Source organism: Halomicrobium urmianum, assembly GCF_020217425.1.
Taxonomy (GTDB): domain Archaea; phylum Halobacteriota; class Halobacteria; order Halobacteriales; family Haloarculaceae; genus Halomicrobium; species Halomicrobium urmianum.
On sequence record NZ_CP084090.1, the window covers coordinates 447965 to 504247 of the forward strand.

The following is a 56283-nucleotide window of genomic DNA, read 5'->3' on the forward strand; positions in this document are numbered from 1 at the left end:
AGTGCGAAGCAAACCAAGACTACCGCGCTGCCTCGAAGTGTCCTGGTTCAGTCAGTCCCCACCCTATCCGACGTGGAGCGATCACTCATTGGTTGAACGAAGGACACCGGAAGGAACTCATCAGTGAGCGGATGAATGTCTCCGTAAACACGCTTGATGAACACTACGATGCCCGAACTGAGTCGGAGAAGCGGAACCTGCGTCGAGAAATGTTCAAGATGGACTGAGGGTCAACACAGACACCCTTCGAGGACCGCAGTAGTCGGGGATGATACCAGACTGATCTGAAACCACACTCATCGAGGCTCTTCCAGCTGCGGGCAAAAGCTACGGTGTAGCCCAGTGGGCGGCTTACGAGCAACCTTTTGACTCAGTTGAAATATTATCGTTTAGTCATAATTGAGCGTGAAACCTCCGATACGTAGGTGTGCTCATTGCTCATGATCGTGAGGAGCATCCAAAACGTCCCCATGGTGTCTTCGACCCGCCCCTCGGTCAGACAAGCTTCATTGGTGATCTGCAATCAGTTCCTAAGAACCATCAGTCCGATACCGACCGCACCCGGGATAGTCAGGATGAGAATGACACCGGTCGAACACTGCACAAACGCCGCTATTGCACCCGAACTTGGTGGGGTAGATGAGAACGCAGACAGTCCTTTGGAACACTCAGCAATCAGCGGCAAAGCCGCGTCGGACCTGGCTGATGAAACCGGAATCCCAACGACGATAGCGACGAAGATTGCGACGGGGAGTAGCAGCAATTTCTGTGGGCTTAGCTTCATAAATTCTGCAGACCCGGCATGGCTTAAATAGGCGTCGGCTGAAGTAATCTCTGGACTCATGGTGCACTTTTTGTTTCAGGGAGACACAGAGGATCAGATGTTCCTTAGACTCTCAATACTGATCAAAAAGATCTGAAACCATCAGCTGCTGATGATTTCACCAGAGCCGCATATTCTGACCTGAGGAACAGTGCATAGAGGCAACGGTACTCCTCGGCTCAATGCATCTTTTGATGGACCTGATTCCCCAGTTTGAACACAGGCGATATTCCTTTCCGATTGGCTTAGAATATACGATACTCAGATTCTACCTAAAGGCGTAATTCGGTGCCGTATGGTGGTTCGCCACAGAATTGGGAAGCACCTTCATGGGTTCCAAACCGGGTGCAATAGCACTTCGGCCCCGTCTTGCGATTAACTACGGAAGGTATAGGAAGTGAGCGTATGGGTTGGGGCGGATTTGAACCGCCGACGTCCTCCGTGTGAAGGAGGTATCATAACCGGACTAGATCACCAACCCGCACCTGCGGCTAATCGGAGCGACGACTTAAGAATTGCCTTCCCTCACCGCGACGCCAACCGTTCACGGGCGGTGGTGACGGCGTCCTCGACTTCCCGTTCGACTTTCGCCCGGACCCGGTCGACGTCGGTCCGGGCCTTCTCCGCGCGGGTGGGTTCCGGTTCCTCCTCGCGGCCAGTCAGCTCGCGGGCTCGCTGTTCGACGGGCTCCAGTTCGTCGCGCACGCCCTTCAGGGCCATCTCGCCGGCGCGCTTGAGGTAGTATCGCGCGTCTTCGAAGTGCCGGTTCATATCTGTCCTTACGCAGGCAACGAATAAAGTCCTTGTGGCGACACCGGAAGATACTTGTATGTTTTAGGCAAACCTAAATCCGCCGGCGGGCGGGAGATACGACGACCGCACACACGTCTGCCGTGGTCCGCTGCAGCGCAGGCGTCGGAGGGTACGGAGGACGATCAGTGGAAGTCCTCCAGTGGCCGAGAGACGCGCCGGGCCGTCCGCCAGCCAGAATCGTCAGCCAGTTCCCCTCTCCGTGAGCATCGAGGGGTCCCAGCCAGGCAGTATCGGTCCCACCGCGTCGGGGACTTCCGTGGGCATCTCACCCCGACGCCGTCCCCATTTTCGCCAGTCACGAGTAGCTATAGTAGAAATTGAACGCAATGACACACTCGAGGGGCACCCGGAAGCCCCTCGACGTGTAAATCGTTTCAATTTCTACTATAGTAAGCGGCGCGAGGTTCGCCAGCGACGAGTACGCACATCGCGAGAAGCCGAACGGCAGAATCGCGAACTCGACGCGAGCCGGCGAAAGGCAGTCGAAGCCGAGAGGCGCGCCGATTACACCAGAAGACCGGCGGCGCTCTCTGCGACGGCGGAGACGCCGCCGAAGCCGAACAGGAGCCCGAAGGTGATCACGGCGGCCGAGACGATGGCGGTGTACAGTCCCACCGGGTAGTGGTCGATGTCGAACCCGCCGTCGACCGGGTCCTCGATCCACATGGCCTTGACGACCCGGGAGTAGTAGAACAGGCTGAGCGCGCTGTTGACGATCAGCGCCGCGCCCAGGATCCACGTCCCGGAGTTGACCGTCGCCATCAGCAGGTAGAACTTCGACCAGAAGCCACCGCCGATAGGCAGGCCGGCCAGGCTGAACAGGAAGACGGTCATGGCGGCACAGGCCAGCGGCGCCTCGCTGCCGAGGCCGTTGTAGTCCTCGAAGGTCCGGCCGACGTCCCAGTACTCGGCCAGGGCGATGAACAGGAACGCGCCCGTGTTCATGAAGCCGTAGACCAGGAGATGAGCCATGCCGGCGCCCAGCACCGACGAGTGGTCGGCGCCGCTGGTCAGCGCGGCCAGCCCGATCAGCACGTACCCGGCGTGACCGATCGAGGAGTAGGCCAGCATCCGCTTGACCCGCTCCTGGGTGGCCGCCGCGAAGTTACCGAGCGTCATCGTCGCCACGGCGAGCACCTGGAAGACGAGCACCCAGTCGATGGTGCCCGCAACGGTGCCGATGGGGAACGCGGTGACGAACACGCGGAAGCCGAGCACGAAGGCCGCGGCCTTCGACGCCGACGAGAGGAACGCCGAGATGGGCGCGGGCGCCCCCTCGTAGGCCTCCGGCGCCCAGTAGTGGAACGGGACGCTGGATGTCTTGTAGGCGACGCCGCCGATCAACATCATGATGCCGACGCCGAGGACGCTGGCCGGCGCGTCGCCGAGTGCCTCGGCCACGGCGCCGAACTGGAGCGATCCGGTAGCGGCGTACACCAGCGAGATGCCGTAAGCCATGATCCCGGAGGACAGCGCGCCCACGAGGAAGTACTTCAGGCCCGCCTCGACGCTACCCTTGTTGTGCTTGAGGAAGGCCACCAGCGCGAACGAGGGCAGCGAGGCCAGTTCGAGGCTGATGAAGGCCGTCGCGAGGCTGTTGGACGCCCCGAGTAGCGTCATGCCGGTCGCGGCCAGCATCACCAGCGAGTAGAACTCGGCCTGGTAGGCCAGCCCCTCAAGGTAGTCGTAGCTCGCCAGCACGACCAGGAACGCTACGCTGGCGACGATGAAGCCGACGAACAGCGCCATCTGGTCGACGATCAGCTGGCCGGCGAACAGGTCGACGACTCCGCGGCCGCCCTGCTCGGTCGGCAGGCCGGTTCCCGAGATCAGGTACCAGACGCTGGTCCCGGCGGCCGTGAAGGTCCCCAGACCGGCGATTCCGGCCAGCAGACCGACGTTTTCGGAGTCCGGGTCGATACTGTCGACGACGAAGAGGACGAGCGCCGTGAGGCCGAGCACCAGCGACGGCCCGAGCGCCGCCCACGTTGGGAGTTGCACCATCAGACACCACCTCCGACTTCGAGGATCGGGTTAACCGCGTGCTGGATCATCCGGTACGAGAGGTCCGGCGCGACCCCCAGTGCGATGACCAGCAACAGCAGGACTGCCAGCGGCGCCACGTCGTGTAGCGGGGCCGGGCCGACGTCGTAGTCGGTCTCCAGGCGGAAGGGCCCGAAGATCGACCGCTGCATCGCCCACAGCAGGTACCCCGCGACGATCACGATGCCGAACATCGCGGCCGCGGTGAACAGCGGCGCCGCGGTGCCCAGCGTCGGCGCGCCGAACGACCCGACGAACACCAGGTACTCCGCGGCGAAGCCGGACATCAGCGGCAGACCCATGTAGCCAAAGGCCGCCGACACGAAGATGCCCACCGTCCAGGGCATCCGGTCGGCCAGCCCGGACATGTCGCCCACCATGCGCGTGTGCGTCGTGTTGTAGATGACGCCGACGGCCATGAACATCAGCCCGGAGATCAGGCCATGGGAGATCATCTGGAACGTCGCCCCGCCCATGCCGTGGGGCGTGAAGGCGACCAGCCCCAGGATGACGTAACCCATCGACGAGATCGACGAGTAGGCCACGATCCGCTTGAGGTCGCGCTGGGCCAGCGCGAGCATCGCCCCGTAGATGACGCTGAGCACGCCGATCGCCGCGATGGCGTAGGGCATCCACGCGACGAGTTCGCCGCGCGCGACGTCACCCAGCATCGTGAAGTTGAACCGCAGCAGCGCGTAAGTCCCCATCTTCAGGAGGACGCCGGCCAGCATGACCGACACCGGCGTCGGTGCCTCGACGTGAGCGTCGGGCAACCAGGTGTGCAGCGGGAAGACGGGCACCTTCACCGCGAACCCGAAGAACATGGCCACGAAGGCCAGCACCTTCAGCGTCGCCGGCTCGATGCCGGCCAGCGCCGACAGCTCGCCGCCGGTCAGCGCGGCCGTGATCTCCGCCAGGCCCAGCGACGAGATGGAGTCGCCCAGACCGAACAGGAGGGCGAAGAAGCCCACGAACATGATCAGCGACGCCACGTTCGTGTACACGAAGAACTTGATCGCGGCGTACTTCCGGCGCGGGCCGCCCCACACGCCGATGAGGAAGTACATCGGGATGAGGACGCCCTCCCAGAAGACGAACCACAGCAGGAAGTCCAGCGCCGCGAAGACCCCGATCAGGCTCGTCTCCATCAGGAGCATCAGCCCGTAGAACTGGGACTGCCGGTCGTCGATGGGCGTCCACGAACTGATCAGCGCGAGCGTCGTCAGCACGGCCGTCAGCGTGAGCAGCGGCATGCTGACGCCGTCCAGCCCGACCGAGTACTGGACGGAGAATCCGGCGATCTCGAACCACTCGACGGTCTGTGCGAAGGCGGCGTCACCGCCGAGCAGGGCGTTCCCGGTGGTCTCGTACTGGGTCAGGTACACCCAGTACATGTACAGCGATCCGACTGCGGGGACGGCGCTGATCGCCGTCGCCACCTTGCCCGCATAGCGGTCCGGCGCCAGGAACGTCACGCAGGCGCCCAGGAACGTCACCGCGAGGAGGGCAGCGATCCACATTCAGAACCACCCCCCGAGGACGCCGAAGGCGACCAGCAACACGACCAGCCCCGTGGTCACGAGGAGCGCGTAGTTGGTCACCACGCCCGACTGGATCCGGCGGACGCGACCGCCGGAGAACAGACTGACGCTGCTGATCCCGTTGACCACGCCGTCGACCACGCCCTGGTCGAACTTGTCCGCGGCGCGAGCCAGTGGGTACGTGACGCCCGTCGCGAGCCACACCTGATACTCGTCCTGGTAGTAGTTGTGCATGAGCACCGTCTTGATCGATCCTAGCTTGTCCGTGTGTTCGACCGGCCGGTCGACGTTGTACAGCGACCACGCGAGGCCGACGCCGACCAGCGCCAGCGCCAGCGAGATCGCGCCGGGCACGAGCGCGCTCAGCCCGGCGGGGTGGACGCCTGCGACCTCCTCGAGGAGCACTTCGTAGTGGTGGGCGCCCGTCACGAACTCGGCCGGCCAGCCGCCTTCCTCGGGACCGAGCAGCCAGTCGTGGAGGAACTCGAGGTGGATCCCCGTCAGTTCCTGCACGGGAACCATGTTGATGAACCCGACCGTCGCGGCCAGGATCCCAAGCACGCTCAGCGGGCCTTTGACGTTCCAGCGGACGCCGTGAGGGCTCCGGGCCGTCTCGGTCCGGGGCTCGCCGTGGAAGGTCAGGAACACCATCCGGAAGGTGTAGAAGGCCGTGAACAGCACCGAGAGCAGACCCATCGCGTAGGCAGCGAGCATCACGGTGCCGAGGCCGCCCTCGGTGCCGATCCCGTGGTTCAGCGCCTCGTAGAGCACCTCGTCCTTCGACCAGAAGCCGGCGAAGGGCACGATACCCGCCAGCGCCAGCGACCCGGAGAGGAACGTCCAGTAAGTGACGGGCATGCGCTCTTTCAGGCCGCCCATCTCCCACATGTTCTCCTCGTGGTGCATCGCGATGATGACCGACCCGGCGCCGAGGAACAGCAGCGCCTTGAACACCGCGTGGGTCGTCAGGTGGAAGACCGCGGCGACGTAGCCGCCGGTCCCCAGCGCGAGCATCATATACCCGTACTGAGAGATGGTCGAGTACGCGAGCACCTGCTTGAGTTCCTGCTTGACGACGCCCATCGTCGCCGCGAACAGCGCCGTGAAGCCGCCGACCAGTGCGATGATCGCCAGCGTCGTCGGCGAGAGGGCGTAGAACCCGTACATGCGCGCGACGAGGTAGACGCCGGCCGCGACCATCGTCGCCGCGTGGATCAGCGCCGAGACCGGGGTCGGACCCTCCATGGCGTCGGGCAGCCACGTGTGCAGCGGGAACTGGGCGGACTTGCCGATCACGCCGCCCAGCACGAGCAGCCCGAGGATCGTGAACCAGGTCTGGGGGTCGAAGCCGAAGAGGTTCAGCGCCTCGGTCTCGCCGTCGACGAGCGCGTGCTCGGCCAGCACCGGGAACGAGCCGTCGCCGGCGAACGCGCCCGTGCCGAAGGTGGCGAAGATGCCGGCGACGCCGACCAGGAAGAAGTAGTCACCGAAGCGAGTGACCAGGAACGCCTTCTTCGCCGCGCTCGGCGGGGCCTCCTCCCGGAAGTGGAAGCCGATGAGGAGGAACGAGCACAGTCCCACCAGCTCGAAGAACATGAACGCCATCAGGATGTTGCTGGCGTACACGAAGTTGAGCATCGAGAAGGTGAACAGGCCGAGGCCGGCGTAGTACCGCGGCAGGCCCGTCTCCCCCTCGTCGTTCATGTACCCCAGCGAGAAGACGTGCACGAGGAGGCTGATCAGCGAGACGATCAGCAACATCAGCGCCGTCAGCGGGTCGATCAGGATCCCCAGGTTCAGCGTGAGGCTGTCGATCCCGGTGACCCACGTGAACAGCGTCTCGTTGTACGTCTGGCCGCCGGCAACGGTCAGCGCGACCCAGGCCGACAGCAGGAGCGATCCGCCCGTCGCTGCGATCCCGGCAAGCGCGCCCCGCTTGGGCATGCGATTGCCGAGGAACAGCGCGACGAGGAACGATGCGAACGGGAGCAGCGCGATCGCGGGAGCGTAGTCGAATGCACTCATGTTACCACCTCATTGTCGCCGCCTCGGTCACGTCCACGTCCGCGAAGTTGCGGTACAGCACCAGGATGATCCCCAGGCCGACGGCGACCTCGGCGGCGGCCAGCGCCATCACGAACAGCGCGAACACCTGGCCGGTGAGGTTGCCGTACTGGAGCGAGAAGGCCACCAGGTTGATGTTGGCGGCGTTGAGGATCAGTTCGACGGACATCAGGAAGATCAGGGCGTTCCGGCGGGTCAGCACGCCGAACACGCCGATGCAGAACACCGCCGCCGACAGCAGGAGGTAGTACTGTGATGGGATCACTGTCCGTCACCTCCCTCGTCGTCGCGCTTGGCCAGCATGACCGACCCGTCCAGCGCCGCGTCCAGCAGCACGGCGATCAGGAGGAAGGCCGCGAGGAAGCCCTCGCTGGCGACCGCCGCGCCGTCGCCCGTCACGGCCGCGGGGTCGATGTCGAACAGCGCCGCGCCGATGCTGCGCACGATGGCCGCGTCGGCGCCGAAGCCAGTCGGCTCCGGGAACGACGCGTTCAGGAAGGCCGCCGCCATGACGACGAACAGCGCGACGGCGGCCAGCCCCGGCAGCAGCGTCGACTCGGTGCCGAGCTGGGGGCGGCTCATGTCGCCACCTCGAGGACGCTCTCGTCTTTCCGGGTGAGCATCACCGCGAAGGTGACCAGGATCAACACGCCGCCGACGTACACGAGGACCTGCATCGCAGCGACGAACTCGGCGCGCAGCATCACGTAGTGGACCGCGACGCTGAGCAGCGCCACGCCCAGCAGCAGCGCCGAGTGCCAGACGTCGCGCACGAGCACGACGCCCAAGCTGCTCGCGACGGTCACTATCGCGAACAGCGCGAACGCGATCGTCTCGTACAGTCCCATCATTAGTGGACTCTCCCGTCGGCTGGCTTTTGAATATTCCTCTTTCGTCTCGTCACAGCCGGGAAATGGCGCCGATACCAGCCCCTAACGAATCGAGCGTGCGCGAAACAAAACTGACCCCCGGTTACTGGTATAGTAGAAATTGAACGCACTGACACACTCGAAGGGCACCCGGGGCACCCTTCGATGTGTGAATAGTGTCAATTTCTACTATAGTCGATGTCGCCCTCGCCGATCCACGCGCCCCGGTCGGGCTCGCGGGACTGCAGCGGGTGGGTGTCCTCCACCTTTTTGCTTCGTCGGGTCGCCTGCGGCGACCGCTCCTCGCAAAAACGTGGGCGAAAAACGACTCGTGACTCGCTTCGCTCGTCGCGGTGAACCGCCTCGCGCGCGGAGTGCGCTCGGCGGATGCTGGAACCGACTACTGGTAGTCGATGTCGCCCTCTCCCTCGCCGATCCACGCACCCCGGTCGGGCTCGCGGGACTGCAGCGGGTCGATGTCCTTGTACCAGGGGACGTTCTTCAGTTGCTCCTTGTTGTAGGCGAAGTCGTCCTTCGTGTCCGCGGTGAATTCGAAGTTCTGGGTCAGTAGGATGGCGTCGACGGGACAGACCTCCTCGCACAGCCGGCAGTAGATGCACTGGCCGATGTGGAGGTTGTACTGCTCGCCGTTGCGCTGATCGTCGGTGACGATGTGGATCGTATTGTTCGGACAGACGTTCTCGCACTGCCGACACCAGATACACCGCTCCTGGCTGAACTTGTGGACCCCGCGGAAGCGCGGGCTCACCTCCGGAGTGGTCTCCGGGTACTCGACGGTGAACGTCTCACCGTCCAGCGCGTGCTTCATCGTCGTTGCCATTGATTTGAGGACGCCGATCATTGTTGGTCACCTCCGGTTGTCGCAGTCGGACGAAGCAGATCGCGCATCAGACGATCACCCCGACGATGACCGCCGTGAGGATCAGGTTGGCGAAGGCCAGCACGAGCAGGCCCTTCCACCCGATCGTGATCAGTTGGTCGATCCGGACGCGGGGCACCGCGGAGCGGGCCCACTGCGTGAACATGAACACGCCCCAGATCTTGATCAGGAACCACACGATCCCGGGCAGGACGGGACCGGCGGGGCCGCCCAGGAAGATAGTCGCCACGATGGCGCCGCCCAGGAAGATGTGGACGAACTCGCCGAGGTAGATCAGCACGAAGTACACCGACGAGTACTCGGTCTGGTACCCGGCGACGATCTCCGTCGGCGCCTCCGGGATGTCGAAGGGGTTGCGGCCCACTTCGGCGAGATTCGCGATCATGAACAGGACGAACGCGAAGGGGTTCACGAAGGCGTACCACGCGGGGATGTCGATCCCGGCGATCGAGACCAGCGTCTCCGCCTGGGCCGCGACGATCCCGCTCATCTGGAGCGTGCCCGCGAACAGCACCACGGACACGCCCGTCAGGATCAGCGGGATCTCGTAGGCGAGGTTCTGCGCGACCGCGCGCAGGCCGCCGAGGAACGAGTACTTGTTGTTCGAGGCGTAGCCGGCCATCACCAGCCCGAGCGAGGCGATCGAGGCCACCGCGAACACGTACGCGAGGCCGGCCTCGGGATCGGCGAGGTGGATGCCGCTGCCCATGGGGATGACGGCGAAGCCAAGCAGCGCCGAGGACGCGATGACGAGCGGCGCGAGGTCCCAGGCGGGGCGGTCGACGCCGTCCGGCACGATCAGCTCCTTCGATATCAGTCGGACGGCGTCGGCCACGATGATCAGCAGGCCGGCGGGACCGTGCCGGTTGACGGCGATGCGGTCGGTGAACGCGGCGGTGATCTTCCGCTTGGCCCACGGGCCCGCAAGCGCCGCGTTCAGCAGCATGATCGTGCCGATGATGGTCGCACCGACGATGCTCAGCACGGCGAGGACGCCCGGGTTCGAGGGGTCCAGGCCGAGCAGGTCCGCCAGCGTCTCGGGGAGCGGCGCCGCCTGCATCAGCGATCCACCTCCCCGAGCACGATGTCGAGGCTACCGAGCGACGCGACCATGTCGGGCACGTACTCGCCCTCGGACATCACCGGCAGCGTCTGCAGGTTCGAGAAGCAGGGACTGCGGATCTTGAACCGGGCCGGCTTGTCCGTGCCGTCGGCGCGGATGTAGATGCCGAGTTCGCCCTTCGCGCCCTCGACGGCGCGGTACACCTCCGTGTCCGGGTCCGGCCGGAGCGTGCGCGGGACGTTGGCCTGGATGTCGCGCTCCTCTTCGGGCCAGTCCTCGAGCAGGTCGACGCACTGCTCGATGATCTTTGCCGACTCCTCGACCTCGCGCATGCGAACGAGCAGGCGCGAGAAGTTGTCGCAGCCGTCCTCGGTGATGACGTCCCACTCCAGTTCGTCGTAGTAGCCGTAGGGGTCGTCCCGGCGGAGGTCGTAGTCGATCCCCGAGCCGCGAGCGACCGGCCCCGTCGCACCGTAGTTCTTGGCCGCCTCGGGCGGGAGGACGCCGGTGTCGATGGTCCGCATCTGGAGGATCTCGTTGCCCGTGATGAGGTCGTGGTACTCGTTGAGCTTCTCCGGCAGGTCGTCGAGGAAGTCCCGGATCTTCTCGAAGAACTCCTCGCGGGGCTGGGGGACGTCCCAGGCGACCCCGCCCAGCCGGAAGTAGTTGAACATCAGCCGCTGGCCGGTCAGGTCCTCCAGGATCGACTGGACGACCTCGCGGTCGCGGACGCCGTACTGGAAGATGGCGGTGAAGTCGCCGTAGACGTCCAGCGCGAACGTGGACACCGCCAGCATGTGAGCGGCGATCCGGGAGAGCTCGGCGCCCATCGTCCGGATGACCTGGGCGTACTCGGGGACCTCGATGTCCGCGAGGTCCTCGGCCGCCCGCGCGTAGGCCCACTCGTTGAGCAGGCCCGCCGAGATGTAGTCCCAGCGGTCGGGGTAGGGCATGATCTGGTGGCGGTAGGTGCCCTGCTGGCACATCTGCTCCTCGCAGCGGTGGAGGTAGCCGATGTCCGGTTCGACGTCGGCGACCTCCTCGCCGTCCAGCACCGTCTTCAGGTGAAGGACGCCGTGGGTCGCCGGGTGGTGGGGCCCGACGTTGACGAACATCGTGTCCGGATCGTCCGGGTCCCTGTGGTCCTCCTGGATCGGGTTGGCGTGCTCGCGCAGCGGGACGATCTGGGGCTGGTCCTGATCGAAGTCCCGCCGCAGCGGGTGGCCCTGCCAGGTCTCCGGCAGGAGGATCCGCCGGAGGTCCGGGTGGTCCTCGTACTCGACGCCCAGCAGGTCGTAGGCCTCCCGCTCGTGCCAGTCGGCCGTCTCGAAGACCGGTGCCGCGGACTCCGAGACCGGCTCGCCCCTGGTCGTCGGGACGACAACAGACAGTTCCTGGGTCGGATCCTCGAACTTCTTGAGGTGGTAGATCGTCTCGAACCGGTCCTCGTACTCCTGGGCGGTGACGCAGGAGCAGTGGTCGAAGCCGGCCTGCTCCTTCAGCGTCGAGAGGACCGACTGGACGTCGTCCGGCCGGATGACGAAGCCCTCGGCGTTCAGATGCTCCTCCCGGTCGATCACCTTGTCGCCGAGCAGGGCCTCCAGCCGATCGTAGTCCAGCCCGTCCTCGGTGACGCCGACGACGTCACCGGCGGCGTCGGTGCGTTCGAGGCTCATGGCGAATCAGCCCAGTTGTAGCGCATCACGAGGTCGTCTTCGTCGATCTGGTCCGCGAGCTTCTGGACGAGTTCGTCCTGCTCGAGGTCGCCGAACTGCTCCAGCTCGTAGGGCTTGACGGTGACGGGCGCGGACTCGCCGTTGGCGATCCGCTCCTGGAGCTTGGCGACGCCGTAGATGAGCGCCTCGGGGCGGGGCGGGCAGCCGGGGACGTGGATGTCGCAGGGGATGACCTCCTCGGCGCCCTTGACGACGTTGTAGCCCTCCTGGAAGGGACCGCCCGAGACGGTACACGAGCCCATAGAGACGACGAACTTGGGCTCGGGCATCTGGTCGTAGACGCGCTTCATCCGCGGGGCGAACTTGGAGACGATCGTCCCGGGGACGATGATCACGTCCGCCTGCCGCGGCGAGGCCCGGGGCACGCCGGCACCGAAGCGGTCCAGGTCGTGCTTGATCGCGTAGGTGTGCATCATCTCGATGCTGCAGCAGGCGATCCCGAACTGCAGCATGAACATCGACGAGCCCCGGACCCAGTTCATGAACTTGTCGAACTTGGTGAGGATGAACGGCGTCGAGCCGAACGCCTCGCGCAGCTTCGAGTTGAACCGGTTGTCCGCACCGCTGCCCATCCGGGCTTCCTGAGTAGACTGTGCGTCGCCGGGGGTCGATTGGTCACTGCTCATGATTAGTGTTCAGCCTGCCGAGTGGCGCGCGGGCTGCGAATCCACTTGACGGCGCCGTTGCGCCAGGCCCACCCGAGACCGAGAGCGAGCATCCCGAGGAACCCGAGCATGGGATACAGCGCACGCGCGAGACCGACCTGCGCGACGGCGTCTCCGTAGATGACCGTCCACGGGAAGATCAGGACGGTCTCGATGTCGAAGACGAGGAACAGCAGCGCGACCATGTAGTACTGGATGTTGAACTTGATGCGTCGGCTGCTGCCGGTCGGGATCTCGCCGCTCTCGTAGGTGGCGCGTTTCCCTTGTTCAGGCACGGTCGGCCGGAGGAGGTACGATACCGACATCATAGTCACCGGTATCGCGATCCCCACCAGCGCGAGCGCGCCGATTGCGATCCATGAATTAGTCATTCGAGAGTCTCCTATCGTGCGACGATTGCGACCGGTGGCATATAAGGGTTGATTCTTTCGATTCTCGGGGGTTCGTCGGTCGTCGCTCCGATACCATATCTCGGGGCCGCGACCGCAAAAACCCTCGCTCGCACCGGGTCGAACCGGTCCGAAGCCGGCGTCGCTCCGGCGGTCTCAGTCCCAGTACGCCGCTTTGAATCCCGGCGTCCCCAGCTCGTGGAGGTCCCGGGAGGCCTCTCCGACCCCCTCCTGGAGGCCGTCGTGGTACTCGACCAGTCGCTCGCGCAGTTCCGGGTGCTCACGGGAGAGGATCTGGGCCGCGGTCAGCGCGGCGTTGAACGACTTGCCCGCGTCGACCGCCGTGATCGGCGCGCCCTGGGGCATCCCGATCACCGAGTCGACGGACTTCTCCTGGACCGGCACGCCGATGACCGGCAGCGGGTACGCGATGGAGGCGGTCATGTTCGGCAGGTCCGCGCTCTTGCCGCCCGCGCCCGCGACGATCACGTCGAGCCCGCGGTCCGCGGCGGTCTCCGCGTAGGCGTACATGAGCTCGGGCGTCCGGTGTGCCGAGACGACGAACGTCTCGAAGGTGAACCGCGCCTCTGGCGGGTCCTCGTAGTCAGTCTGTTCCGTGAAGCCGAGTTCCTCCGCGAGCGCGGCGTACGCGCCCGGCCGCTTTCCCTTCCCGCCGGCCATCGTCGGGAGGTCCGAGTCCGATCCCATGATGATCCCGACGTCCGGCGTCTCCTCGTCGGGCAGATCCATCTCGGCCTGCTCGCGCAGCTGGTCGATCAGCGACTGCACGGAGTCTGCGGTCATGTTCGGGCGTGCGCGGGGGGCGACTGTAAGTGTGGGCGATACGGAACGGCGGTCAGTTCTGGAACGTCGTCCCGTCCCGCAGCGCGCCGACCGCTTCGACCAGCTCGTCGCGGTCCGCATCGGGCTCCCCGACCAGCGTCACGTGACCCATCTTCCGCAGGCGGTACACCTCGCGCTTGCCGTACCAGTGGAGGTGCGCGCGGTCGGCCTCGAAGATGGCCTGCTCGCCCGACATGGTCGCCTCCTGTCGCTCCGCGACGTCACCGAGCAGGTTCGCCAGCGCCGTGGGTGCGCGCTGCTCGGTCGTCCCGAGCGGGCGTCCCGTCACGGCGCGGGCGTGCTGCTCGAACTGCGAGGTGTGACACCCCTCGATCGTCCAGTGGCCGGAGTTGTGCGGCCGGGGCGCGATCTCGTTGAGGAGGACCTCGTCGCCGTGCTGGAACAGTTCGATCCCGTAGACGCCCCGGCCCTCCACGACGTCGAGTACGTCGAGGGCTACCTCTCGTGCGCGCTCGCGCACGGCCTCGCCTACGCGGGCAGGGGCGACCATCTCCCGGAGGATCTCCTCGCGGTGGATCGTCTCGGTGACGGGGAAGGCGTCCTGTTTGCCGTCCCCGAGACAGCCCATGATGGCGACCTCCCGATCGAAGTCGACCATCTCCTCGACCATCGCGACGCCCTCGGGGTCCTCCGGAGTCGCGCCCTGTGCAGTGTCGACGATCTCCGCGAACGCCTCTGCGACGTCGTCGGGCGACTCGACGGGGACGTTCCCGCGGCCGTCGTAGCCGCCGCGGCGCGCCTTCACCATTGCGGGGTAGCCCAGTTCTTCGCAGGCCCCTCGGAGGTCGGCCTCGCTGTCGACCCGGCGGAACTCGGGGACCGGAACGCCCGCCTCGGCGAGTTCCCGCTTCTGGACGAGCTTGTCCTGGATCAGCCGCAGCGTGTCCGGCTTCGGGTGGACGGGAGTCCCGGTCTCCTCGCTGACCCGCTCCAGGGCGTCCGGGTCGGCGAGTTCGATCTCGAACGTGAGGTAATCGGAGCGCTCGGCGAGGCCGCGGATGGTCGCCTCGTCGTCGAAGTCGCCGGTCAGCGCGTCGCGGGCGACCGGCCCCGCCGGCGGGTCGGGCGTCGGGTCGGTGACGACCACCTCGATGCCGAGCGGCGCGGCCGCCTCGGCGAGCATCCGCCCGAGCTGTCCGCCGCCGACCACGCCCAGCGTCGGTCCCGGTGTGGAGAGCGTCATTACCGGAGCGTTCCCGTCGGCGCGGTTAAACGTTGCTGCACGCGCTCGATCCGCGGCTCCCGCGTCCAAGCGGTCTCACTCGGCGTGCGACTCGTGGACCCAGAAGGTCATCTCGGTGCCGTAGCTGCGCATCTCGTAGCTCTCGCGCTCGTAGTTCTCCGAGAGGACGTCCTCCGGGACGGTGGAGTCAGTCTTGGTGGTGATGATGACGGGCGGCTGGTCGTTGACTGCGCGGACGCTCAGGTTCTTGTCCGAGCGCTCGCACGCCACGTCGGCGTCCGCGGACGCGAAGTACCACGGCAGCGGGAGCGTGTTGAACCAGTTGCTGCACAGCGGCCGGTAGTTCAGATGTGAGGAGTTCCAGTCGGCCGGATTCTTCTCGACCAGCGCCGACCCGTCGTCGTAGCGTTCGTCCGGTTCGCCGTAGTAGAGGAGAACGTCGTTGCCACCGTCCCCGTCGGCGGCGACCTCGCGGATGGTCTGTAGCTCCTCGCGGGGGGTGTCGCCGGGCTGAGCGTACTGGACGAGCGTGTTCGAGTCGGACTGGTCGTTCACGTACACGGCCGGTGCGCCGAAGACGGCGAACTGCGCGAGGAGCACAAGAAGGACGGCCGCTGCGGCACCGACGCCGACGCGGTCGTCGGCCGCCAGCGCCTCGCGCCCCCAGTCGACGACCCGAGCCAGGCCGACGGCGGCGGGGATCGACAGCGGGACCAGCGCGTGGACGACGATCCAGGCGCCGAAGATGTCCGTTCCCAGCGGGTAGCCCAGCACCGAGACGAACCCGCCGTAGGCGGCGAACATGACGAGGTTGCGCGAGCGGGCGCGCCCGTAGCGCTCGTAGATGAACCCGAGGACGGCGAAGACCGACAGCGCGGCCGCGCGCGTGCCCATGACCTCGACGTAGCGGCCGAGGAACTCGGCGTATACCGAGGTCAGAGACTCGTCGTCCCCGGCCTCGTCGGCCTGCGTGATCCAGGTACCGAACTGGTCGACGACCCGGTCGGTCGTCTCGGAGACAAGCGTCGGGAACTGGACCGGATTCGCGACTGCCTCCCAGAAGCCGAGCGTCGTCGCGGGGTCGGCCGGTGGGTACTCCAGCCCGGCGACGCCGGCCCCGCGGGGCGCGTAGAAGAACAGCGAGAGCAAGAGGAACAGCACGCCGGCCACGACGAGGTGGAACGCGTAGTCCACGACGCGGGCGCGGACGGCCACGGGCGCCTGACTGGTCCACTCGCGCGCCGCCGACACCTTGCTCCGGAGCAGGCCGGCGCCGCTGCCGTGCTCCCGCGGGCGATACAGCGCCTGGTCGACGAGCAGCCCGGCGGCGCCGATCCAGGTCGCGACGTAGATGATCGCGTTTTCCTTGGAAGCGAAGCCGGCGGCCATCAGCGCGGCAGCGGCGTAGACGTAGCGGAAGCGGCGCGTGTCGTAGAACCGGACGAACATTCCGAACGCGGCGAACATGAAGGTCGCGACCAGCAGGTCGCTGCGCATGAACCGCGAGTAGTACAGCAGGACGGGGTTCAGCGCGAGGAACAGCGCCATCACGGCCATCTCGATCCGGCGGAGGTGCTCGCGGAAGAGCAGCGCAGTCAGCGGGAGCAGGCCGCCGACGATCGCCACCGGCAGGCGCATCGTGAAGTCGTTTGCCCCCAGGATCGGGAACAGCCAGCGGTTGACGTGCTGGATGAACGGACCGTGGATGATCCGCCGGTAGGCGAACGACCCCGTCTCCTGGTAGTAGACGATCCAGTACCCCACCCGCCCCTCGTCCCAGTGGGCGATCCTGTCGCCCAGCAGGACGAACCGGAGGGCGAGCCCGAAGACCGTGATCGCGACTACGAGCCCCGTCGCGGTGAGGGCGTGCTGTCGCGCCCACGCGCGAGGCTCAGAGCGTATGCGCGGCCGCTCGTGACTGCCGGGCGATGCCATTACCCTCAGTGGGGCGGGCGGGATTTAGAATTCTTGTGGTCGCTCCGATCGCGATCGGAACGGCGGCCGGCCACGCGATCGTGGTATTTGCTGGTCCATGATTACATTCAACATATCTTGGTGGTATTAAATGGCGAGAACCCGCCCCGCGGGGCCTGGGGCGACCGATCGCCGGAGCCGGTGGCCTCCGGAGCGGCGGACAACGGTAGTTCTTTTAGCGCCGGACCCCGCCGGTCGAATATGGTGCAGCTCGGGCTGGTGATCGCCCAGTACGACAAACACGGCGAGGTGATCGACGCGATGGAGCGGTCGGCCAGGGAGGCCGCCGACGAGCGCGGCGCAGAGGTCGCCGCGACCCTGGAGGTGCCGGGGGCGTACGACGCGCCGCTGGCGGCCGACCGGCTGGCCCGCCGCGACGACGTCGACGCCGTGGCCGCGCTGGGCGCCATCGTCAGCGGCGACACCGACCACGATCAGGTGATCGGTGCGGCCGCCGCCCAGGGGCTGACGGACGTCAGCTTAGAGCGGGACACGCCGGTCACGCTGGGCATCGTCGGCCCGGGCATGAGCCAGGCCGAGGCCGAGGCGCGCACCGACAAGGGCGGCGAGGCCGTCAACAGCGCCGTCGACCTCGCCGAGGAACTGCCGTGAACGAACCTGCGGAGGACACGACCATGAACCTGGACTTCTCAGACCGCGTCGGACGAGTGGAACCGAGCGCGACGCTCGCGATCAGCAACACGGCCGCGGAACTCGAGGCCGACGGCGTCGACGTCGTCGACCTGAGCGTCGGCGAACCGGACTTCGACACGCCCCAGAACATCAAGGACGCCGCCGAGGAGGCCCTGGAGGCGGGCCACACCGGCTACACGTCCACGCCGGGCATCCCCGCGCTGCGGGAGGCCATCGCCGAGAAGCTCCACGACGACGGCCTCATCCAGTACGAGGCCGAGAACGTCGTGGTCACGCCCGGCGGCAAACAGGCACTCTACGAGATCATCCACACGCTGATCGACGACGGCGACGAGGTCGCCCTGCTGGACCCGGCGTGGGTCTCCTACGAGGCGATGGTGAAGCTCGCCGGCGGGTCGCTGACCCGCGTCGACACCGCGGCCCACGACCTCCAGCTGGAGCCCGCGCTGGACGACCTCGCCGCGGCCGTCTCCGACGAGACGGAGCTGCTGGTCGTCAACTCGCCGGGCAACCCCCACGGCGCCGTCTACTCCGACGAGGCCCTGGAGGGCGTCCGCGACCTCGCCGTCGAGCACGACGTCACGGTGATCTCCGACGAGATCTACAAGGAGATTACCTACGACGGCGTCGAGGCGACGTCGCTCGGTACGATCGACGGCATGGAGGACCGAACGATCACGGTCAACGGCTTCTCGAAGGCCTACTCCATGACCGGCTGGCGGCTGGGCTACTTCGCCGGCCCCGAGGACCTAGTCTCCGAGTCGGGCAAGATCCACGGCCACTCCGTCTCCTGCGCCGTCAACTTCGTCCAGCACGCCGGCGTCGAGGCCTTGGAGAACACCGACGAAGAAGTCGGGGAGATGGTCGAGGCCTTCGCCGAGCGCCGCGACTTCCTGCTGGACCTCTTCGAGGACCACGGCGTCCACGTCCCGGAGCCCCAGGGCGCGTTCTACATGATGCCCGAGGTCGCCCCGGACGGCGACGACGAGGAGTGGTGCAACGCCGCCATCGAGGATGCCGCCGTCGCCACCGTCCCCGGCAGCGCCTTCGGCACGCCGGGCTACGCGCGCATCTCCTACGCCAACAGCAAGGACCGCCTGGAGGAGGCGGTCGAACGGCTGGCCGACGAGGAGCTCATCTAGACGCGGAATCCGTCTCCGCGATCAGTCGCCGCGCTCGCGCAGCACTTTCTCGATGATCCGGGCCGTCGAGAGGAGCTCGTCCTCGTGCTCCTCCCGCGGCGACGCGGTCCTGACCTCGCAGTCGATGCCGCGGTCGGCCAGCGCCGCCCGGATCCCGTCGGCGTCGTGGTGCTGGTCGTACCCCAGCGCGATCACGTCGGGTTCGATCTCCTCGATGGGGACGAAGATGTCCTCGGGGTGGCCCAGTCTGGCCTCGTCGACGGGGTCTAACGCCGCAATCATCTCCCGGCGCTGCTCGTCCGAGACGATGGGTTTCGGCTTGTGCGTGACGTTCTCGCTCCGGGCGACGATGACGTGGAGGCGCTCGCCCATCGCCGCGGCCTCTCGGAGGTAGTGGAGGTGGCCCGGGTGCAGGATGTCGAAGGTGCCCTGGGCGACGACGCGGTCGGTCACCATTCGTCCTCCCGCAGCTCGCGGTCGATGTCCGTCTGGTCGAAGTCGAAGAAGGCCTCCTCGGGCGGCTCGACGTCGACGACGTCCAGGTCCATCGGCTCGCCCTCGCGGTCGAAGGCCTGCCAGTCGTCCCACCCGTAGGGCGCGCCGACGATGATGTGGACCTTGCCCTTGCCGAACGTGCCCAGGTCCGCGTCGCTGGGCCGCAACACGCCGTTGGGGTGGGAGTGGATCGATCCCGAAGCCCGCAGGTCGTTTGGCACCATGCTGGTCTTCACCGTCGCGCTCACGGGATTGGACTCCGTGCCCGGGATCACCAGCACGTCCGTCAGGACCGTGCCGTCCTCGTCGAGCCCGAGCTTCCGGGCGTCCTCGCCCCGGAGCAGCCCCATGTACTCGTCGGGGTGGGCCTCCTTCGACGCCTCGAGGGCGAACTCGAGGGCCGACTCGGCGATGCCGAGGATCCCACCCGAGCGAAACAGCCGCATGTCCGATTCTGGGGGAGCCCGCTTTCTAAGGTTTCCGACTGCCGGAAGAGCGGGGAAGTGAGCATCCGCTGACTCGATAGGCGGGGCGTTCTCGTCCTCCGTGCGCGATCTCGATACCGTCGGAAGCGCGCCCTCCGAAACCGAGACCGAAGCTTAAAAACGCGGGTGCGCCCAAGAGATGGAAAATGTCTCCGCCTGCAGGCACCGGGGACGGTGCCAACGTTCCCAGCGAGGGAACTGTCGTTTACGAACTCGCCGACGGCTGTACCCTCGACGACGTCGAGGAGGGCGAGCTGTACGTCGGAACGGTCAACGGCGTCGTCGAGTACGGCGTCTTCGTCGACCTCTCCGACGAACTGTCCGGCCTCGTCCACGCCTCGAACCTCGAGGGCGACTACGACGTCGGCGACGAGGTCGTCGTCGAGCTCGCCGAGGTGCGCGAGAACGGCGACGTCAGCTTCAACGAGGTACCGGTCGACGACTACGAGCGCCGTCAGGTCGGCCGCGGCGACCGCGTCAGCGTCGCGGAGCTCGACGACGCGACCGGCGACACCGTCGTGCTCGCCGGCGAAGTCCTCCAGATCAACCAGACCGGCGGTCCGACCGTCTTCCAGCTCCGTGACGACACCGGCGTCGCGCCGTGTGCCGCCTTCGAAGAGGCCGGCGTCCGCGCTCACCCGGAGGTCGAACTGGGCGATATCGTCCAGGTGACCGGCCGCGTCGAGACTCGCGACGGCAGCGTGCAGGTCGAGGTCGACGAGCTACAGGTGCTCGGCGGCGACGAGGCCGTCGAGGTCCGCGTCGCGATCGACGAGGCCCTGGACGAACTCGCCGAGCCCGCCGACGTCGAGCCGCTCGTCGAGTGGCCCGCCTTCGAGAAGCTGTGGGACGACCTCCGCGACGTCGCCCGGCGTCTGCGCCGGACGGTCCTGGAGGGCCGACCGATCCGGATGCGTCACCACGCCGACGGCGACGGCCTCTGCGCCAGCGTCCCGCTGCACGTCGCGCTGGAGCGGTTCGTCGAGTCGCACTACGAGGACGACGACGCCGCCCGGCACATGCTCAAGCGCCTCCCCAGCAAGGCGCCGTTCTACGAGATGGAGGACGTCACCCGGGACCTCAACTTCGCGCTGGAGAACCGCGAGCGCCACGGCCAGAAGCTCCCCCTACTGCTCATGCTGGACAACGGCTCTACCGAGGAGGACACCCCAGCCTACCGGAACCTGCGGCACTACGACATCCCCGTGATCGTCGTCGACCACCACCACCCCGACCCCGAGGCCGTCGAGCCGCTGATCGACGCCCACGTCAACCCCTACCTCCACGACGAGGACTACCGCATCACGACGGGGATGATGTGCGTCGAACTCGCCCGGATGATCGACCCGTCGCTGACCGACGAGCTCCGCCACGTACCCGCCGTCGCGGGCGTCTCGGACCGCTCCGAGGGCGAGGCGATGGACGACTACGTCGAGCTCGCCCGCGAGGAGGGCTACGACGAGGACGACCTCCGGGACGTGGGCGAAGCGCTGGACTACGCTACCTTCTGGCTAAAGTACGACGACGGCCGCGAGCTCATCGACGACGTGCTCAACGTCGACTGCGACGACCGGCAGCGCCACGAGGAGGTCGTCGACTTCCTCGCCAGCAAGGCCGAGCGCGACGTCGAGGAGCAACTCGACGCCGCGATGAGCCACGTCGAACACGAGGAACTGGACAACGGCGCCCACCTCTACCACATCGACGTCGAGAACCACGCCCATCGGTTCACCTACCCCGCGCCCGGCAAGACGACGGGCAAGATCCACGACCGCAAGGTCGAGGAGACGGGCGACCCCGTGATCACCATCGGCTACGGGCCGGACTTCGCCGTGCTCCGCTCCGACGGCGTCCGGCTGGACATCCCCGAGTACGTCGCCGAGCTCACCGACGAGCTCGACGGGGGCGGCGTCTCCGGCGGCGGCCACCTCGTCGTCGGCTCCATCAAGTTCGTCAAGGGCCAACGCCGTCGCGTCATCGACGCGCTGGTCGACAAGATGGCTGACGCCGAGATCGACGAGGACCTACAGAGCGCGGGCGTCCTCGGCGACTGACGCGGATCCCGGATCGATTCAGGGACCCACACCGACGGGCTCCTCGCCGACGAACTCCACTCTCCAGACCACGAGTCCCGCCAGCGCCAGCAGTCCGCCCAGCGCTGCGAGCACGCCGACCGGGAGCCCCGTCGATCCGCCGCGCCAGTCGGCGTCGAAGACGCCGCCGTAGTAGCCCGCGACCCGCTCGCCCGAGAGGACCAGCACTACCTCGCGGTTCGAGGTGGCGGCCGCCTCGTTCCAGTTGAGGCTCCCGAGGACGACGTGGCGGTCGTCGACGACGGCTCCCTTGGCGTGAATCTTCTCGAAGCGATCCCCGGGCTCGGCCAACCGGACCGACAGCGGCGCGTCCCGGCGGTCGGCCCACTCGCGGAGGCGCTCGGCCGTCTGCCTGTTCTCCTCGCGGGCGTACCAGGCGCCGGAGAGGAGGACGCAGACCTCGACGTCGCGCGCGGCCGCGCGCCGCAGCGTGCGCACGAGCGGCGCGTCCCACCCGCCCAGCGTCACCTGAATCACGTCGATCGACTCGTCGGCCCCGTCGAGCCGCTCGATCAGCCGGGGCTGGGCGTTGTCCAGCGCGACCAGGAGCGTCGTCCGGTCGACCGGCACCCGCTCGGGGTCGACGCGCGACGGGTAGTCCCCGAACGCCGGTTCGCCGCGCTCGAAGCTCCGGCCGCGGCGGAAGGACTCCCAGGGCCGGGCGTCGCGCCAGCCCGCGTCCGCCCGGAACGTCTCGGCGAGCCCCTCGACGATCTGCTCCTGCTCCGTCACCGCGCCCCAGCCGCGGCTGCTGTTGCCGCCCGTTCCGGCGGGCTTCCAGTTCTCCGTGAGCACGACCGCGCGGTCGTCGACGACGGCGTACTTCGCGTGGTGGTAGTCGTAGCGGGCGCCCGCGCCGCCGACGGCCTGGACCTCGACGCCCGCCTCGGCCAGTCGGTCCAGCGCGTCCGCCTCGCGTGCAGTCCGGCCGCCGACGGGCTCTCCCTCGACGAGCACGCGGACCGTCGCGCCACGCTCGCGGGCCCGGACGAGCGCGTCGACGACTCGTGCGGAGGTGAGCGTGTACCCGGCCAGGAGGAGCCTGTCGTCCGCGCCGGCGAGGACGTCGAGCGGGACGCCCGATGCGTCGGGCAGCACGAAGGCGCGGACCTCGCCGTTCCGGGCGCTGACGGGCTCGCGGTCGGTCGCGCCCAGCGGCCGCCACGTCGTCGCCGTCCCGTTCCAGCGGACGACGCTCCCCTCCGTCGTCTCGCGGTAGACGGCGGCGTCGACGAGCGAGCCGTTCCGGACGACTTCGAGCCGTCCGCCGTCGTTGGCCAGCGAGAGCGCGTCGACGCCGACGACGGGGCGGTCCGTCAGGTTCCGCGCGACGGCGGGCTCGGCGCTGACGGCGATCCGCCTCCGATCGATCGCCGCACCGGTCGCGGTCCCCAGCGACGCGGATCGGTGGCCGTCGGAGAGGTCGTAGCGCGAGAGGTTCGCGCCCGGCGGGACCGAGAGCACGGCGAACTCGCCGGCGTCGCCGCTCCGGACCGGGTCAGGGTAGGCGGCGACGACGTGGGGGTGCTGGTCTGCTGCAACTGTCTCGTTCGGGGTCGCCGCGCCGTCGGTCGCTCCGGCGGGCGCGGCGGACGGTTCGGCGGCGACGGACGTCGGGGCCGCGAGCGCAGGCGCGACAGCGGCGCTCGCGAGCGCTGCGACGAGCAGTGCGACGGTGGTGCGACCGGCCATCGGGGACGGGTGGCCGGCTCACCCTACAAGAAGGTGTGGAGAGACGGCGGAGCGCGCGTGGTACGAACGGCTGTCGTTCAGTCCCGCACGACGCCCGACTGCGGGCGGTCGACCGGCGCAGCGACAGGAGTCCGTATCAGACGCTGGCTGCTTTCTCGGCCTCGGCCTGGACGAGGTACGCGCGGTCGTCGGCGTAGTCGCTGGCGACGTCGAGCGCGCGCTCGGTGCCGATCTGGCGCAGCGCCCACGCGGCGGAGGCGCGCACGGCGTCGCTCTCGTCGTCCTCGAGGACGTCAGCCAGCGGCTCGATGGCGCGGGTGTCGCCCAGCAGCCCGAGCGTCCGGGCGGCCATCGACCGGACCTCGTGGTCCTCGGCGACCAGTCGCTGGGCGACGGGCTGGACCGACTCCTCGCTGCCCAGCTCGCCGAGCGCGCGCAGGGTCACCTTCTGGAGGGCCGGGTCGCCGTCGCCCTCGATGAACTCGTGGAGCGTGTCGGCGGCGCGGTCGTCGCCCATCTTGCCCAGGATCCGGATCGGCGCCTTGTCGCGCTTCTGGGCGCGCTGGTGGATCTCGTCGAAGGCCGCCTGGGCGTCCTTGCCCATGTGGACGAGTTCGTCGTAGACGTACTCCTCGAAGAAGTCGGAGTCGCCCAGCTTCTCCAGCGCGTAGAGCATCGGCTCGACCTCGCCTTCGCGGCCGTAGCGCTTGAGCGCGCTCCACTCCGGCGGGAAGTCCTTCAGGCTCTCGCTCTCGAGGACGTCGTAGAACCCCTCGGCCTGGAGCTGCTCCTGGACGGTCAGGTCCTCCCAGGTCTCCGCCGCGTCGAGGTCGTCGGTCAGCGCCTCGGAGATTTCGAGGAGCCCGGCGATGGTATCGGCGTCCTCGTCGGGGTCGAGATCGGTCGAGGCGACGACGGACTCGACCTGCTCGACGGCCGACGCGGCCTCCGCGGGCGAGCTTCCGGCGTCGGTGCCGAACGAGACGTACTCGTCGGCTTCGTCGAGGAAGGCGTCGACCGCGGCGACGGCCTCGTCGGCGCCGGTCTCGGTCCACTCGGCCTCGGTGAGCGTCCCGCGGGCGTCCGCGAGGACGTCGGTCACGTCCTCCGCGTAGGGGCCGCGTTGCTCCTCGAGGTCGTCGCGGAGGTCGGAGATGCGTGACTCCAGCTCCTCGCGCGGGTCCTCGACGTCCTCTTCGTCCTCGTCCGGTTCGGGCAGTTCGGCGACGTCCAGTTCCTCCTCGACGTCGTCGAGTTCCGCCTCGACGGCGTCCAGATCGGCCTCCGTCTCCGCGGCCTCGAGCTCCTCGGCCGCCTCGTCCAGGCGGTCGTTCAGCGCCTCGGCCTCGGACACGACGGGCTCGGCCGCCGGCTCCTCGTCAGCGTCGTCCCCGTTGCTCATGCCCGAACCTGGGCCCGTCCGGGCCATAGTCGTTTCCATCCTGGCTCGGACGGTCGCCGAGGGGCGCGGCCCCCACGCCTCACTCCGACGGCGACTCGCGTCCCACGACGCCGCCGTCGGCCGTCCCCACGTTGGTGAACTCGAAGCGCGCGCCGCCGGCCTCGCTCTCCGTGACGGAGACGTCCCAGCCGTGGGCGTCGGCGATGCTACGGACGATGTTCAGGCCGAATCCGGTCCCCTCGTCGCTCGTCGAGAACCCCGCCTCGAACACCGACTCACGGTCGCTCTCGGGAATGCCCGAGCCGTCGTCGGCGACGTAGAAGCCGCCGTCCGTGGCGCCCACCGTCACGGTGACGCCCTCGTCGCCGTGTTCGGAGTCGCCTCCCCGGGGAGCTTGCGAGCCGGGGTTCGTGGAACCGTGTTCCACGGCGCCCTCCCGAGCCTGCGAGTCAGGGTTCGTCGAGCCGTGCTCGACGGCGTCCTCGCGAGACGAAGTCGAGCGAGGGCTCGTGGAACTGTGTTCCACGGCGTTCCGGTAGAGGTTCTCGAACAGCTCGCGGATGCGGCTCTCGTCGCCGGGGACCGCCCCCAGCGGTGCCTCGACGTCGAGCGTCGCCGGCCCCGTCCGGGTGGTCCGCCAGGCCTCCGCCGCCACCGCTTCGAGGTCGACGCTGGCGAACTCGCTGACGACCGTTCCGGTCCGGGCCAGCGTCAGGACCTGGTCGACGAGCTCGTCCATCCTTGCGAGCGCGTCGGACGCCCGCCGGAGGTGGTCGCTGTCGCGCTCCTCCCGCTCCAGCGTCAGCGATCCCTGGGCGACGTTCAGCGGGTTCCGGAGGTCGTGGCTGACCACGCTCGCGAACTCCTCGAGGTGCCGGTTCTGGTTCTCGAGCTCCCGCTCGCGCTGCCGGAGTTGCTCGCGGGCCTCCAGCGAGGAGACGGCGTGGCCGATCGTCTCGCCGAGTTCCGCGAGCACAGTCCGCTCGGGTTCGTCGAACACGAACGGGCGGTCGGCGTACAGGCTCAGGATGCCGACGACGGCGTCGTCGTCGACGATCGGGACGACGGCGATAGAGGCGACGTCGTACGTCTCGATCAGGTCCTGCCAGGGCTCCATCGACGGGTCAGCCGCGACGTCCTGAGAGCACTGGATCTCGCCCGTTCGAACGGCTCTCCCGCCGAGGCCCCGTCCGAGCGGATCGTCCTCGTCGACCGTCACGACGACCGACTCGTAGTACTCGTCGTCCAGACCGGACCACGCGTCGGGCCGCACGGCCTCTGCACCGCGTTCGTACCGACCGATCCACGCCGACTCGTAGGTGCTCGATTCCTGTAGGCGCTCGCACACCCGCCGCTCGAGTTCGCTCCGGTCGTCGGCGTCGACGATGTCCTGGGTCACGATCCGGAGCGTGTCGTTGACGTGGCGCAGCTGGTCGGCGCGCAGCTGCTGTCGGCGCCGCCGGGCGTCGTAGACGCCGACGAGGTAGCCGACGAGCGACCCGAACGTCGCGGCGTTCAGCAGCGTCAGCACCGGGTCCGGCGGGAGGGCGTCAGTGGTCAGAGCGTGAGCGAACAGCCACCCCGCCGCGGTCAGGAGCGCCAGCACGCCGACGCCGACCCAGGCGAGCACCCGCTCGACGAACTGATCGGGGACGAGGCGGCCGCGCGCCATCCCCGCGCCGGCGAGCACCATGACCGCAGACAGCACCAGCGGCAGGGCCCCGTCCACGACCGCCAGGGCGGGGTCGTCGCGTAGCAGCTCGGCTGTACGCGCGTGAAAGACGGAGAGCGCGAGGCCGAGCGCCGCGATGACAGTCCCTCCCGCCCGGGATGAGAGATTCAGCACGTCCGTGAACGTAGCGGCTGGGCGGACATGAGTCTGCCCCTCCAGATGTCTCCGCAGAAGTGCTCACGTGGGCAATTCGGCCCGAACTCGACAGCGTATTGGCGAGCCGCCGGTCCCGTCGTTCGCGGTCGCCGCGACGGAAGCGACCCCGCCCCGCGTCAGTACTCCGGATTCTCCTCGGGGACGCCCTCGCGCTCGTTGACCAGTCGGGCCAGCGTGAACAGCAGGTCCGACAGCCGGTTGAGGTACGTGATCGCCGCGCCGTTGGCCGACTCCTCGGCGGCGAACGAGACGGCGCGGCGCTCCGCCCGCCGGCAGACGGCCCGCGCGTGGTGGAGCTTCGACCCCTGGTCCGAGCCGCTGGGGAGGATGAACTCCTCCAGCGGTTCCAGTTCCTCGTTGGCCTCGTCGACGTACGCCTCCACCTGCTCGACGTGCTCGTCCTCGATGACGGGGTCGCCCTCGTCGGGGTCCGGGTTGGCGAAGTCCGCCTGAACGACGTGGAGGTGGTTCTGGACCTCGCGGAGCATCTCGTCGACGTCGTCGTACCCCGTGGGCCGGACGCGACCGACGAGCGCGTTCACCTCGTCGACCGTGCCGTAGGCCTCGATGCGGCGGCTGTCCTTCGACACGCGGTCCATGTTCCGCAGGTCGGTCTGGCCTTCGTCGCCGCGGCCGGTGTAGATGGGCATGCGAGAGGCTGGGGCCGCCAGCGTCTTATAGGCGACTGGGGAGCAGTGACGCCGCCTCGAACGGGCCTCCCGAAAGCGAGAGAACGCGTGCCCACGGTCGAGAAGAAAGGAGGGCCGACAGTCCGTTACGCGGGAGTCAGACCTCGCGGCTCGCGTGTCGTTCGCTTCGCTCACTCCCGCTCGCTTTCGAGGTCCTTCGCTGCGCTCAGAACCTCGCTATTCGAACAGCTCGACGGCCTGCTCGTAGCGGCTGCTCGGCTCCTCCCAGTCGACGACCTCGAAGAAGTTGTCGACGAAGTCGCCGCGGTCCGGACCGTAGTCGTAGTAGTAGGAGTGCTCCCAGACGTCCAGCGCCAGGATCGGGTGACCGCCCCAGATCGCGCCCTGGTCGTGCTTGTCGACGACGACGTTGCGGAGCTGGTTGCTGAAGGAGTCGTACACGAGCAGGGCCCAGCCAGAGGCGTCGCCGGCGGCGGCCTCGAACTCGCCCTTCCAGGCCTCGTAGGAACCGAAGTCCTGCTCGATGCGGTCGCGCAGCGCGCCCTGGGGCTCGTCGCCGCCCTCGGGGGACATATTCTGCCAGAACAGGTCGTGGAGGATGTGCCCCGAGGAGTTGTGGGTCACGTTGCGGATGGCCCCGGCGGAGGAGGCAAAGTCGCCGTCCTCGCGGTTCTCGGCCAGCGTCTCCTCGGCGGCGTTCCAGCCGTCGACGTACCCTTGGTGGTGGGTGTCGTGGTGCCAGGTGAGCACCTGCTCGGAGACGTGGGGTTCCAGCGCGTCGTAGTCGTACGGCAGCGGATCGAGTTCGTAGTCAGACATCGACCGAGTGGAGGGTCCGACTACCCTTGAAGGTAATCTGAAGCGAGTTACAGTTAGCGGGACTACAGGTCCCCCGGCCGGAGAGAGAAGTGGTAAGGAGATAGATATAACTGCAGTTCAGCATAGTTTTTAGTCCGTGAGGGCCGTCGGTAGGGGCATGAGCCGAGTCGACAGCCTGCAGGAGTGCGAGGACTGCGTCCCGCCGGCCGACGCGTTCTCCGTGGTCGCCGACGAGACGCGGCTGGCCATCCTGGAGGCGCTCTGGCAGCTCGAGACGCCCGCGCGGTTCACGGACGTCCACGACGAGGTGGGGCTGCGCGACAGTGCGCAGTTCAACTACCACCTCGGGAAGCTGACGGGCCAGTTCGTCCGCAAGCGCGAGGACGGCTACGAGCTTCGGACGGCCGGCGAGCGCGTCGTCCAGGCCATCCTCGCGGGCTCGTTCACGGAGCACCCGCGCCGGGAGTTCGAACTCGACGACCCCTGTACGGAGTGCGGCGAGCCGCTGGCCGCGGAGTACGAGGACGAGACGCTGGCCATCTCGTGTCCGGCCTGCGGGCACGGCCACGGCGAGTACCCGTTCCCGCCGGGGGGATTCCACGAGCGCTCCGACGCGGAGGTGCTGGAGGCGTTCGACCAGCGCGTGCGCCACCTGCACTGCCTCGCGAAGGACGGCGTCTGCCCGGAGTGCAACGGCCGCATGGAGACGACCATCGCGCGGGAGGGCGACTGCTGTCTGGGGGCGCGCGTCCGGGCCGAGCACGTCTGCCGGCAGTGCCACCACGAACTGTGCTCGGCCGTCGGCCTGGCCCTGCTGGACCAGTCCGACGTCGTGGCCTTCTGCGACGAGCAGGGCATCGCCCTCTCCGAGACGCCCTACTGGCGGTTCGAGTGGTGCGTCGACGACGACCCCGTCACCGTCGAGTCCGAGGACCCCTGGCGCCTGACGGTGGACGTCACCGCCGGCGACGAGCGGCTCCGGGTCACCGTCGACGGCGACCTCTCCGTCGTCGACACCGAGCGCGCGTAGCGCGCGGTTCTTCCTCGTCCTCACTCCCACCGGCCGGCTGTACATGCCGCTTTCCGCTTCCGGTCGCGCGCCGACCGACAGTCTCGCCGTCTCCCGATTCGTCTCAGGTCCGTTTCAGAAACGCGGTCCGGTAATCCGCGTTACATAAACGTAATTCAGATTATGATTATGGTGGCGGCGGCCCGTCGTCTAGACGTGATGAACCGATCCGGTCCAGCGGTCGACGCGGCCGCGACGTACAGTCTCCGGCAGGTGGTCGCGGCGGCTGCACTGGTCTCCGGCGCGGCGGTCGGTGCCGTGCTGGCCGCGGCGAACCCGCTCGTCGCGCTAGGTGCGGCCGCCCTCGCCGTCGGCGTCCGCCGGACGCGCCGATTCGCCAGCCGGCGGCGCCACCCCGAGTGCCCCCGACGCGTGTGCGTTCCGCGGACGGCGGCCTGTCCCGAGTCCTGACGCCCGATCCCGAGCGCGACGCGGCGACGTACGAGAGCGACGACGTCGTCGAGCACCTCGGGGGCCACTACGCCCAGGGCACGGCTAACGCACAGTAACCCCGTCGCCGGTCGGTTCCATATAGCGCTTTCTGGTTTACCACGTGAGAACCGGGAGCTTCAACTGCACCCGCGGAGAAGGCCCTCCCATGGCCGTCGAGCGCTACTGTCCGCGTTGCGGCGAGGATCGGACGTTCTGGAAAGTCGCGAGCACGACGATGCACCTCGGCGAGAAGACCAAGTACCGCTGCGAGGAGTGCAACTACGGCTTCGTCCGCATCGACGACGTCGTCGACACCAGCGTCGAGGCCTGAGACGGTCTCCCTACTCCTCGATAGCTCTCGATACCCCTCTTAGCAGGGGTTTTCGTCGGCCGGAACGGGTTCCCGAGCGATGCCAGCCGAACCCGCCCCCTCCACCGGCGAGGAGCTGACGATGACCGTGGTGACCTACGCGGACGCACCCGACCGCTGTACGGTGTCGCCGCCCGGTCTGTCGGGCGACGCGCGGATGTCGACGTGGCTCAGCGTCGACCGGTCGAGCGTCGTCTCCCGCCGGGAGATGCGCTAGCCAAGAGATTTATCGCGGAGTGACCGTATACCGCCCTCATGACCATCGAGGTGCTGATCGTCGACGAGGACCGGGACGTCCTCGAGGTGACCGAGGCGTTCCTCGGTCGCCACGACGATCTGGCGGTCGCGACAGAGACGGACCCCGAAGCGGCGCTTTCGGCCGTCAGGGACGGTGAGTACGACGCCGTCGTGAGCGACCTGACGATGCCCGGCCTGGACGGGCTAGCGCTGTGCCGGGAGATTCGCGAGAGTCGGCCGGAACTGCCCTTCTTCCTCTTCACCGGCCGAGAGGAGAGCGACATCGACGGCGACGTCGACCCCGTCACGGCGGTCGTCCGGAAGTCGACCGGGACCGACCAGTACGACGACCTCGCCGAGCGGATCCGCGCGGCGATCGGCGGTTGAACGTCTAGGCGTCCGCTCGCGGCAGCGTCAGCGTCACGGTCGTTCCCCCGTCGCGGTCGAACTCGACGGTGCCGCCCATCGACGCCGTGGTCCACTTGACCAGCCACAGCCCCAGCCCTCTGCTGTGTGTGAGCTGGGTTATCTCCGCGTCGCCGACGACGACGGCGAGCTCCCGGTCCGGGATGCCCGCGCCGTCGTCCGAGACGGACACCTCGACGGTCCGGTCGTCGGTCCGGACGCCGACCGCCACGGACGGGGCCTCGTTGTGCCGGACGGCGTTCTCCAGGAGCTCCCGCAGGGCCGTCCGCAGTCGCTCGTCGCCGGCCAGGGCGGTGTCGACGACGTCAGTCCGGACGTCGGCGCCGCTCGACGCCGAGAACTCCGCGGCGACGTCGGCGGCGACGTCCGCGACGTCGACCGGCTCGCGGTCGCCGGAGCGGACCGCGCGCTCGACCTCGCGGGCTCGCTCGCTCATCCGGACCAGCGACTCGGCGGTCCGTTCCAGCAGCCCGACGCGGTCGGCCGGCTCCCCGTCGAGCGCCTCCCGGAGGTAGTCGGCCACGCCGAGGACGACGGTCATGTCGTTGCGCAGGTTGTGCCGGAGGACCCGGTTGAGCACCTGAATGCGCCGCTCGCGCTCCCGCTGGTCGGAGATGTCCGTGTAGATGCCGAAGCCCCACCGTCCGCCGTCGCCGCGGTCGAAGGGGATCCCCCGGAACAGGAAGTCCCGGTAGCCGTCGTCGGTCCGGCGTCGGACCTCGGCGTGAACGATCTGGCCCTGCTCGGCCCGCCGGCCGAGGGCGCGGGCCGTCGCGCGGACGTCCTCGTCCGGCGGGAGGAGGAGGTCGTTGAGGTTCCGGTCCCGGATCGACGCCGCGTCGTAGCCGAACACGTCCTCGAAGGCGGGGTTGACCGACCGGACGCGCGGCCGGCCGTCGACGAACTCCGTCTCGACGACCGGGTCCGGCAGGCTGTCGAACAGGTACGAGAAGCGGTCCTGCTCGTCCCGGAGCCGCTCGCGCGCCCGGCGCAGGTCCGTCCGGTCGCGGACGACGCCGACGACGCCGTGACGGCCGCCCTCGTCGGGGAGCAGCGACAGGTCGATCTCCACGGGCAGGCGGTCGCCCTCGGCGGTCAGCAGGTCCGTCTCGACGGCGACGTCGTCCGCCTCGCCCCCGCGGAGCCGATCGATCGCGTCGTCGATCCCGTCGACGGCGTCGGCATCGGCGATCAGTGACCGCGGCGAGCGGGCCCGCAGGGACGGCCGGTCGTACCCGAGCCGGTCGGCCAGCGGGCGGGTCACGAGGTCGAACGCGCAGTCCTCGTCGAGGACGAACATCATGTCCCGGCCGTGCTCGACGACGGTCCGGTAGCGGCGCAGTTCCCGCTCGCGATCGACGCGGTCCAGCGCGTCGGCCGCGTTCGCCGCCAGGATCTCCGCCATCGAGACGTCGGTCTCGTCGAAGGCGTCCGCCCGCTCGCTGCCGAGACACAGCACCCCGTGTTCGCCGAGCGGGAGGTAGGCCGACGAGCGGTGGGGCCCGCGGTCGTCGTCGTCCGACCGCTCCTCGTGGTCCTCGATCACCAGCGTCTCGCCGGCCTGGAAGGCCTCGCCCGGTAGCCCCTCGTCGACCGCGTACGTGGGGCGTTCGGGCATCTCGTCGGCGACCGCGTCCGTCCTCGCGACCGGTTCCAGAGCGCCCGTCTCCGGGTCGTAGAGGCGGACCAGATTCCGCTCGAAGCCGAGGACGTCCTCGGCCGCGCGGCGACGATGTCGGCGACCTGCCGTGGTCTGTGGGCCAGCATGAGCGCCCGCGCCGTCTCCAGCAGCCCCGACAGCGGATCGTCGGGCTCGCCCGGACACTCCCCGGATTCGCCACCGTCCCGACCGGGACAGGAGTCGTCTCCTGCCACGACGGCCCGGACGCGCTCTCCGGGATCGGTCGTCGACCGCGGGACGTACTCAGTGACCCCGTTGCGGGTGGCTCGCGCAGCCACAGTCCCGTCGGGCTCGTCGGTGCACAGGAGCGCCGGCAGTCCCGGACTGACCTCGCGGACGGTCCGGAGGACCTCCACCCACTCGGCCCCCGGAAGGGACGCCTCGATCACGGCGCAGTCCGCACCCGCGATCCGGTCGCGGACCTCGCCCGGTTCCGTCCGAGTCACGTCGAACTCGCCGCCGAGCCGGGGCCCGTCCGGAGAGCTGACGTGCACCACCACAGTACGCGACATCGAGTCGGATTGCTAACTGACCTCCATCCGGAAATAAGGTCCGCTAATTATAGAAATTATATCACGTCCTGCGTCCGGAGGCAGACGCAGGGAGAGAGGCAACCGCAAGCGACGAACTGCCGAGGACGAATCGCGGGGCGCTACTCCAGCGCGTGCCAGGAGAGTCGCGGCTCGCGGGCGGCGGCGACCTGATCGATCCGCCGGGCGGCCGTCGACTCGGGCGCGTCCGCCAGCGTCTCGTCGTCCTCGGCCGCGACGGCGTCGAACGCGTCGGCCAGTTGATCGAGCGTTCGCTTCGACTCGGCCTCCGTGGGCTCGGTCATCAGCGCCTCGGGGACGATCTCCGGCCACTTCGTCGTCGGCGGGTGGACGCCGTAGTCGAGCATGCGCTTGGCCACGTCGGCGGCGTCGCGGTCGCCCGCGCTGGCGACGAACTCGTGGTGGAACGGACCGAACGGTACCTCGAAGTCGACCTGCTCGGCGAGGTAGTTGGCGTTCAGCACGGCCTTCGCGCTGGTGTCGCGCAGGCCCTCGTCGCCCAGTCGCGCGACGTAGCCGTAGGCCCGCAGCAGCACCTGCCAGTTGCCCTGGAACCCGTGGACCTTGCCGATGGAGCGCTCGGGCTCGGACAGTTCGTATCCGTCTTCGCCATCACGCTCCCGCACTTGCGGCGCCGGCAGGAACTCGGCCAGCTCCTCGGTCACGCCGATGGGGCCGGCGCCGGGGCCGCCGCCGCCGTGCGGCGTCGCGAACGTCTTGTGCAGGTTGAAGTGCATGACGTCGAAGCCCATGTCCCCGGGGCGAGCGCGGCCCAGCAGGGCGTTGAGGTTCGCGCCGTCGTAGTACAGCAGCCCGCCGGCGTCGTGGACGACGTCGGCGATCGCCTCGATGTCGCGCTCGAACAGGCCCAGCGTGTTGGGGTTAGTGAGCATCAGCGCGGCCGTCTCGTCGCCGACGGCGGCCTCCAGTGCGTCCAGGTCCATCCGCCCGTCGTCGTCGCTGGCCAGTTCGACGACGTCGTAGCCGGCCATCGCCGCGCTGGCGAAGTTGGTGCCGTGCGCGGAGTCGGGGACGATCACTTCACTACGTCCGTCGTCGCCGTTGGCCTCGTGGTAGGCCTTCGCGACGAGGATGCCGGCGAACTCGCCCGCGGCGCCGGCCGGCGGCTGGAGCGAGACGGCGTCCATCCCGCCGATCCGGCCCAGGTAGTCCTGCAGGCGGTGCATGACCGCCAGCGTTCCCTGCGCGGTCTCTTCGGGCCTGTCGGGGTGGAGCGCGGCCCGGGAGTCGCCCGCCAGCGCCTCCGTGAACTTCGGGTTGTACTTCATCGTGCAGGAGCCCAGCGGGAACGGGCCGCTGTCGACGCCGTAGTTCGTCTGCGAGAGCCGCGTGTAGTGGCGCGCCAGCTCCGGCTCCGAGAGGGCGGGTAGCTCCAGCGAGTCCCGCGTCAGATCGTCCGGCAGCGGGGAGTCGTCGGTCGACACCGCCGTGGTGTCTTTCTCCGAGAGCAGCGGTTCGTAGCGCTCCTCGTCGTCCGTCCAGCGCGCTTGCGAGTAGTGCATCTCAGGCCACCTCTTCGAACGCCGCGACGAGTCCGTCGGCGTCGTCGGCCGCCGTCTCCGTGACGCAGACCTGTACCTCGTGCTCTCCGACGGCGTGGACCGCGTAGCCGGCCTCGGCGAGGTCCGCCCGGACGGCCTCGGCGGGCCGGTCGGTCCGGGCGACGAACTCGCGGAAGTGATGGCGGTCGTGGACCGGCGCGCGGACGCCGTCGACGGCGTCGAACCGCTCCGCCAGGTCGCGGGCCTCCGTCACGCAGGACTCCGCGAGGTCGAGCAGCCCGTCCGGTCCGAGCCAGGCGGCGTGAATCGCCGTCCGCAGGGCGAGCCAGGCCTGGTTCGTGCAGATGTTCGACGTGGCTCGCTCCCGGCGGATGTGCTGTTCCCGGGTCTGGAGCGTCAGCGTGTACGCCCGCCGGCCGCTGTCGTCCGCCGCGGCCCCGACCAGCCGGCCGGGGACCTGCCGGAGGTACTCCTCGCGGGTGACGAACAGGCCGTGGCCGGTGCCGTACGCCGCGGGGACGCCCAGCGTGTCCGCCTCGCCGACGACGACGTCCGCGCCCACGCTCGCGGGTTCCTCCAGCAGGGCGAGCGCGACGGGGTCGATCCCCAGGCAGAACAGCGCGTCGTAGTCGTCGGCCAGGTCGCCGATCTCCCCGAGGCGCTCCTCGATCGTCCCGCGGACGGTCGGGTTCTCGGCGTAGACCATCGCGACGTCGTCGTCCAGGGCCGCTTCGAGCCCCTCGACGTCGGCGTTGGCGTCGTCGGTGGGGTAGGTCTCGACCTGAACACCTGGGCCGTCGGCGTAGTTCTCCAGCACCGCGCGCTTGCCCTCGCGGAGGCGCTCCGGCACGAGGACGCGGTCGCCGGAGACCGAGCGAACGCGCTGGGAGAGCGTCGCCGCCTCGCCCAGCGCCGTCGCGGCGTCGTACATCGAGCAGTTGGCCACGTCCAGGCCCGTCAGTTCGACCAGCATCGACTGGTACTCGAACAGGGCCTGCAGGAAGCCCTGGGCGATTTCGGGCTGGTACTGGGTGTACGAGGTGAGGAACTCCGACCGACTGGCCAGGTCGTCGACGACCGCCGGCACGTAGTGGTCGTAGTGGCCGCGGCCGAGGAACTCCGTCAGGTCGTCGTTGCGGGACAGCAGCCCCTCGACGTGCCGGCGCGCTGCCCGCTCCGAGCGGGCCTCGATGCCGAGCTCGCCGTCGAACGCCACCGATTCGGGGACGTCGAACAGTTCGTCCTCGCTGTCGGCGCCGACGGCGGACAGCATCGCCGCCGTGGCCTCGGGGGTGTGCGGTGCGTACGGCGTGCCGCGGGACTCGCCCGCGGCGCGTGAGTGGTCCGTCATGGTACCCGGGGGAAGATGGGCGAGAGTAGCCCACGGGCGCATATGAGCCTATCCTTCGGAGCGTCCCGGGTCGAGAGGCGACGAGCGCCGTACCGGCGTCGTCACTCGATCTGGTCGCGGTACGCCTCTGGCGAGAGCAACTCGTCCAGTTCGTCCTCGTCGGCCGGCTCGACCTCGACGAGCCATCCCTCGCCGTAGGGATCCTCGTTGAGCAGCTCCGGCTCGTTCTCCAGCGCCTCGTTGACGGCCGTCACCGTGCCCGAGATCGGGGCGTAGACGTCCGAGACGGCCTTGATCGACTCCACGACGCCGAAGTCCTCGTCCCTGCTCAGCTCGTCGCCCGCCGCCGGCAGCTCGACGAACACCACGTCGCCGAGCTCGTCCTGCGCGAAGTCGGAGACGCCGATCCTCGCCGCGCCGTCCTCGAGGCGGACCCACTCGTGGGACTCCAGGTACCGGCAGTCGTCGGGTACGTCGAAGCTCATCTGTTCAGAAAGGGCGGCACGCTCGTACGTGCTTTCTTCGGTTCGCCCCGGACGACCACGCGGACGATCTCGTCGGGGGAGGTGTACTCGGACGGGAGGTAGGCCAGCGCGATCGGGTCGCCCAGCGTCGGGCTCATCGTCCCGCTCGTGACGTGGCCGAGATGCTCGCCGTCCGGCGTCGTCACCTCGTATCCCTCGCGGGGAACGCCGCGGTCGATCAGTTCCAGCCCCACGAGCTCCTCGTCGGGCCCCTCCTCGTACTGCTGCTCCAGCGCGTCGCGGCCGACGAACTCCGTGTCGAGCTTCACGACGAAGTCGATCCCGGCCTCGTAGGGCGTCCGGGGCTCGTCCTCGGGGTCGAAGTCCTGTCCGGAGAGCAGGAAGCCCATCTCCAGGCGGAGGGTGTCGCGGGCGCCCAGCCCGCAGCGCTGGACGTCGAACGCGTCCCAGACCGCCCCCGTCTCGTTCCAGGGGACGAACAGCTCGAAGCCGGCCTCGCCGGTGTAGCCCGTGGTCGCGACCAGGGCGTCGACCCCGGCCACGGTGCCCTCGGTCACCTCGAACCGGCCCATATCGTCGACGTCGAGGTCCGTCTCGTCGGCCAGCAGGTCCGGGGCGTCCGGTCCCTGCAGGGCGATCAGCCCGTACTCCGCGGTGCGGTTGTCGACGCTCACGTCGAAGCCCTGCTCGTCGGCGTACTCCTCCCAGCGGTCGACCGCCTCCTCGTCGTGGCCGGCGTTGGGGACGAGGAGGAACTCGCCGTCGGTCGCCTCGGGGAGGCGGTAGACGACGGTGTCGTCGAGCATGACCCCGTCCTCGCGAGTGGCGGCCGCGTAGTGGGCCTCGCCCGGGTCGAGCGCGGTCGCGTCGTTGGTGGTCAGCCGCTGGGTCAGCCGCTCGGCGTCAGCCCCAGAAATGACCACTTCGCCCATGTGCGAGACGTCGAATCGGCCGCACGCCTCGCGGACGGCGGCGTGCTCGGTCCGGATCGAGTCGAACTCCACCGGCATGTCCCAGCCGCCGAAGTCCGTGAACGTCGCCCCGGCCGCGTCGTGCGCGGCGTGGAGCGGTGTCTCTCTACTCATACGGCCTCTGACGCCCGGACGCGCCTTAGTGTTGCTCACCGAGTGGCGTATCGAGCCACGCTCTGTCGACGCCGTAAACCACCAATTGCTATACCAAATACCTGCCAGTCGGTCCGGGCCGTGCACAGACTCGGTCGCATCTGTGGGCCGTCTCGGCTGCGATATCGGCAGATACGCTGACTGTCGCGCGTGCGCGCGATAGTACCCATGCGTTTGCTGTCGGCGCTGTCCGATCTGAACCGCGACTCGCCGCGCCCGCTGTAGCACCTCGACGACGAATCCGAGTCCGAGACAGCGGCCGAGTACGTCGAAGCGTTGCGGGGCGACGTCTCTGATCGGCCGCTGCAGAAATCGATCTACTCCTCGTCAGCGGGTTCGGGCGACAGCTCGCCCGACTCCACCAGATCGAGGAAGGGGTTGTCCCGGACCTCGGCCGGCAGGTCGACGCGCCCGCGGCGGCGGACGGACTCGTACCCGCCGAAGATGACCCGGGCCGTCTGGAGCCCGATCCGGCCGCTCAGCTGCGACTCCTCGCCGGAGGAAAGCGCCTCGACGACGTCCGCGACGGCGCGGTCGTGGAACCGAGAGCCGAAGCGGCCTTCCTCGTCGCCGGTGGCGTGCATGGTCTCGCCGTCCACGTTGACGACCCGCTCGTCACCGTCGGCCCGGAGTTCGAGCATCGGTCCGCCCTCCACGTCGATGCGAATCTCGCCGTCGGACCCGCGCAGCGACATCGCGCAGTCGAGGAAGTCGGTCCCCTCGCCCGTTGACATGACGCCGTAGACGCCGTTCTCGTAGCGCCACTGGGCCCAGATCTGGTTCTCCTGGTGGACGCCGAAGCGGCGGTCCTCCTCGCGGTAGTCCAGCTGGGCGATGACCCACTCCGCCGGGTCCTCGCCGTTGAACATCCCCGCGAGGTCGACGGTGTGCGCGCCCGTGTCGAAGAAGTCGCCCCAGGCGATCTCGACGCGCCGGAGGTCGCCGATCGCGCCGTCCTCCAGCAGCCGCTTTGCCTCGGTGAAGGGCTTCCCGAAGCGCCGCTGGCGGTTGAAGGTGAGCTGGACGCCCAGTTCGTCGCAGGTATCGACCATCCGCTCGGCCGCCGCGAGGGTGTCGGCCATCGGCTTCTCGCAGTGGACGGCGTCGACGACGCCCGTCTCCGCCAGGTCGACGACGACCTGCTCGTGGACGTCGGGGGGCACGGTGACGCTGACGAGGTCGGGTTCGACGGCCTCGGCCATCGCCTCGTAGTCCTCGAAGACGTTGCCCTCGTCGATGCCGAACTCCTCGGCGAAGGCCGCCGCGTTCTCGGGGACGATGTCCGCACACGCGACCAGTTCGCAGTCGGGGTGGTTGCGGTAGGCCTCGGCGTGGCGATAGCCCATCGCGAAGCTCTCGACTGTCGGGTTGGCGGGGTCGGGACCGGTTCCGACGACGGCGACGGTGTATCGGCTCATGAAGCGTGCGTTGCTATACCACCATCGAGGGTATAGTCATTTTGTAATATTTCGAAAGAGTTGACGGTCCGGCGGTGGAGGCGCGCTCGACGGCCGGCAACCACTCGTCTCGCCATCAGCCCGGGCGAGCGGGTCCGGTCGAGCCGACGGGCAGCGCTGACGGTTCGCTCGCTCAGACCCGTTCCGTATAGCGACAACGGATATATCGGGCTCCGACGTACGCGACTGCCGGAAGCGGCACGCGCCAGCGACGGCGGAACGGTCGCCTCAGCCGCCGATACCGGTTCGTCCGGGCCTGTTTCGATCGACCGGGACTGCGACCCGACGGAGGCGCGGTTCGGATCGAAACACCGGATCGGGCGGTTCGCCGGGAGAGAGGTTTCGAAGCGTGATCACGACGGCGGGCGACGCTGGACCGCACGGTCTGTACTGGACTGGCGGTCCGGGTGCCCGGCCTTCACCAGGGAAGCGTCCGATCGAGGTCCGCAGATTCCCGTCGCCGGAACTCCAGGCAGAAACCCACGACGAAACGCGGCGCGGCCTGTAGTGATCGGAAGAACGCCCGCGGTCGGTCGCACGGAGACTGGAACGCTCCCGAACGAAGCGTCGATCGAGTCGATAAACCCGACAGCGCGATACAGAATCTGGTTCGGCCTGATTCAGCGCTCGATCGTCACGCTGTCGCGGAGGTCCCGGGAGGTCCGGCCGACGTGGACGGTGAACTCGCCGTCGTCGATCGTCCAGCCCTCGTCGCCGTCGTAGCGGCCCAGCGCGCTCTCGTCGAGGGTCAGTTCGACGGTCTCGGACTCGCCGGCGGGGACCTCGACGGCCGCGAAGCCGGCCAGTTCCCGCGGCGGTCGTTCGAGGTCGTCGGGGGCGTCGGGCGCGGCGACGTAGGCCTGGACGACCTCGCGGCCGTCGCGGTCGCTCACGTTTGCGACGTCGACGTGGACCGTCCGGTCGCCGGTGACCTCGGCGTCGCCGTAGCGGAACTCGGCGTACGAGTCGCCGTGGCCGAAGGGATAGGTCGGGTCGACGCCGGTGGCGTCGAAATGGCGGTAGCCGACGAGCAGGCCCTCGTCGTAGCTGGCCTCGCGGTCGACGCCGGGATAGCGGCGCTCGTCCGCGGTCGGGTAGTCCGATTCGGGGGCGAACGTGACGGGCAGTCGGCCGCCGGGGTCCTCGTCGCCGTACAGCACCGCGGCGACGGCGTCGCCGTGGGCCTGGCCGGGGTACCAGGTCTGGAGGACGGCGGCGACGTCCTCGCGCCAGGGCAGCTCGACCGGGCCGCTGGAGCTGACGGCGACGACGGTGCGGTCGTTCGCGGCGGCGACGGCCTCGACGAGTTCGTCCTGCTCCTCGGGCAGGCTGAGGGCGTCGCGGTCGGCCGCCTCCGTCGCGGTGTCGCGCACGAAGACGACTGCGACGTCGGCAGCAGCGGCGGCCTCGACGGCGGCGTCGCGGTCGACGTCTCCTTCGTCGTCCTCGTCCTCCTCGCCGCCGCCCATGATGGCGTCGAGGAGCGTCACGCCCTCGACCCGCTCGTGGCCGCGCTCGACGGTAACCTCGCCGTCGGCGCGGGCCTCCACGCCCTCGACGGGGGACGTCAGGACGACCGGTTCGGTCTCCGAGGACCCGCCGCCGCCGAGCATCGCCTCGTCGACGTTCGGGCCGATCAGGACCACGTCGGCGTCGTCGGAAAGCGGCAGGACGCCGTCGTTCTCCAGCAGGACCGTCCCGTCGGCGGCGATGCGCTCGGCGAGCGCGCGGTGCTCGGGCGTGTCGACGCTCCCCTCGCCGCGATCGCCGTCGAGCAGGCCGACGCGCTCGACCTGTCCCAGCAGGCGCGCGACCATGTCGTCGAGTCGCGCCTCGGGCACCTCGCCCGACTCGACGAGGCGGGCAAGTTCGTCCCGGAAGTAATCACCGCGGTCCGGGTCGGGCATCCCGTCCTCGAACTGGTCGAGGCCTTCCGGCGGGTTGTCGCCCTCGCCAGGGGCGGCGTCGCCCTCGTCGTCGTCCGCCCCGTCCACGTCCGCCGTCCCGTCGGAGGCCTGTAGCTCCGCCATCGTGACGCCAGGCATCTGGAGGTCCAGTCCGCCGCTGGCGGCGTCGACGGTGTGCCGGGTGCCGAACCAGTCGGACATGACGAACCCCTCGAAGTCCCACTCGCCCTTGAGCACCTCCCGGAGGAGGTGGCGGTGCTCGCTGGCGTAGGTGCCGTTGATCCGGTTGTAGGCCGTCATGAGCGCGCCGGCGCCGGCCTCGACCGCGTCGCGGAAGGCCGGCAGGTACAGCTCCCGGAGGACGCGCTCGTCGACCTCGGCGCTGACCTCGGCGCGGTGGGTCTCCTGGTTGTTGGCGACGAAGTGCTTCGGCGTCGCCACCACGTCCTCGGACTGGATCCCCGAGACGACGCCGGCGGCGAAGCGACCGGAGAGGACGGGGTCCTCGCTGTAGTACTCGAAGTTTCGGCCATTGTGCGGCACGCGGATCAGGTTCAGGCCCGGCGCGAGCATGACGTCCTGGTCGCGGGCCAGCGCTTCCCGGCCCATCGCGCGCCCCTGCTCGTGCGCGAGTTCTGGTTCGAACGTGGCCGCCAGCGCGATGGAGGCCGGAAACGCGGTCGCCGGTTTCTCCGTGCGGACGCCCAGCGGGCCGTCCGCCAGCCGCAGCTCCGGGATCCCCAGCCGATCGACGCCGGGCACGTAGCCGGTGGCGTTGCCCTCCGGGTCGACCGCCCCGTGAGTGAGCGATACCTTCTCCTCCAGCGTCAGCCTGTCGAGCAGGTCCGCGACCCGCTCGCTCCGTTCGGTTGCGTCCTCCATACTGACTGATCAGTCAGTCAATCCTTAACCGTTGCGGGTACGGCCGTATCGACCCTGAACGACCGACTCAGGACAGCGGATTCGAGTCGAGGGCCTGGACCACGGCGATCGTCGCCAGCGCGACACCCAGCAGGACGACGGCGACGGGGAAAGCCGCGTCCAGTCCCCGCGTGGTGAACGCGACCCAGATCTGAACCGGCATGGTGCGGGGGTAGTACGCTAGCATGAGCGTGGCGCCGAACTCGCCGATGGCCCGTGCGAAAGCGAGCGTCGTCCCGGCCAGGACCGACGGGCGGACGAGCGGGAGCGTGACGCGTCGAACCGTCGACAACCGGTCCTCCCCGAGCGTCCGGGCGACCTCCTCGAGTCGAGCGTCGACGTCCTCGAAGGCCGTCTTGGCGGTGACGACGACGAACGGCGACGCGACGAACGTCTGCGCGAGGACGACCGCCGGGAACGACCGGGTGAGGGGGACGCCGAGGCCCGCGCCGACGCTGCCCAGAAGCGTGCCGGGGCCGACGACCGTCAGCAGCACCATCCCGCTGACGACCGGCGGGAGGACCAGCGGCAGGACGGCGACGGCGGTGACGAGGCCGGCGAGCGGCCCCTCGGAGCGAGCGAGCCAGTACGCCAGCGGGAGCCCGAACGCGACGGCCACGCCGGTGCTCACGGCGGCCGAGAGCACGGACGTGAGAGCCGCGTCGATCACGTCCGGCGACTGCAGCGACGCGAGCACCGCGGCCGGGGACCGCGCCGTCACGAGGGCGGCGAGCGGGACGAGGTAGTACGCCAGCAACACGGCGCCGGGGAGCAGCGCGATCGAGAGCCGGTCCCGGCCGCCGGTCTCACGCGAGCGCGTCGGGAGCATTGCCGGCGTACCGCGGGTAGTCGTCGGGGACCGCGAACCCGAACTCGTCGAGCGGCGCCGTCACGTGGGCCCGGAACGCCTCGTCGGCGGCGCGCGAGCGGTGCCTGACCGTCGACACGTACCGGATCGGTGCCCCGCGGACGACGCTACCGTCGGGCAGTTCGTAACTGGCGGTCGCGTACTCGCCGGTCCGGTCCGGGTCGCTGAGATCGATCGCTGCGGGCAGGTCGACGTAGTCGTACCCCCGGCTGACGGCCATGCTCCGGTAGGTGACGGCGGCGTCGACGCCGCCCGTCTCGAACTGTCCGAGCAACTGCGTCTCGGGGTAGATCTGATCCCTGCCGGTGACGGCCTCCCGCAGGTTCCGATCGAGCCCGTAGTAGTCCGTCGCGAGTTCCAGCGCGAACAGCGTCCGGTACCCGAGCGGGTCCAGATCCGGATCCGTTCGTCCCAGGGAGACGTCGTCGGACAGCAACGGGCGGAACCACGCCCCGGAGCCGGCCTCGGCGATCCGCCTCCCGGCGGCCGTGTCGTCGTGGGCGACGACGAGCGCGTTGGTCGCGAACGTCGCGTACCACTCGGGCGAGAGCGGCGACTCGAAGAGGACCGGGTCGGCCAGACTCAGCACGTCCGGGTCCCTGACCCCCTCGTCGACGAGGCGGGCCAGTTCCGTCGAGCCCCGCGCCTCGATCCGGAGGGGGACGTCGACCCGGTCGCGCAGTCCGTTCTCGAGCGCGTGGTTCAGGCTGCCGGCCGCGTGCAGCGAGACGGGCTGCTGGGCGCTCCGGCCGAGACATCCGGCGACCGAGAGCGCGCCCGCGACTCCGGCGAGGTACCGGCGGCGACGCACCGGCCTGGGTTGCATGCGCTGACGTTGCGAGGAGCCGGAGAAAAAGCTGTCCCCACGTACCACTGCGCGGGAATCCGGACGCAGGGCCGCGACCGTTTCCGGGGCGACTAAGCCGCGTCGCCGCCAACCCCCGCGCGTGACAGAGCGACGGACGCGCTTCGCGCTGGCGGGGATCGTCTTCGCGGTCCTGTTCGCCCAGGTGCTGCTGTACCCGGGAATCGACGCGCTGGTGGCCGCGCTGGGCGCCGACGCGGCGCTGTCGGGAAGCATGTGGTTCCTCGCGGCGGAGTTCGCCGCCTTCGTCGCCTTCGCGGGCGTGTGGGGCGCCGCCAGCGACGCCGTCGGCCGGCGGGCGCCGCTGATCGCTGCCGGGGCCGTCGGCGGCGCCGCGGGGTACGCGACCCTCGCCGCGATTCCGCAGCTGGGCGGCGCAAGCTTCCTCGCTATCCTCGGCCTGCGCGTCCTCCAGGGGGCGAGCACCATCGGTGCCTTCTCGCTGTCGATGACGATGCTGCTCGACCTCGACGGCGGCCAGGGGAAGAACATGGGCGCCGCGGGCATCGCCATCGGCTCCGGGACGGCGCTGGGCGCGCCGCTGGGCGGCCAGCTGTACGAGGTCGGCCCGCTGGTTCCGGTGACGGCCGCCGCCGGCCTCCTCGCCGCCGTGGCCGTCGCCGCGCTGCTCGTGGAGGACCGCGCGCCGGAGAGCAGGGAGGGCGTCGGCGCGATTCTGGCCTCCGTGACCGATCGGCCCGCGCTGGTCGTGCCCTACGCCTTCGGCTTCATCGACCGGTTCACCGCGGGCTTCTTCGCGCTCGTGGGCACGCTGTACTTCCGGACCGCGTTCGACCTGAGCACCGGCGCGACCGGTCTGATGCTGGCGCTCTTCTTCGCCCCCTTCGCGCTGTTCCAGTACCCCTTCGGGACGCTCTCGGACCGGATCGGCCGGACGATTCCAGTCGTCCTCGGATCGGTCTGCTACGGGCTGGTCGTGATCGGCGTAGGCCTCGCGCCGACGGCGGTACTGGCCGGCGTCGCGATGGTCGCCGTGGGCGTCGTCGGCGCGCTGATGGCGCCCGCGACGATGGCGCTGGTCGGCGACCTGGCGCCGCCGGACCGCCGTGGCGTCGCGATGGCGGGGTTCAACGTCTTCGGCAGCGTCGGCTTCCTGGCCGGCATCCTCGGGGGCGGCACGGTCGCCGACGTCTACGGGTTCACGGCGGCGTTCGGCGTCGCCGGCGCCACGGAACTGCTGGTAGCGCTCGTGACCCTGCCGGTCTTCCTCCGCCTGCGACTGCCCCGTCCAACCGCCAAGTAGCCGGACGGGTCGGCCGGAACGGGGACCGACCGACACGCGGGTATATGCCCTTCGAGGACGTACGTGGCCGCATGGCAGAGGAAGTCCTCTTCGAGACGGAATCGACCCGGTCGCGGGCGGACGTGGCCGCGTACCTCCGGACCGTCGCCGACAGGCTCGAGGACGGCGACGCGCTGTCCCTGAACGCCGGCAACCAGTCCGTGACGCTCGACCCACCAGAGACCGTCGAGTTCGAGGTGAAAGCGGAGCGGGAGAACGGCGAGCGCAGCGTCGAGTTCGAACTGGAGTGGGACGAGGACGGGGGCGAGGCGACCGGCGGCGACCTGACCATCGAGTGACGCGGCCGAGGAGGGAGACAGCAGCCGAGGGAGCGCAGTAGCCGCGGCTGTCCCAGTTACTGTAACGAACGTCTCTCCGGTACGCGCGCGAAAGCAAGCCATTTGGCGGGGCCGCGCCGAGAGGGTGTATGGACCTGCTGGGCGCCCTGCGCGAGGACGAGGCCCGCGTGGGGCTGTTCGTCGACGGGCCGAACGTCCTCCGGTCGGAGTTCGACGTCGACCTCGACGACGTGCGAGCCGTCGCCGGGGAACACGGCCGACTGGCCATCGCGCGCCTGTACCTGGACGAACACGCGACGCCGAGCCTCATCCAGGCCGGGGAGGCGCGGGGCTTCGAGGTGGTGACGACGAGCGGCGACGTGGACGTGCGACTCGCCGTCGACGCGACGGCGGCCGCCATCGACGACCGGATCGACGTGCTCGCGGTGGCCTCGCGGGACACCGACTTCAAGCCGGCCCTCGAGTCGGCCGCCGAGCGCGGCGTGCGGACGCTGGCCATCGCGCCCGGCGAGCACGGCCGCTCGGACGCCCTGCGGAACGCCGCCCAGGACGCGGTGACGCTGGAGGACGTCTAGGCGTCCGCGGCCGCGCGCGGGCCGCCACCGTCGCCGGTGACGACCGCCGACCGCTGACGAACCGCTTTTCCCGCCGTCGCCCGCACCTCCGCACATGGACGAACTCGACGTGCCCGTGCTGGACAACCACCTCCACCTCGACCCCGTGAACGGCCGCGGGGTCGAGGCGGTCGAGGAGTTCGTCGACCGCGGCGGAACGCACCTGCTCGTGCTGAACAAGCCCTCCTGGAACCTCGTCGAGGCGGCGACCGACGCGGAGACGTTCCGCGAGGGGTTCGACCTCACCGTCGAGGTGACCGAGGCCGCCGACCAGGTGCTGCCCGGTCGGGCGTGGCCGGTGCTGGGCGTCCACCCGGCGCTGATCTCGAAGCTGGTCGAGGACGGCTACGAGCCCGGGGAGGCGAGGGACGTCATGCAGGCCGGCCTGGACGTCGCCGCGGAGTACGTCGCCGACGGGCCCGCGCTGGCGATCAAGTCCGGCCGGCCCCACTACGACGTCGACGACGACGTCTGGGCGGCCTCCAACGAGGTGATGCGCCACGCCTTCGAACTGGGCGCCGAGGTGGGCTGTCCGGTCCAGCTCCACACCGAGGGCGGCGAGGACTTCACCGAACTCGTCGAGTGGGCCGAGGCGGAGGGCCTGTCCCGCGAGCAGGTGGTCAAACACTTCTCGAACGGGTCGGTTCGCGGACCGGTAAAGAGCGTCATCGCGAACAAGGACGACCTCCGGGACGCCGTCGAGAGCGGCGACCCGTTCCTCATGGAGACCGACTACATCGACGACCCGGACCGGCCGGGCGCCGTGCTCGGCCCGAAGACGGTGCCCCGGCGGGTCAGGTGGCTCCTCCAGGAGGGCCACGAGGACGCCGTCCGGCGAGCCCACGTGGAGACGCCGGCGCGGGTGTACGGGATCGACACGGAAGCGACGCTGTCGTAGGCGGCGTGAGCGGGGAAGCGCGCGTCGACGACTCGTCGACGCGACTCAGATCCGGTCGGTGACCTCGTCGAGGACGGCCGTGTCCACGAACAGGATGACGTGATCGCCCGGCTGGATCACGGTGTCGCCCCGCGGCGTCACGAGCTGTCCGCCGCGGGAGATTGCGCCGACGACGACCCCGTCCGGGAGGTCGCCGACGGCCTCCTGGATGGGGCGGTCCGCCAGCGTGCTCCCATCGCCGATCTCGATCTCGACGACCTCCGCGCGGTCGTTCTCCAGCATCGCGATCTTCTCGGTCTGGCCCTCGCGGGTGAACCGGACGATCTCCTCGGCGGTCTCCTGCCGGGGATTGACGGCGATGTCGACCCCGACCGTCTCGAACAGGTCGGCGTACTCGGCCGTCTCGACGACGGCGATGGTCCGCTCGACGCCGATGCGGTCGGCCAGCAGCGAGACCAGCAGGTTCTTCTCGTCGCTGTCCAGCGCGGCGACGACGACGTCGGCCTCGTCGACGTGTTCGCGCATGAGGAACTCCGCGTCGGTCGCGTCGCTCCGGAGGACGGTCGTCCGCGGGAGCCGCTCGGCGAGGTCGCGGGCTCGATCCTGGTCGCGCTCGATCAACTGCGGGCGGAAGCCGTGCTCCTCGAACAGGCGAGCCGTCTGGTAGCCGATCTCGCCGCCGCCGAAGATTACGACTTCCTCCGCCCCCTCGTCGCCCGGTTCGGCGACGGCGTCAGAGAACTCCCGCAGCGAGTCCGGGCTCCCGATGACGACGACGCGGTCGCCGATCCCGAACCTCGTCGAGCCGGTCGGGATGACGACCTCGTCGTCGCGGAAGACGGCGGCGAAGGTCAGCGACGAGTACCGGTCGGCGTCGCTGACGGTCTGGTCGGCGATCTCGCTCTCGGCGGTGATCTCGAACTCCGCCATTCGGACGATGCCGCCGGCGAAGGTGTCCACGTCGTGGGCGCCCGGGACGCCGGTGACGCGGAAGATCGCCTCGGCGGTCAGCAGGTCCGAGCAGACCATGAAGTCGACGCCGAAGGCCCCCTCGGCGTTCTGCCAGGTGGCCAGGAGGTCCCGGCGCTTGACTCGCGCGACGGTGAACGGGTCGCCGGCCGTCTTCGCGGCCCCGCAGGCCACGATGTTCGTCTCGTCGACGTCCGTGCTGGCGATCAGCATGTCGGCCCGCTCGACGCCGGCCTCGTGCAGCACGTCCATGTCGGTACCGTCTCCGTGGACGGTCAGCACGTCCAGCGAGTAGGTCAGTTCGTCGACCAGGTCTCCGTCTCGCTCGACGACGACCACGTCGTGTGCGTTCGCGAGGTTCGCGGCGATGGACTGGCCGACCTCGCCAGCCCCGATGACGATCACGCGCACGCGGACCACTCCCGATACATGGACAGTGATTCGGCAGGTTCGGGCAAGTGGGTTTCGGAGTCACCGGACCGACAGGATCCTGACGGGATCGCCGATCACCGGCCGTCGAGGCTGTTGACGAACAGCGCGAGGACGGGGACGATCTCCAGCCGGCCGAACCACATCAGCCCGACCATCAGGAGCTTCGAGGGGTCGGAGAACATCAGGTAGCTCCCGAAGGGGCCGAGCTTGCCGAAGCCGGGGCCGATGTTCCCGAGCGTCGCGATGGCCGCGCTGATCGTCTCGAGTATCGACAGTTGCAGGCCGATCCGGGCGGCGTCGAGGCCGATGAGTACCGTCGAAATCCCGAACACGAGCAGGTACAGCAGCGTGAACGCCATGATCCCGCGGACCGTCTCCTCGTCGATGACCCGGCCCGCCAGGCGAACCGGTTCCACCGCGCTGGGGTTGGCAGCGACGAACAGCTGTCGGCGTACCCCCTTCAGAACCACGATCCACCGGATCACCTTGACGCCGCCGCCGGTCGAGCCCGCCGAACCGCCCACGAACATCGCGAACAGGAGCACGAGCTTCCCGTGGGGTCCCCACTCGACGAAGTCGCTGGTGGCGTACCCCGTGGAGTTCAGCAGCGACGTGATCTGGAAGGCCGCCTGCCGCAGGGCGTTCTCCGTCACGCCCTCCGTCGCGCCGCCCAGTTCCAGGGCCGGTGCGGCGCCGCGGAACAGCAGGACGCCGGCGATCGCAGTCAGCACGGCGACGGCGCCGGCGTAGGCGCGGAACTCCGGATCGTCCGTCAGCGCGTCGACCTCGCCGCGGATCACGTGCCAGAACAGCGCGAAGTTGACGCCAGCGACGAACATGAAGGGGATGACGGCCCACTGGACCACCGCCGAGAAGGCGGCGACGCTGTCGGCCTCCGGCGAGAACCCGCCCGTCGGCAGCGTCGTGAACCCGTGGGCGATGGCGTTGTACAGGTTCATCTGGGGGGCCATCCCGGCCAGGTGGAGGCCGTACAGGACGAGGACGTACAGCAGCGTGAAACCGACGTAGATGAGCCACAGCGCCCGCGCCGTCTCGACGATCCGGGGCGTCAGCTTCTGGAGCTCCGGTCCGGGGGCCTCCGACTGCATCAGTTCGGCCCCGTTGACGGCCAGCTCCGGGAGAATAGCGATCATCAGTACGATGATCCCCATCCCGCCGAGCCACTGGGTGAGCTGGCGCCACATGAGCATCGCGTGGGAGTGGCGGTCGGTGCCGATCACCTCGAGCACCGTCGCTCCCGTCGTCGTGAATCCGCTCATTGACTCGAAGAGGGCGTTGACCGGACTCGCCAGTACTGACGCCGGCGTCGTGGGCTCCAGCAGGTACGGGATCCCGTTGCCCGCCAGCAGGTACGGGATGGTCCCGACGATAGCGACGGCCAGCCACGCGAGCGAGACCAGCAGGAGCGCCTCCCGCGGCCCGAGGTCGGGATCGGGCTCCAGCTGTTCGAGGGCGAGCCCGATCCCCGCAGTCAGCAGGATCGAGACGACGAACACCCAGACGTCGTCGCCGTAGACGACGGCCACGGCGAGAGGGACGAGCAGCGATAGCGAGAGGTACTTCACGATCGTCCCGACGAGGCTGACGCTGGCTCGCCAGTCGACCCGACACCGCGCTGCCAGTCCGCGCATTATCGTCTCTCCCCGTCGCGGTCACAATGAACGCTCCGGAACGGAACGACCGCCCGTACTCCCGCGTCGAGGAGAACGGAACAGTTACAGTCGCTCACGGGGAGTTCGTTCACATGTTACTACTCGGCGGTACGTCACGCGTAGCCGTGCCGAATCGACGAGTGCGAGCCGAGCGGGGGAAGCGATGACCGACCTCTTCGAGCGCGTCCTGCTCCCGATCGCGGAGAAAGAGGACGCGCGGGCGACTGCCCGAGCGGTGCGCGACCACCTCGACGACGGCAGTCGGGTGATCGCCGTGCACGTCATCGAGAAGGCCGGCGGCGCTCCGGACAAGGCCAGCGTCGAGCAGCGCGAACTGGAGGCCGAAGACGCCTTCGAGGCGATCCGCGACGGCCTCGGCGACGTCGACACCGAGATCCGGTACGGGACCGACGTCGCCGACACGATCTTCGAGGCGGCCGCGGACCACGACGTCAGCAGCATCGTCATCACGCCGCGGGGCGGCAGCCGGTTCGTCCGCCTGCTCACCGGCGACGTCGCGCTCGACATTGTCACCGAGTCCGATCGACCGGTCGTCGTCCTGCCGGACGCGAACCCCGACGGCGAGTCGAACGGCGAACCGACGAACGACGGAGGAGGCGATACCTGATGCCAGGAGGAACGCGGCCGGGAACGGGCAGTACCAGAGGTGAGATCGTATGAGCGACTCGACGCTCTCCGCCGCTCACGCGACCACCACAGGAGGTAGTCTTGTATGAGCGGCGGAGAGTCATCTCCGTCAGTCACGTGGTCACCACGGGAGGTGACCGTGTGTGACTGACGAAGATCTCGCCAAGGACCTCGGCCCCCTCGCAGCGCTGACCATCGGCGTCGGGACGATGATCGGGGCGGGCATCTTCGTGCTCCCGGGCGATGCGATCAGCCAGGCGGGCTCGTGGGCCGTCGGGTCGTTCGTGATCGGCGGTGGCATCGCGCTGCTGACGGCGCTGTCGGCCAGCGAGCTCGGTACCGCAATGCCCCGGTCGGGCGGCGCGTACTTCTACGTCAACCACGCGCTCGGGCCGCTGTTCGGCTCGATCGCCGGCTGGGCCAACTGGCTGGGACTGGCCTTCGCGTCCGCGTTCTACATGGTCGGATTCGGCCAGTACATCCAGAACATCTTCGGACTGGCCGGCGGCATCGACCTCGTCGTGGCGACGGTCGATCCGACGCTGCTGATGGCGCTGGCGGGCGCCGCGCTGTTCATCACGGTCAACTACATCGGCGCGAAGGAGACCGGTCGACTGCAGAACATCATCGTCGTCCTGCTGGTGGCCATCCTCGCAGTGTTCACGGTGGCCGGGGCGCTCCGGGCCGACGCGGCCAACCTGCCGGCGGGCAAGGGCTGGAACCAGATGATGACGACGACCGGGATCATCTTCGTCTCCTACCTCGGGTTCGTCCAGATAACGAGCGTCGGCGAGGAGATCAAGGACCCGGGCAGAAACCTCCCGCGGGCGGTCATCGGGAGCGTGGTGCTAGTGACGGCCATCTACGCGCTCGTGCTGGTGGCGATGGCCGCCGCGGTCGAGCAGGGCTTCATCGAGAGCGTCCCCGACGACGGCATCGCCGTCGTCGAGGTGGCGCACATCCTCCTGGGACCGATCGGTGCGAGCGCTATGCTCGTCGGGGGCCTGCTGGCGACCGCCTCCTCGGCCAACGCGTCCATTCTCGCGTCCTCGCGGATCAACTTCGCGATGGGCCGTGACCGGATCGTCACCCCGAACCTCAACGAGATCCACCCGCGGTTCTCCACGCCGTATCGCTCGATCGCCGTCACCGGCGTGCTCATCCTCGTGTTCATCGCCTTCGGCACCGTGGAGACGCTGGCGACGATGGGCAGCGTCCTCCACCTGATCATCTACGGCCTGCTGAACGTGGCCCTGATCGTCATGCGGGAGGCCGACCCCGAGGACTACGAGCCGGACTTCACGGTCCCGCTGTACCCGGCGACGCCGATCCTCGGCGCGCTGACGGCGTTCGCGCTCATCGTGTTCATCGATCCGGGGATCATCCTGCTCAGCGCGGTACTGGTCGTCGGCGCCGTCGCCTGGTACTTCGGCTACGCGCGCACCCGGACGACCAAGCAAGGGATCCTCTCGGAGTGGGTCCTCAATCGAGCCGATCGGATGCCCGACTCGGCCGTCTCCGCCGCGGCGAGCGTCAAGCCCGACGGCGGGCAGTACCGGGTGATGGTCCCGCTGGCCAACCCGGAGCACGAGACGGACCTGATCGAGCTGGCCAGCGCCATCGCCAAGCAGCGCGACGGCGTCGTCATCGCGACCCACGTCGTGCAGGTGCCCGACCAGACCGCCCTGCAGCGGGCCGCCGACGACCCCGACCGGTTCGACGGCTCCGGTGACCTCCTCGAGCAGGCCCGCGCGGACGCACAGACCTACGACGTCCCCATCGAGACGCACACCATCTACTCCCACCGCTCGTTCGAGGAGATCTTCGACGCCGCCACGACCCACGACGCGGACATGGTCGTGATGGGCTGGGGCGAGGACGCGCACGGCTCGCCCGGCCGCGCCGAGTCCGCGTTCGACGAGGTCACGCGGGACGTCCCCTGCGACTTCCTGCTGCTGCGCGACCGCGGGTTCGACCCCTCGCGGATCCTCCTGCCGACCGCGGGCGGCCCCGACTCCGACCTGTCGGCGACAGTGGCGCGACTGCTCGCGGACGAGTACGGGGCCGAGGTGACGCTGCTGAACGTCGCCGACGACCGCGAAGAGGGCGAAGCGTTCCTCTCGGAGTGGGCCGAGGAGCACGACTTCACGGACGCCGACCGACGCGTCGAGACCGGCGACGTCGAGTCGGCCATCGAGCGGGCGGCCGACGATTCCACGCTCGTCGTCATCGGCGCTACCGAAGAGGGGCTGCTCCGGCGGCTGGTCTCCGGGTCGCTCGTGCTCGACGTGGTCGAGGACGTCGACTGCTCGGTCCTGATGGCCGAGAAACACCGCGACCGAGGCGTCGTCGAGCGCCTGTTCGGGAACCGGTGACTTGCAGGTGATCGACCCGTCCCCGGATCACTCCGCGTCGGTTCGTGCGTCTCCGTCGCCGGTCATTTCAGTGAACGCCACTAGTGGGCCCATGTCCGGATCGCACTCCAGACGCGCTTTCCTCGCGACCGCGGCGACGGCCGCAGTCGGATCGCAACTGGCTGCCTCTGGGACAATCCGGAGTCCTCGGACGGCCACCTGTTTGTCGAGAACACCGCCACCCAGGAGTCGGCGATCGGCCTCACAGTGACGCCCGGTACCGACCAGGAAGGCGATCCCGTCGTGTCGGGCTGGTACCGGCTCCCCGCCGACACCGGCTTCCGGTACGACGAAGTTCTCGAGTCGGAGACCGCCTACACGATTCAGGTCCGGCGGGAGGACTCGGAGCCGCGCGACCGCGTCAACGTGACCGTCCCGACCTGTGAGAGCGGGAACGCCGGCCGCACGGTCAGCGTCAGGGCCCAGCCGGACGGCCTCGGCGTCATCCCGTGGGGATGCGAGGACTCCGACTACACCCTCCGCGAACTCGAGTACAGGAGTCCGGAGGAGTACGCCGTCGACCCGCCGGCGGGCACCGGCACCCCAACCGGAACGGGGAGCCCGACAGGAACGGATCCGCCGAACGGAACCGACGGCGGGTGACTCGTCGTCGGAACGGGCGTTACCCGTTTCCGTCGCCGTCCGCCGACAGCTCCGACGCGTCGGGCGTGGTCATGTCAGCCTCGATGGTCGCCCAGCCGTCGAAGTCCTCGGGCCCGCGGTCGCCCGTCGAGTAGTCGTAGGCGTCGCCGGGCGCGTTGTAGTTCATCACGCTCGGGTACGTCTCGTAGGGATACTGTGCGTCGATGCCGCGGTAGTCGTACTCCGTCAGGCCGAGCGAGTGGCCGAGTTCGTGCATGAAGACCTGTCCGGTCTGGTCGCCGCACTCCACGAGGAACCACGGCTCCAGCCAGCGCGCGAAGCCGGTCGTGTCCCCGTCGGCGGTCCGCGCCTCGTCGGCCAGCAGCGCGTAGTGGTACCCCTTGCCCTCGCGGTCGAAGTGCTCGTCCGCGTAGTCGCCGAGATCGTTGCTGTCGCCGGCCGGATCCGCGCCGTAGACGACGTCGGCCTCGGGCACCGTCTCGCCCTCGATCAGGTGCAGCGAGATGCCCTCGGAGCCGTCGGGATTGTCGACCGGCGACGTCTCGAACGCCTCGGTCAGTCGCGTCCGGGCCTCGCCGGAGAGCGAGCAACCCGGCGTGGAATCGACCTCGACGTAGACGTCCGTCCGGGTCGGGTCGGCGTCGGGCAGCGTCTCCTCCGCGTTCACCTCGGCGCCGTCGGGGAGTCCGTCACCGTCCGTGTCGGACTCGTTCGGGTCGGTGCCCAGTTCCCGCTCCCGCGCGTCCGAGAGTCCGTCGCCGTCGCTGTCGGTCGCGTTGCCGGCATCGGTCGCGTTCTCGTCCTCGGGAGCTCCCTCACCGCCCGACGCGTTCTCGGGATCGATCGCCTCCTCGAGGCCGGTCGTCGCGTTCGCCGGGTCGATCGCGCCGCCGCCCGACGCCCCGTCGTCGGCTCCGCCGCTGTCCGCTTCCGTCGCGGACTGGTCGCCGTCGTTCGTCGCCGACTCGTTCGTGCCGTTCGTCGTCGACTCGTCGGTCGCTGACGGAGTCGACTCGCCGCTTTCGTTCGTGGTCGATCCGCCGGTGTCGCCGGCCGCAGACTGGTCGTCGGTCGAAGTCGTCGACTCGTCCGCTCCGTCAGTCGCGTTTCCCTCGTCGCTCCCGGACTCGTTCTCCGGGGTGCCCTCCTGCTGGGCCCCCATCGCCGCGTCGCCGCCGTCGCTCTCGTCGGACGCGTTACCGGGGTCGTTCGGGTCCGTCGGGTCGGTGCCCTGGAGCCACTCCTCGCCGTCGCCGATCCCGTCGCCGTCGGTGTCCCAGTCGGCCAGGTTCGTGCCGATCTCGTCCTCCCGCTGATCAGACAGTCCGTCGCCGTCGGAGTCCGTCACGGACAGGTTCGAGTCGGGGTCGTTCGGGTCCGTCCCCCGCGCCAGTTCGTCGTAGTCGGTGTAGCCGTCACCGTCGGAGTCGCGCACGGGGAAGTCGTCGGCGTCGGTCGGATCAGTCCCGGCCTCGGCCTCGGCGGCGTCAGAGAACCCGTCGCCGTCCGAGTCCGCGTCACCCGCGGGCGTCTCCTCTGCGGGCGTCTCGGTCTGTGAGTCCGTCTGGTTCGCTGTCGTCGTCTCGGTCGCAGTCTCTGTCGTCGTCTCCGTCTCGGTCGCAGTCTCTGTCGTCGTCTCCGTCTCGGTCGCAGTCTCTGTCGTCGTCTCCGTCTCGGTCGCAGTCTCTGTCGTCGTCTCCGTCTCGGTTTCCGTCGACGAGTCCGCCTCCGTGGCCGTATCACTATCGGTCGCGGTCTCCGTCTCGGTCGTCTCCTCGGAACCCGGATCGCTCGGATCCGTCGGGTCGGTGCCCTGGAGGTACTCCTCGCCATCACCGATCCCGTCGCCGTCGGTGTCCCAGTCGGCCAGGTTCGTGCCGAGTTCGTCCTCGAGCTGGTCGGTCAGGCCGTCGCCGTCGGAGTCGGACACGGCCGGGTTCGAGTCGGGGTCGTTCGGGTCCGTTCCGCGCTCGCGCTCGTCGTAGTCGGTGTAGCCGTCCCCGTCGGAGTCGACCGGATCGGCGGGCTGGGCGGCCGCCGGTCCGGCCGCCAGCCCGACCAGCACGGCCAGACCGACGGCGACCGCCGCCCAGCGCACCTCGGCCCTCATCGGTGACCACCGTCCGTCCACCGCTCCGGTGGGGTCGGGTTCGTTCGTCCAGCGACGCTGTGTCCATCGTCAGTCCACGTCCCGCACCGCCTTCGGTGGGAAGGCATACGCCGCCCTCTGTGATTTTTGGGTATTGTTATTGGGCGGAAAACGCCGGTAACGTCGGCCTGTGGCGGTCGGCGAGGGAACGGCGTGGTGACGCCGGCCGTCGCAACTGTCAGCGTGGGTCAGACGGGAAATGCGACGTGAACGCCGGTATCGAACGGTCTTTCCGCGCGCTAAGCTCTGGTTACTGCCCGATACAGTCCGCCCTCGCTCCGGGACGCGTCGACCAGTCCGGCCGGATGGTCGTTCGATTCCGACGTCAGTCAGCGGCACCGGTGGCATCGAACGAGGGCTCCGGTATCGAACCGGATCGGCCGAAACGGAGTGGCGTGAACGACCCCTTCGCGAGAACTACTGCCCGAGAACGATCGACGAAAAGTCCCGCTGCGTTACGCCAGCGGGAAGATCGACGAGAGGAACAGCGTCGTGATCAGGCCGGTGACCGCGATGAGCGTCGTCAGGACGGTCCAGGTACGCAGCGTCTCGCCCTGAGTGAGACCACCGATCTCCTTGACCAGCCAGAACCCGGAGTCGTTGTACCACGAGCAGATGTTCCCGCCCGCGCCGATGGCCATCACGAGATAGGCGGGGTGGACGGACAGCGCCGAGATTTGCGGCGCCATGATGCCTGCAGTCGTGAGCATCGCGGCAGTGGCCGAGCCCTGTGCGATCCGGACGACCGCGGCGACGAGCCAGGCGG

Annotated in this window: 52 protein-coding genes and 1 tRNA gene (2 of these 53 only partly in view); 17 read left to right on the plus strand and 36 right to left on the minus strand. The window is 69.0% G+C overall.

Going from position 1 to position 56283, the window contains the following annotated elements:
- Positions 1 to 227, plus strand: partial view of a tyrosine-type recombinase/integrase gene (locus LCY71_RS02165; protein WP_225334725.1) — the 3' end only. Its footprint begins 790 nt before the window's first position; 227 of the gene's 1017 nt are visible here — the last part of the coding sequence; its start codon lies off the left edge, out of view; it ends in the stop codon at positions 225 to 227.
- A 1002-nt stretch (positions 228 to 1229) separates the two neighbouring features.
- Here LCY71_RS02165 and LCY71_RS02170 read toward each other — a convergent pair.
- The 16 genes from LCY71_RS02170 to LCY71_RS02245 form a co-directional block, all read right to left on the minus strand.
- Positions 1230 to 1304 (minus strand) — tRNA-Val (locus tag LCY71_RS02170).
- Between the two features lie 44 nt (positions 1305 to 1348).
- Positions 1349 to 1594, minus strand: a complete 246-nt coding sequence (locus tag LCY71_RS02175) for a DUF7553 family protein (protein WP_225334726.1) — start codon at positions 1592 to 1594, stop codon at positions 1349 to 1351.
- A gap of 546 nt (positions 1595 to 2140) precedes the next feature.
- A complete protein-coding gene (locus tag LCY71_RS02180) occupies positions 2141 to 3640 on the minus strand; it encodes an NADH-quinone oxidoreductase subunit N (protein WP_225334727.1) in 1500 nt (499 codons plus the stop codon).
- Positions 3640 to 5199 carry a complex I subunit 4 family protein gene (locus tag LCY71_RS02185; RefSeq protein WP_225334728.1) on the minus strand — a complete coding sequence of 520 codons (1560 nt, stop codon included), beginning with the start codon at positions 5197 to 5199 and terminating at the stop codon, positions 3640 to 3642. Before LCY71_RS02185 ends, LCY71_RS02180 begins: the two co-directional genes overlap by 1 nt.
- Entirely contained in the window at positions 5200 to 7245 is a 2046-nt protein-coding gene (nuoL, locus tag LCY71_RS02190; protein WP_225334729.1) for an NADH-quinone oxidoreductase subunit L, read from the minus strand.
- 1 nt (position 7246) lies between these two features.
- Positions 7247 to 7549, minus strand: coding sequence for an NADH-quinone oxidoreductase subunit NuoK (gene nuoK / locus LCY71_RS02195; protein WP_225334730.1), 303 nt, complete (start codon positions 7547 to 7549; stop codon positions 7247 to 7249).
- A complete protein-coding gene (locus LCY71_RS02200) occupies positions 7546 to 7866 on the minus strand; it encodes a proton-conducting membrane transporter (protein WP_225334731.1) in 321 nt (106 codons plus the stop codon). The genes nuoK and LCY71_RS02200 overlap by 4 nt, the downstream gene beginning before the upstream one ends.
- Positions 7863 to 8132, minus strand: a complete 270-nt coding sequence (locus LCY71_RS02205; protein ID WP_225335868.1) for an NADH-quinone oxidoreductase subunit J — start codon at positions 8130 to 8132, stop codon at positions 7863 to 7865. Before LCY71_RS02205 ends, LCY71_RS02200 begins: the two co-directional genes overlap by 4 nt.
- 421 nt (positions 8133 to 8553) lie before the next feature.
- Entirely contained in the window at positions 8554 to 9015 is a 462-nt protein-coding gene (locus tag LCY71_RS02210) for a NuoI/complex I 23 kDa subunit family protein (protein WP_225334732.1), read from the minus strand.
- Between the two features lie 46 nt (positions 9016 to 9061).
- Complete coding sequence (locus LCY71_RS02215) at positions 9062 to 10114, minus strand: complex I subunit 1/NuoH family protein (RefSeq protein ID WP_225334733.1); 1053 nt, start codon at positions 10112 to 10114, stop codon at positions 9062 to 9064.
- A complete protein-coding gene (locus tag LCY71_RS02220; RefSeq protein WP_225334734.1) occupies positions 10114 to 11793 on the minus strand; it encodes an NADH-quinone oxidoreductase subunit D in 1680 nt (559 codons plus the stop codon). The genes LCY71_RS02215 and LCY71_RS02220 overlap by 1 nt, the downstream gene beginning before the upstream one ends.
- Positions 11790 to 12479, minus strand: coding sequence for an NADH-quinone oxidoreductase subunit B (locus LCY71_RS02225; RefSeq protein ID WP_225334735.1), 690 nt, complete (start codon positions 12477 to 12479; stop codon positions 11790 to 11792). The genes LCY71_RS02220 and LCY71_RS02225 overlap by 4 nt, the downstream gene beginning before the upstream one ends.
- A gap of 2 nt (positions 12480 to 12481) precedes the next feature.
- Positions 12482 to 12889, minus strand: coding sequence for an NADH-quinone oxidoreductase subunit A (locus tag LCY71_RS02230; RefSeq protein ID WP_225334736.1), 408 nt, complete (start codon positions 12887 to 12889; stop codon positions 12482 to 12484).
- Positions 12890 to 13063: 174 nt separating this feature from the next.
- On the minus strand, positions 13064 to 13711 hold the full coding sequence (gene purE / locus LCY71_RS02235; protein WP_225334737.1) for a 5-(carboxyamino)imidazole ribonucleotide mutase: 648 nt from the start codon (positions 13709 to 13711) through the stop codon (positions 13064 to 13066).
- Positions 13712 to 13763: 52 nt separating this feature from the next.
- The gene (locus LCY71_RS02240) at positions 13764 to 14954 is read right to left on the minus strand and encodes a 5-(carboxyamino)imidazole ribonucleotide synthase (protein WP_225334738.1); all 1191 of its coding nucleotides are present in this window, start codon (positions 14952 to 14954) and stop codon (positions 13764 to 13766) included.
- Positions 14955 to 15029: 75 nt separating this feature from the next.
- Complete coding sequence (locus LCY71_RS02245) at positions 15030 to 16889, minus strand: flippase activity-associated protein Agl23 (protein WP_225334739.1); 1860 nt, start codon at positions 16887 to 16889, stop codon at positions 15030 to 15032.
- Between the two features lie 240 nt (positions 16890 to 17129).
- Here LCY71_RS02245 and ribH point away from each other — a divergent pair, with 240 nt between their 5' ends.
- Both ribH and LCY71_RS02255 read left to right on the plus strand, forming a co-directional pair.
- Positions 17130 to 17540, plus strand: coding sequence for a 6,7-dimethyl-8-ribityllumazine synthase (gene ribH, locus LCY71_RS02250; protein WP_225334740.1), 411 nt, complete (start codon positions 17130 to 17132; stop codon positions 17538 to 17540).
- 23 nt (positions 17541 to 17563) lie between these two features.
- Entirely contained in the window at positions 17564 to 18724 is a 1161-nt protein-coding gene (locus LCY71_RS02255) for a pyridoxal phosphate-dependent aminotransferase (protein ID WP_225335869.1), read from the plus strand.
- A 21-nt stretch (positions 18725 to 18745) separates the two neighbouring features.
- Here the strand turns inward: LCY71_RS02255 and LCY71_RS02260 are convergent, their stop codons facing one another.
- Together LCY71_RS02260 and LCY71_RS02265 are read right to left on the minus strand one after the other, a co-directional pair.
- The gene (locus LCY71_RS02260) at positions 18746 to 19180 is read right to left on the minus strand and encodes an FAD synthase family protein (protein ID WP_225334741.1); all 435 of its coding nucleotides are present in this window, start codon (positions 19178 to 19180) and stop codon (positions 18746 to 18748) included.
- A complete protein-coding gene (locus tag LCY71_RS02265) occupies positions 19174 to 19665 on the minus strand; it encodes a JAB/MPN domain protein-containing protein (RefSeq protein ID WP_225334742.1) in 492 nt (163 codons plus the stop codon). Before LCY71_RS02265 ends, LCY71_RS02260 begins: the two co-directional genes overlap by 7 nt.
- 185 nt (positions 19666 to 19850) lie before the next feature.
- Between LCY71_RS02265 and han the strand changes: the two genes are divergently transcribed.
- Positions 19851 to 21758 carry a Hef-associated nuclease gene (gene han / locus LCY71_RS02270; RefSeq protein WP_225334743.1) on the plus strand — a complete coding sequence of 636 codons (1908 nt, stop codon included), beginning with the start codon at positions 19851 to 19853 and terminating at the stop codon, positions 21756 to 21758.
- Between the two features lie 18 nt (positions 21759 to 21776).
- Here han and LCY71_RS02275 read toward each other — a convergent pair whose 3' ends face one another.
- The 5 genes from LCY71_RS02275 to sod form a co-directional block, all read right to left on the minus strand.
- On the minus strand, positions 21777 to 23489 hold the full coding sequence (locus LCY71_RS02275; protein WP_225334744.1) for a phospholipase D-like domain-containing protein: 1713 nt from the start codon (positions 23487 to 23489) through the stop codon (positions 21777 to 21779).
- A 136-nt stretch (positions 23490 to 23625) separates the two neighbouring features.
- Entirely contained in the window at positions 23626 to 24891 is a 1266-nt protein-coding gene (locus LCY71_RS02280) for a HEAT repeat domain-containing protein (protein ID WP_225334745.1), read from the minus strand.
- 79 nt (positions 24892 to 24970) lie between these two features.
- Positions 24971 to 26737, minus strand: coding sequence for a sensor histidine kinase (locus LCY71_RS02285; RefSeq protein ID WP_225334746.1), 1767 nt, complete (start codon positions 26735 to 26737; stop codon positions 24971 to 24973).
- Positions 26738 to 26895: 158 nt separating this feature from the next.
- Positions 26896 to 27429 carry a cob(I)yrinic acid a,c-diamide adenosyltransferase gene (locus tag LCY71_RS02290; protein WP_225334747.1) on the minus strand — a complete coding sequence of 178 codons (534 nt, stop codon included), beginning with the start codon at positions 27427 to 27429 and terminating at the stop codon, positions 26896 to 26898.
- Positions 27430 to 27645: 216 nt separating this feature from the next.
- A complete protein-coding gene (gene sod / locus LCY71_RS02295) occupies positions 27646 to 28248 on the minus strand; it encodes a superoxide dismutase [Mn] (protein ID WP_225334748.1) in 603 nt (200 codons plus the stop codon).
- A gap of 157 nt (positions 28249 to 28405) precedes the next feature.
- On the opposite strand from sod, the gene LCY71_RS02300 reads away from it, so the two are divergent.
- The 6 genes from LCY71_RS02300 (at position 28406) to LCY71_RS02320 (ending at position 30743) form a co-directional block, all read left to right on the plus strand.
- The gene (locus tag LCY71_RS02300; protein WP_225334749.1) at positions 28406 to 29278 is read left to right on the plus strand and encodes a winged helix-turn-helix domain-containing protein; all 873 of its coding nucleotides are present in this window, start codon (positions 28406 to 28408) and stop codon (positions 29276 to 29278) included.
- 195 nt (positions 29279 to 29473) lie between these two features.
- Complete coding sequence (locus tag LCY71_RS02305; RefSeq protein ID WP_225334750.1) at positions 29474 to 29728, plus strand: hypothetical protein; 255 nt, start codon at positions 29474 to 29476, stop codon at positions 29726 to 29728.
- A complete protein-coding gene (locus LCY71_RS21370) occupies positions 29692 to 29826 on the plus strand; it encodes a hypothetical protein (RefSeq protein ID WP_263654217.1) in 135 nt (44 codons plus the stop codon). The genes LCY71_RS02305 and LCY71_RS21370 overlap by 37 nt, the downstream gene beginning before the upstream one ends.
- Before the next feature lie 89 nt (positions 29827 to 29915).
- Positions 29916 to 30080, plus strand: coding sequence for a DUF7838 family putative zinc beta-ribbon protein (locus tag LCY71_RS02310; protein WP_225334751.1), 165 nt, complete (start codon positions 29916 to 29918; stop codon positions 30078 to 30080).
- A 79-nt stretch (positions 30081 to 30159) separates the two neighbouring features.
- Positions 30160 to 30336 carry a DUF7511 domain-containing protein gene (locus LCY71_RS02315; RefSeq protein ID WP_225334752.1) on the plus strand — a complete coding sequence of 59 codons (177 nt, stop codon included), beginning with the start codon at positions 30160 to 30162 and terminating at the stop codon, positions 30334 to 30336.
- Positions 30337 to 30374: 38 nt separating this feature from the next.
- On the plus strand, positions 30375 to 30743 hold the full coding sequence (locus tag LCY71_RS02320) for a response regulator (RefSeq protein ID WP_225334753.1): 369 nt from the start codon (positions 30375 to 30377) through the stop codon (positions 30741 to 30743).
- Positions 30744 to 30747: 4 nt separating this feature from the next.
- Here LCY71_RS02320 and LCY71_RS02325 read toward each other — a convergent pair whose 3' ends face one another.
- From LCY71_RS02325 to LCY71_RS02365, 9 genes are all read right to left on the minus strand, one after another.
- Positions 30748 to 32607, minus strand: coding sequence for a PAS domain S-box protein (locus LCY71_RS02325; RefSeq protein ID WP_225334754.1), 1860 nt, complete (start codon positions 32605 to 32607; stop codon positions 30748 to 30750).
- Between the two features lie 508 nt (positions 32608 to 33115).
- Positions 33116 to 34537, minus strand: a complete 1422-nt coding sequence (gene gcvPB, locus LCY71_RS02330) for an aminomethyl-transferring glycine dehydrogenase subunit GcvPB (protein ID WP_225334755.1) — start codon at positions 34535 to 34537, stop codon at positions 33116 to 33118.
- 1 nt (position 34538) lies between these two features.
- Positions 34539 to 35888 carry an aminomethyl-transferring glycine dehydrogenase subunit GcvPA gene (gcvPA, locus tag LCY71_RS02335; RefSeq protein ID WP_225334756.1) on the minus strand — a complete coding sequence of 450 codons (1350 nt, stop codon included), beginning with the start codon at positions 35886 to 35888 and terminating at the stop codon, positions 34539 to 34541.
- 101 nt (positions 35889 to 35989) lie between these two features.
- Positions 35990 to 36373, minus strand: a complete 384-nt coding sequence (gene gcvH / locus LCY71_RS02340) for a glycine cleavage system protein GcvH (RefSeq protein ID WP_225334757.1) — start codon at positions 36371 to 36373, stop codon at positions 35990 to 35992.
- Positions 36370 to 37458 carry a glycine cleavage system aminomethyltransferase GcvT gene (gene gcvT / locus LCY71_RS02345; protein WP_225334758.1) on the minus strand — a complete coding sequence of 363 codons (1089 nt, stop codon included), beginning with the start codon at positions 37456 to 37458 and terminating at the stop codon, positions 36370 to 36372. The genes gcvH and gcvT overlap by 4 nt, the downstream gene beginning before the upstream one ends.
- A 356-nt stretch (positions 37459 to 37814) precedes the next feature.
- Entirely contained in the window at positions 37815 to 38915 is a 1101-nt protein-coding gene (locus LCY71_RS02350; RefSeq protein ID WP_225334759.1) for a Gfo/Idh/MocA family protein, read from the minus strand.
- A 659-nt stretch (positions 38916 to 39574) separates the two neighbouring features.
- Positions 39575 to 41743 carry a beta-glucosidase gene (locus LCY71_RS02355; protein WP_225334760.1) on the minus strand — a complete coding sequence of 723 codons (2169 nt, stop codon included), beginning with the start codon at positions 41741 to 41743 and terminating at the stop codon, positions 39575 to 39577.
- A 67-nt stretch (positions 41744 to 41810) separates the two neighbouring features.
- Entirely contained in the window at positions 41811 to 42611 is an 801-nt protein-coding gene (locus tag LCY71_RS02360) for an ABC transporter permease (protein WP_225334761.1), read from the minus strand.
- Positions 42589 to 43476 (minus strand): extracellular solute-binding protein, encoded by an 888-nt coding sequence (locus LCY71_RS02365; protein ID WP_225334762.1) that lies wholly within the window; start codon positions 43474 to 43476, stop codon positions 42589 to 42591. Before LCY71_RS02365 ends, LCY71_RS02360 begins: the two co-directional genes overlap by 23 nt.
- 121 nt (positions 43477 to 43597) lie before the next feature.
- Here LCY71_RS02365 and LCY71_RS02370 point away from each other — a divergent pair, with 121 nt between their 5' ends.
- The 4 genes from LCY71_RS02370 to LCY71_RS02385 all read left to right on the plus strand — a co-directional run bounded on the left by LCY71_RS02370 (position 43598) and on the right by LCY71_RS02385 (position 46629).
- On the plus strand, positions 43598 to 44779 hold the full coding sequence (locus LCY71_RS02370) for an MFS transporter (RefSeq protein ID WP_225334763.1): 1182 nt from the start codon (positions 43598 to 43600) through the stop codon (positions 44777 to 44779).
- A gap of 71 nt (positions 44780 to 44850) precedes the next feature.
- Positions 44851 to 45117 carry an amphi-Trp domain-containing protein gene (locus tag LCY71_RS02375; RefSeq protein ID WP_225334764.1) on the plus strand — a complete coding sequence of 89 codons (267 nt, stop codon included), beginning with the start codon at positions 44851 to 44853 and terminating at the stop codon, positions 45115 to 45117.
- A gap of 128 nt (positions 45118 to 45245) precedes the next feature.
- Positions 45246 to 45692: an NYN domain-containing protein gene (locus tag LCY71_RS02380; protein WP_225334765.1), complete on the plus strand. Its 447-nt coding sequence runs from the start codon at positions 45246 to 45248 to the stop codon at positions 45690 to 45692.
- A gap of 94 nt (positions 45693 to 45786) precedes the next feature.
- Positions 45787 to 46629, plus strand: coding sequence for a TatD family hydrolase (locus LCY71_RS02385; protein WP_225334766.1), 843 nt, complete (start codon positions 45787 to 45789; stop codon positions 46627 to 46629).
- A gap of 45 nt (positions 46630 to 46674) precedes the next feature.
- On the opposite strand, the gene trkA is transcribed toward LCY71_RS02385, so the two are convergent.
- Both trkA and LCY71_RS02395 read right to left on the minus strand, forming a co-directional pair.
- Positions 46675 to 48009 (minus strand): Trk system potassium transporter TrkA, encoded by a 1335-nt coding sequence (trkA, locus tag LCY71_RS02390; protein WP_225334767.1) that lies wholly within the window; start codon positions 48007 to 48009, stop codon positions 46675 to 46677.
- 95 nt (positions 48010 to 48104) lie between these two features.
- The gene (locus LCY71_RS02395; RefSeq protein ID WP_225334768.1) at positions 48105 to 49682 is read right to left on the minus strand and encodes a TrkH family potassium uptake protein; all 1578 of its coding nucleotides are present in this window, start codon (positions 49680 to 49682) and stop codon (positions 48105 to 48107) included.
- 184 nt (positions 49683 to 49866) lie between these two features.
- On the opposite strand from LCY71_RS02395, the gene LCY71_RS02400 reads away from it, so the two are divergent.
- The 3 genes from LCY71_RS02400 (at position 49867) to LCY71_RS02410 (ending at position 53368) form a co-directional block, all read left to right on the plus strand.
- Entirely contained in the window at positions 49867 to 50331 is a 465-nt protein-coding gene (locus LCY71_RS02400) for a universal stress protein (RefSeq protein WP_225334769.1), read from the plus strand.
- Positions 50332 to 50494: 163 nt separating this feature from the next.
- Positions 50495 to 52726, plus strand: coding sequence for an amino acid permease (locus tag LCY71_RS02405; RefSeq protein ID WP_225334770.1), 2232 nt, complete (start codon positions 50495 to 50497; stop codon positions 52724 to 52726).
- Between the two features lie 246 nt (positions 52727 to 52972).
- A complete protein-coding gene (locus tag LCY71_RS02410; RefSeq protein WP_225334771.1) occupies positions 52973 to 53368 on the plus strand; it encodes a hypothetical protein in 396 nt (131 codons plus the stop codon).
- A gap of 19 nt (positions 53369 to 53387) precedes the next feature.
- Here LCY71_RS02410 and LCY71_RS02415 read toward each other — a convergent pair whose 3' ends face one another.
- Both LCY71_RS02415 and LCY71_RS02420 read right to left on the minus strand, forming a co-directional pair.
- Positions 53388 to 55478, minus strand: coding sequence for a hypothetical protein (locus LCY71_RS02415; RefSeq protein ID WP_225334772.1), 2091 nt, complete (start codon positions 55476 to 55478; stop codon positions 53388 to 53390).
- A gap of 494 nt (positions 55479 to 55972) precedes the next feature.
- A protein-coding gene (locus LCY71_RS02420; protein WP_225334773.1) for a GntP family permease crosses the window boundary here: on the minus strand, positions 55973 to 56283 show its 3' end. It continues 1084 nt past the right edge of the window; 311 of the gene's 1395 nt are visible here — the last part of the coding sequence; the start codon falls outside the window, past its right edge; the stop codon is at positions 55973 to 55975.

What these genes read in the sequence shown, in the direction of transcription:
- LCY71_RS02275 (WP_225334744.1), bottom strand. Translation starts at nt 23,489, where the DNA reads ATGGCCGGTCGCACCACCGTCGCACTGCTCGTCGCAGCGCTCGCGAGC.
- gcvPA (WP_225334756.1), bottom strand. Translation starts at nt 35,888, where the DNA reads ATGACGGACCACTCACGCGCCGCGGGCGAGTCCCGCGGCACGCCGTAC.
- LCY71_RS02395 (WP_225334768.1), bottom strand. Translation starts at nt 49,682, where the DNA reads ATGCGCGGACTGGCAGCGCGGTGTCGGGTCGACTGGCGAGCCAGCGTC.
- LCY71_RS02185 (WP_225334728.1), bottom strand. Translation starts at nt 5,199, where the DNA reads ATGTGGATCGCTGCCCTCCTCGCGGTGACGTTCCTGGGCGCCTGCGTG.
- LCY71_RS02200 (WP_225334731.1), bottom strand. Translation starts at nt 7,866, where the DNA reads ATGAGCCGCCCCCAGCTCGGCACCGAGTCGACGCTGCTGCCGGGGCTG.
- LCY71_RS02415 (WP_225334772.1), bottom strand. Translation starts at nt 55,478, where the DNA reads ATGAGGGCCGAGGTGCGCTGGGCGGCGGTCGCCGTCGGTCTGGCCGTG.
- LCY71_RS02245 (WP_225334739.1), bottom strand. Translation starts at nt 16,889, where the DNA reads ATGGCATCGCCCGGCAGTCACGAGCGGCCGCGCATACGCTCTGAGCCT.
- han (WP_225334743.1), top strand. Translation starts at nt 19,851, where the DNA reads ATGTCTCCGCCTGCAGGCACCGGGGACGGTGCCAACGTTCCCAGCGAG.
- LCY71_RS02320 (WP_225334753.1), top strand. Translation starts at nt 30,375, where the DNA reads ATGACCATCGAGGTGCTGATCGTCGACGAGGACCGGGACGTCCTCGAG.
- LCY71_RS02365 (WP_225334762.1), bottom strand. Translation starts at nt 43,476, where the DNA reads ATGCAACCCAGGCCGGTGCGTCGCCGCCGGTACCTCGCCGGAGTCGCG.
- LCY71_RS02315 (WP_225334752.1), top strand. Translation starts at nt 30,160, where the DNA reads ATGCCAGCCGAACCCGCCCCCTCCACCGGCGAGGAGCTGACGATGACC.
- LCY71_RS02280 (WP_225334745.1), bottom strand. Translation starts at nt 24,891, where the DNA reads ATGAGCAACGGGGACGACGCTGACGAGGAGCCGGCGGCCGAGCCCGTC.
- LCY71_RS02260 (WP_225334741.1), bottom strand. Translation starts at nt 19,180, where the DNA reads ATGGTGACCGACCGCGTCGTCGCCCAGGGCACCTTCGACATCCTGCAC.
- LCY71_RS02265 (WP_225334742.1), bottom strand. Translation starts at nt 19,665, where the DNA reads ATGCGGCTGTTTCGCTCGGGTGGGATCCTCGGCATCGCCGAGTCGGCC.
- LCY71_RS02355 (WP_225334760.1), bottom strand. Translation starts at nt 41,743, where the DNA reads ATGGAGGACGCAACCGAACGGAGCGAGCGGGTCGCGGACCTGCTCGAC.
- nuoL (WP_225334729.1), bottom strand. Translation starts at nt 7,245, where the DNA reads ATGAGTGCATTCGACTACGCTCCCGCGATCGCGCTGCTCCCGTTCGCA.
- LCY71_RS02205 (WP_225335868.1), bottom strand. Translation starts at nt 8,132, where the DNA reads ATGGGACTGTACGAGACGATCGCGTTCGCGCTGTTCGCGATAGTGACC.
- LCY71_RS02180 (WP_225334727.1), bottom strand. Translation starts at nt 3,640, where the DNA reads ATGGTGCAACTCCCAACGTGGGCGGCGCTCGGGCCGTCGCTGGTGCTC.
- LCY71_RS02350 (WP_225334759.1), bottom strand. Translation starts at nt 38,915, where the DNA reads ATGAGCCGATACACCGTCGCCGTCGTCGGAACCGGTCCCGACCCCGCC.
- LCY71_RS02230 (WP_225334736.1), bottom strand. Translation starts at nt 12,889, where the DNA reads ATGACTAATTCATGGATCGCAATCGGCGCGCTCGCGCTGGTGGGGATC.
- LCY71_RS02255 (WP_225335869.1), top strand. Translation starts at nt 17,564, where the DNA reads ATGAACCTGGACTTCTCAGACCGCGTCGGACGAGTGGAACCGAGCGCG.
- gcvT (WP_225334758.1), bottom strand. Translation starts at nt 37,458, where the DNA reads ATGAGTAGAGAGACACCGCTCCACGCCGCGCACGACGCGGCCGGGGCG.
- LCY71_RS02360 (WP_225334761.1), bottom strand. Translation starts at nt 42,611, where the DNA reads ATGCTCCCGACGCGCTCGCGTGAGACCGGCGGCCGGGACCGGCTCTCG.
- ribH (WP_225334740.1), top strand. Translation starts at nt 17,130, where the DNA reads ATGGTGCAGCTCGGGCTGGTGATCGCCCAGTACGACAAACACGGCGAG.
- LCY71_RS02240 (WP_225334738.1), bottom strand. Translation starts at nt 14,954, where the DNA reads ATGACGCTCTCCACACCGGGACCGACGCTGGGCGTGGTCGGCGGCGGA.
- LCY71_RS02220 (WP_225334734.1), bottom strand. Translation starts at nt 11,793, where the DNA reads ATGAGCCTCGAACGCACCGACGCCGCCGGTGACGTCGTCGGCGTCACC.
- LCY71_RS02300 (WP_225334749.1), top strand. Translation starts at nt 28,406, where the DNA reads ATGAGCCGAGTCGACAGCCTGCAGGAGTGCGAGGACTGCGTCCCGCCG.
- LCY71_RS02290 (WP_225334747.1), bottom strand. Translation starts at nt 27,429, where the DNA reads ATGCCCATCTACACCGGCCGCGGCGACGAAGGCCAGACCGACCTGCGG.
- LCY71_RS02225 (WP_225334735.1), bottom strand. Translation starts at nt 12,479, where the DNA reads ATGAGCAGTGACCAATCGACCCCCGGCGACGCACAGTCTACTCAGGAA.
- LCY71_RS02375 (WP_225334764.1), top strand. Translation starts at nt 44,851, where the DNA reads ATGGCAGAGGAAGTCCTCTTCGAGACGGAATCGACCCGGTCGCGGGCG.
- sod (WP_225334748.1), bottom strand. Translation starts at nt 28,248, where the DNA reads ATGTCTGACTACGAACTCGATCCGCTGCCGTACGACTACGACGCGCTG.
- purE (WP_225334737.1), bottom strand. Translation starts at nt 13,711, where the DNA reads ATGACCGCAGACTCCGTGCAGTCGCTGATCGACCAGCTGCGCGAGCAG.
- LCY71_RS02400 (WP_225334769.1), top strand. Translation starts at nt 49,867, where the DNA reads ATGACCGACCTCTTCGAGCGCGTCCTGCTCCCGATCGCGGAGAAAGAG.
- LCY71_RS02215 (WP_225334733.1), bottom strand. Translation starts at nt 10,114, where the DNA reads ATGCAGGCGGCGCCGCTCCCCGAGACGCTGGCGGACCTGCTCGGCCTG.
- LCY71_RS02310 (WP_225334751.1), top strand. Translation starts at nt 29,916, where the DNA reads ATGGCCGTCGAGCGCTACTGTCCGCGTTGCGGCGAGGATCGGACGTTC.
- LCY71_RS02385 (WP_225334766.1), top strand. Translation starts at nt 45,787, where the DNA reads ATGGACGAACTCGACGTGCCCGTGCTGGACAACCACCTCCACCTCGAC.
- gcvH (WP_225334757.1), bottom strand. Translation starts at nt 36,373, where the DNA reads ATGAGCTTCGACGTACCCGACGACTGCCGGTACCTGGAGTCCCACGAG.
- LCY71_RS02175 (WP_225334726.1), bottom strand. Translation starts at nt 1,594, where the DNA reads ATGAACCGGCACTTCGAAGACGCGCGATACTACCTCAAGCGCGCCGGC.
- LCY71_RS02210 (WP_225334732.1), bottom strand. Translation starts at nt 9,015, where the DNA reads ATGATCGGCGTCCTCAAATCAATGGCAACGACGATGAAGCACGCGCTG.
- LCY71_RS02380 (WP_225334765.1), top strand. Translation starts at nt 45,246, where the DNA reads ATGGACCTGCTGGGCGCCCTGCGCGAGGACGAGGCCCGCGTGGGGCTG.
- gcvPB (WP_225334755.1), bottom strand. Translation starts at nt 34,537, where the DNA reads ATGCACTACTCGCAAGCGCGCTGGACGGACGACGAGGAGCGCTACGAA.